Genomic DNA, 56441 nt, shown 5'->3' with positions numbered 1-56441 from the left:
CCGTGGCCATGGCGCTGGACGGTGCCGGCGAGGTGCAGATCCCCGCCGCCGGTGCCACCGGCCGCCGCAGAACGTTGTGGCTGCTGGACACCGCGGCCGCCTCGGCGGTACCGGCGTTGTTCAAACCCTCACTGGCGTGACGGTTCAGGCCCCTGGGCTCCGGCTCAGGGGCCTTCGCTTTTCGCCGCGCAACTTGCTGATGCGCAGCGCGCACGACGGGTGCGAGGCCAGCATCCGCGCTCGGAACCCGGCCCTGGCCCGTTGCTCGTCGTGCCCCTCCTTCACCCAGCGCTGCAACACTTCCAGCAACACCAGCCGGTACCCGAGCTCGGCCGCGACCCGGTCCGCGTGCAACTCGGCCCTCCTGCTCGCCAGCGCCAGCAGCGGCGCGATCACCGGCACCAGCAACACCCACGGGCTGACCAGCACAGCCGCGACGCCGAGTGCCACGATCAGCACGAGACTGATGACCTTGGCTCCGGTCGTGCCGATCTTGTCGCCCGCCACGTAGATGGCCACCCCGATGATGATGACCAGCCACACCACCGCCCGCGCCGGCAGCTCGAACCACCAGCGCAGCAACGAGATCTTCGTGTGCCCGGCCAGATGATGCCCGATCTCGTGCGCCAGCACCGCCTCGAGCTGCTTCTGAGGCAACTGCAACGCCGCGGTCGACACCCCCACGACGTGCCCGCCCACGGCCATCGCGTTGATCTCCTTGGAGTTCTGGATCCGCAGCCGATACCTCCCCGGATCCACCCCGGCCGCACCACACGCCTCCTCCAGCAAGGGCTCGAGCGCGGCACGCTCCGTCCCGGTGGGCCCCCGCATCCCGTGCACCAGGGCCGCCAGCAACTTGCCCGTGGCCGGCAGGAACACGATCGCACCGGAAGCCAGCCAGACCACCGGAAACAGCCACAGCGTCTCCGGTATCACGGCCTTGCCGACGAGCGTGACGATCAGCAGGCTGCTCAGCACCGTCGGCACCCCGAGCAGCAACTCGATCACGGCGGACATGTCGAAGCGTCGTCGGGGAGCGCGCACGTCATCACCTCGGGTTCGAGCGTTCCAGCGCGATCCCGTTTGTGTCCAGCCGAGTCGCCCGTCTCGCCCAGCGTGGTTAGCTGGAGGGGTCAACCGAGGGGGTCGAGTTGCAGATCCGGGACGTGCTGGCCGACGACGCGCCGGCGATTCGCCAGATCAACCGCGAGGCGCTGGACTACGACTTCCCGCTGGAGGACACGGCGGCCCAGCTCGCGCGGATCATCAAGGCGCCCAACGTGGTGCTGTTCGTGGCCGACGACGGCGGCGACGTGCTCGGGTACATCCAGCTGAGCGACTACGAGAACACCTACCACCGGCCGCTGAAGAACCTGATCACGCTGGCCATCTCGCCGCGGCACCAGCGCCGGGGTGTGGGCAGGGCTTTACTGGCCGCCGGTGAGGAGTGGGCTCGGGCCGATGGTGCTGCCGGCGTCCGGCTGGTGACCGGGGCGAACCGGGTGCACGCGCGGGAGTTCTACGCGGCCAACGGGTACGCGGTCCGCAAGGAGCAGACCAACCTCATCAAGTGGTGGTAGCGGCTCACACCTCGCTCCTGTCCACCAGTTCCTCCATCACGTGCACCGGCAACGACGGGTTCGCCGCCGCGGCCCCCGCCGTGAACTCACTCCCCAGCAGCTCCACGATCGCCGGCACCGGCAGGTGCGGATGGGCCGCGGCCAAGTGCCGGGCCTGCGCATCCTCCAAGCACAGCAACAGAGTCTCACCCGAGGCGGCAGGATGGCGAGCGATCGCCCGGTAGGTCTCCTCCACCGAACCGGCCCCCAAAGCCATGTGGTGCAACAACTCCGGCGGGCACAACGGATTCCGCGCCACCCGCGGGTACAGAAGCGGTCCGTGCCGCTCGACCAACTCCCAGAGCTGCGGAACCGTCACCAGAGGATGAGTCGCGGCCGCGCCGGCGACTCCGGCGTCGGGATCAGACACCAGGGCGGCGAACAGGTCCGCGGGCAGATCAGGTCGCGCGGCCACCAACATCCGCGTCACCGGGGACGCGGCCAGCTCCCGGAGCTCAACGACGGAAGCGGAAGCGATGCGCGGCAAAGGATCGGGGCCGATGCGCGCCGACGGGGCCAGTTCCGCCAGAAGGTCCAACGGGATCGCCGGGTTGCGCAGGAGCGCGAGGCGCAGGGCACGGGTCCCGGCGAGCTGGCGCAGGACCGGTACGGGGACGGCCGGGTTCGCGGCCAGCTGCGACAGGATGCCGGGTTCGAGCTCCGAGGCGAGCTGGTCGTAGACGTCGGACGGCAGGTCGGTGCGTCCGGCCAGGAAGTAGCGGGATGTGTGGTGGCGCAGCAGGTCCGCCGCGATGGACGCCGGTGTCGCGGGGTTGGCGGCCAGTTCGCGGACCAGGGTGTCCTCGGAGCTCAGCGAGGCCAGCAACGACGCGGGCGTGTGCGGGCTGGAGGCCAGTGCGCGGCGCACGTCGAGGCTCGGATGGCGGCTCAGTGACACGGCCAGCCAAGGAGGTAACGCTTGGAAGAGAACCAATTCGGCAACCACGGAGGTGTCGGGGTCGCGGGCCAGCAGCTCGATCACGTCGGCAGGCAGGGAGCAGGCCCACTCCGGCAGGCGCGCGCGAACGGTGGGGTCCGGGTGGAACGCCAGTGCGCGGGCCAGTGCGGGATCGGCGTCCGGGCTTCCGGTCACCACCAAGGCGACCGATTCGTCGGTAATGGGTATGTCCGCCGGATGAACCAACCCCTTGTCCAGCAGCGTGTACACGGCTGTGGAGTCAGCATGGGCAAGTAACGCACGTACGTGCGCAGGAGAGAGATCTGCGCGTTCGGCCAGTTCAGGGGCCAACTCCGGGTGGGCGACCAGGCGGTCCAGCAACGTGGCCGGCAGCGCGGAGTTGGACGCCAGGCCCTCCAGTACAGCGTTCACCAATCTCCCTGGTAACACGGCAGGCATTCCCCCCGACAACGCGTATCATCCCCAATCGCGTTGAGTAGCGGGGGTTTTGTGGCAAACGGCAGTGCGAAGCGACGTCCCACCATTGGGATGATCACCGCTGGCCCGCTCATCGAGCTCGCGGGCGAGCAGTGGCGTGGTGTCAGCGACGGAGCGCAGCGCCTCGGGTGCGACCTCGTGTGTTTCGTGGGCAGCGAACTGGACCATCCGGACCCGCTGAAGCGTCGCGCGAACACGGTCTACGACCTGATCTCGCCGAATCGCATCGATGCGCTCGTGGTGTGGACTACGCGCGTGGGGCAGCTCATCGGGTCCGAGGGCATGCAGGAGTACGTGAAGCGGTACGCACCCATGCCCATCGTGAGCGTCGAAACAAGCCTTGCCCAGTGGCCAACGATTCTGATGAACAACCGCGACGGCATGAAGCAGGCCGTCGACCACCTCATCGAGGTGCACGGCAAACGCCGGATCGCGTTCGTCCGAGGACCGCAAACGCATGCGGGCGCACGGGAGCGGTTCCTCGGCTACGCGGATTCGTTGCGCAACCACGGGATCCCGTTCGATCCCGCGCTCGTCACGATGCCGGGCTCGTTCATCTGGGAACCGAACGGCGCGACGCAGGCCGTGCGCAGGATGCTCGCACGCATCGAAGAACCGCCGGACGCCATCGCCGCCGCGAACGACGACTACGCGATCGGTGTCGTCACCGCGCTGGAGCAGCTGGGTTACCGCACGCCGGAGGACGTCGCCGTCGTCGGGTACGGCAACCACACGAACGTTCGCACGCACGCGACGACGCCCGCGTTCACCACCGTCAGGGCGCCGTTCCTCGAAATGGGCTTCCGGGCAGCCGAACTCGCGGTGGCACTGGTGAAGGGCCGGCCGACGCGCGAGCACCAGACCCTGCCGACCGAGCTGATCGTGCGCCGGTCGTGCGGCTGCCTGCCGTCCGGGCTCGGCGACCACGCGCCCGCGCACGACCGGCTCAGCATCAACGAGTCCGCGACCGCGTCCACGGTGGCGGACCACCTGCGCGACTCGCTCGGGAAACCCTCGGCGAACCTGCCGGACGGGTGGGCCGAGCAGCTGGTCGTCGAGCTGATGGCGGCGGGCCGCGGTGAGGTCGAGGGCGCGGAGTTCCTCAAGCTGCTGGCCGAGTACATCGGCTGGAGTGCGCGCGCCGGGTGCGAACCGGCGCAGTGGTGGCCACCGCTGTTCGACCTGCATCGGTTCGTGACGGCACGGATCAGTGACGCCACGATCATCAACGACCTGTGGTTGCGCGTGCAGCTCCTTCTCGGCGATGCGTTCGCCACGGACGCACGCTTCAAGTACCTGTCGCACGAGCGTCACGACCAGACGGTGCGCGAAGCGGGGCAACGGCTCATCGCGTCACGGGACGTGGACGAGCTCACGACCGCTCTCGCCGAGGAACTCCCCCGCCTCGCCATCCCCGGCTGCCACGTCATGGCGTACGACACGCCAGGCACGGCGCGCGCGCTCGTCCGGTACGAGAACGCCGAACTCAAGACCCCGCCGGACACCCCGTTCCCCACCATCAACCTGACGCCGTACCCGTTCAGGCGCAACGTGCCGTTCAGCGCGCTGGTCGCCCCGCTCTACACCGACGAGGACCACCTCGGGTACGTGATCTTCGAGGAGGGCCCGGAGCCCGGCTGGATCTACGAGGCCGTGCAGCAGCAGCTCAGCAGCGCGTTGCGGAGCATCAGGCTGATGCAGGAGCTGAAGGACGCGCGCGCACGGCTCGAAGAACGCGTCGGCGAGACCGAGGCGCAGCTGCGGCACGCACAGAAGATGGAGGCCATCGGACGGTTGACCGGTGGCATCGCGCACGACTTCAACAACATCCTCACGGTCGTGAACGGCAACAGCGAGATGCTGCTGCGACGCACCCTTCCGGACGATCCGAGGCGCACGGCGATCGAGGACATAAGGCATGCGGGCGAACGGGCCGCGAACCTGACGAGGCAGCTGCTCGCGTTCACCCGCCAGCAGGTCCTGCACCCGGAGTCCCTGGACCTCAAGCACAACCTCACCAAGGTGCACTCGATGTTGCGCACGCTCGTCGGCGACCACATCGAACTGGAGATGCAGCTGCCGGAAGGTGTCGCACAGGTGTGGGCGGACGCCGGCCAGGTCGAGCAGATCCTGTTCAACCTCGCGGTCAACTCCCGCGACGCGATGCCCGGCGGCGGCACGCTCCGGATCTCGATCGCGGACCGGACCCTCGGCAGCGGCGACACCGGCCGGATCGTCGGCGTGCGGCCCGGCGAGTACGTCGTGATGCGCGTCCAGGACACCGGCGCGGGCATGGCACCGGACGTGCAGGCGCAGGTGTTCGAGCCGTACTTCACCACCAAACCGGTCGGCAAGGGCACCGGCCTCGGCCTGTCCACGGTGTTCGGCATCGTGCAGCAGTCAGGTGGGCAGATCGAACTGATAAGCGCCCTGGGCGAAGGCACGACCGTGGAGGTCTATCTGCCCGTGCCGCACGAACGCGACGGCACGCCCGAAGCGCCGTGCGCGCGTCGCACCACCACGCACCAGGGCGCCGGCACCGTGCTGCTCGTGGAGGACGACGCGCAGGTGCGGGTCATGACCCGGCGCTCGCTGGAGACCGCGGGCTACGCGGTGATCGAGGCGGGCGACGGCCAGGAGGCGTTGCAGCTCGCCACGGCGCACCGCAGCACGATCGAGCTCGTGCTCACCGACGTCGTGATGCCGAAGATGGGCGGCCCCGAGCTCGTCCGGCTGCTGCGCTCGACCGGTGCGGCACCGGCGGTGATCTACATGTCCGGGTACACGACCGACGAGATCCTCAACGACGAGGTGCTGATCACCAAGCCGTACGTGGAGTCGCACCTGCTCGAACGCGTGCGCCAGGTCCTCAGTCAGGACGCCTGAGCGCGACGCGCGACAGCGAGACGGACCGTCTCGTCCAGCGCCTCGATCCGGAACGGCTTCTGGAGGTACCCGGCGATGTCGTGCCCGGCGAACCGCCGCTCCAGCGACGCGCGGTCGTAGCCACTGGTCAGCACCACCGGCACGACCAGGCCCTCGCGCTCGACCTGCGCCAGCACCTCCTCGCCGGACAGGCCCGGCATGCTGTGGTCGAGCAGCATCGCGCTGATCTCGGCGGAGCGTTCGCGCAGGATCGCGATCGCCTCGACGCCGTCACTGGCCTGCAGAACGGTGAAGCCCAGCTCCTCGAGCAGGCTCACGGTGTACCTACGCACGGGGTCCTCGTCCTCGACCACGAGCACCAGCCCAGCCAGCGACATGCGGGCAAGTATGCCGGAAACTATTCGTGCCTTCAGCACCAGGTGTCCGACTATTTTTGGTAATTCTTCACGAACTGCTCCATCAGTGTGACCTGGGCCATTTGGATCACACCATTGGTTGAGGGTCTGCGCTAACCTTCGCGGCACCGCTGCCGCTCCACGCTGAGAAAGAGGCACCAGGAAAGGCCAACTTCATGCGTAAAGCGACGGCAGCAGCCGCTCTGGCCGTGCTGTTCACATTGTCGTCAGCACCCGCACACGCCGCGACGATTCCTTCGGAGCGCGTGACGATCGATGTGGTGACGGTGAACGGTTCCGGGTGCAAGCAGGGCAGCGCCGAAGTGATCGTCTCACCGGACAACACCTCGTTCTGGGTGATCTACAGCGACTACCTGGCCCAGGCGGGCAAGGGTGCCGGTGCGACCGACTTCCGCAAGAACTGCCAGCTCACGCTGCAGATCAACGTCCCGCAGGGCTTCTCGTACGGCATCGCGGAAGCGACCTACGGCGGCTACGGGTACCTCAAACCCGGCGCGACCGGGTACCAGTCGGTGAATTACTACTTCCAGGGTCAATCGGCCACCACCACGTGGAAGCACACGTTCACGGGGCCGTTCGACGACAACTGGTCGATCACCCACCGGACCGAGTTCTCGGAGATCGTCTGGTCGCCGTGCGGCGAGCAGAAGAATCTCAACGTCAACAGTGCCCTGCGCGTCGACAAGGGTACCTCGGACGCCAATACGAACAGTTTCATGACGATGGACTACCAGCGCGGAGAAGTGCGCACTCTGCACCACTTCTCGTGGAAGCGCTGCTGATTTTCTGACAAAGGCCGCCGCCACCGAAGTTCCAACCGCCGCCACCCCTCCCTGCGAGACGCGTTTGGAAAGGTGCCCCTCATGCTCAACGCGGTTGCCGCTGCCCTGCTGGCCTCGACCATCATCATCCCGCCCGGCTCGCCCAACGAGACGCCGCCGCCCGACCACATCACCATCGACGTCGTCACGGTCAACGGCTCCGGCTGCCCGGCGGGCACCGCGGCCGTCGCGGTGTCCGAGGACAACAAGGCCTTCACGGTCACCTACAGCGACTACCTGGCCCAGGTCGGCGTCGGCGCGCGACCGACCGACTTCAGAAAGAACTGCCAGCTCAACCTGCGGGTCAACGTCCCGCAGGGCTTCACCTACGGCATCGCCCAGGCCGACTACAGAGGCTTCGCGCACCTGGAGAGAGGCGCGTACGCCATCCAGAAGGCCAACTACTACTTCCAGGGCATGTCGCAGAACGACTCGGCGCAGCACCGGTACAACGGCCCGCACAGCGACGACTGGCAGGCCACGGACCAGACCGAGGTCGCCGCGATCGTCTACTCCCCGTGCGGGGAGAAGCGGAACTTCAACATCAACACCGAGCTCCGCGTCTACCCCGGCTCGTCCAACACGGCCACGACGACGAGCTTCGTCTCGATGGACTCCACGGACGGTGCCATCGACACGACCTACCAGTTCAGCTGGAAGACCTGCCCCTGATAGCCCTTCAACAGTGCTGTGACTACCGCACGCGTCCGCACGGACGTGTGCGGTAGCACATATGTGAGCGGAGCGGCGTACAGATTCGCGTGTGCGGGCGTCTTACCCCCATGACGGGGCAGGTCGGGGTAAAGGGGCAGCCAATGCCATCCGCCGCATACGCGCAGTACGGTGAGGATCGCAAGGCTCACAGGGGAGGTCGGATCCTGACCACGACGCTGCTCCCGGCCAGACGGCCGGAGGAGACCGCGGCCCGCTCACGCTGGCCGCTCAGTGGTGACTACCGGCAGGTGCTCGCGGACCTGGCGTTGATCTTCTTCGCCGTGCTCGACGTCTGGCTGTACGGGCTGTGGCTCGAAGCCGACCCGATCACGGACCTGCCGCCGGTCGAGAACTACCAGCTGTGGCTCAACTGGCTCGCGGTCGGCGCGCTGGTCCTGCGGCGGCGGTTCCCGTTCCTCACGCTCGTGCTCACCATCCCCGGCTTCTTCGTCGGCTGGTCGCAGCTCGCCGCGATGATCGCCCTCTACACGGTCGCCCGCCGCTACCTCGGCGGCTGGCAGACGGGCCTCGCGGCCGCGCTGGTGTGGCTGTGCCGGTTCGTCGCCTGGCCGTTCGAGGAACTGATCGAGCGGCCGGCCTCGGGGCACTTCCACTCGGCGATCTACGGCTTCCTCGTGTCGGGCCTGCCGATCGCGATCGGCCTGCTGGTGCACGCGCGCCAGGAACTGTCCGACCGCATCCGCGAACTGGCCGAGTCACGCGAGAGAGAACGTGTGCTGCACGCGCACGCCATCCGTGCCGACGAACGGGCAAAGCTCGCCCGCGAGATGCACGACGTGGTGTCGCACCAAGTCAGCCTCATCGCCATGCAGGCCGGTGCGCTGCGCATGGCCGTGGTCGACGCCGAGCACAAGCAGGTCGCGGGCACCATCCGCATGTTGTCGACGCGCACGCTCGATGAGCTCCGCACGCTCGTGTCCGTCCTGCGCACCACAGAGGACACCCAGCCAGGCCTGGACGAGCTGTCCGACCTGGCCGCCGACGCGGGCTTCGAGGTGACCATCCAGCTCAAGGGGCCGGTGGAGGACCTCTCCGCACCGGTGTCCGGCGCCGTCTACCGGACGGTGCAGGAGGCGCTGACCAACATCCGCAAGCACGCCGTGGGCGCGAGCGCGACGGTGTTCATCGACGCCCAGTACGACGACAACGTGCTGGTCGAGGTGCGCAACACCGCCGCGTCCAGCCCGTCGTCGTCGCTGCCCAGCGGAGGTCACGGCCTGGTCGGCCTGCGCGAACGCGCCACGTTGCTCGGTGGCGAGTTCTCGGCGGGGCCGACCGAGGACGGCGGCTTCCTGGTGACGGCGTCGTTCCCGAGGGAACGCGTCATCACCGATTGAACCGCTGGAAGGCGTGGAACGACTTCTTGGGCTCCAGCCGGTAGGGCGAGTTGTCGTCGTCGAACCGCTCACGCATCGTGCGCAGCAGGCTGTACGAGGCCATGTCGTAGTCGCGATCGCGGCACGTCGGGTTGTGCGGCGAGTCCGGCGAGATGACCGAGTACAGGTGCGAGCCCTCGACATCGGGCTGTGTGCCGAACACGCGCAGCATGCGGGCGATGTGGTCGGCCTGCTCGCGTTCGTTCCGCTCGAAGCCGGGCTTGATCACGGGCGGGTCGGCCTCGTAGTCGACGATGTCCCAGCCCATCCCGCCGGCCGCCGCGGCGCCCGTGAACGTGCAGCAGCCGTACTCCAGGATCATCAGCGGCTTGCCCCAGCGGCGGTACTTGTCCAGGTCGGCCGTGTACTCGGCATCGGTCTCGAAGTGCGTGTAGTAGTCGAGGCCGACGAGGTCGAACAACGACCAGTCGTTCCACTGTGCGTCCGCCCCCGCAGCCGCACCGTAGGTGATCCGGCCCCGGAACTCCCCGCGCGTCACCTCGACGGCCTTCGCCATGAACTCGCGGAAGCGCCGGACGACCGCGGGCCAGTCCGTGATCGACGGCATGTTCTCGAGCCGGTCCAGGAACGTGTCGCCGGGGATGATGCCCGGCGTGAACAGGAAGTGCTCGCAGCCGGTGACGAACGTGATGTTGTCCCCTTGCCGCTTCCGTTCGGCTGTGCGCGCGGCCTCGGCCATGTGCTCCAAGATCTGCCCCTGGGGGTGGTCGTAGAGCCTCGGCTGTACGAAGACCCGCATGCCCTGGCGCAACGCCGCGTCCGTCGTCTCGGCGAGGCGGCCGAGGTCGGTGCCGAACGCCGTGATCGACGGGCAGCGCAGCTCGTCGGCGATGATGCGGATCTCCCGTTCCAGCTGCTGACGGCTCCAGCGCACGCGACTCAGCGGGTCCCCTGCCGCGTGCAGCACGCCCGTGTCGTAGCAGACGCCGCCGCGCTTCCTCGGCGCCGCCGACGCCGTGCCACTCCCCACGCTCGCCAGCACGACGGCACCCGCGACGGACTTCAAGAACACCTTTCGACTGATCATCATTCCCCCTCGACTAGTTACTCAACTAGGCTACTAGTCATGCAACCAGAAAATCGGCCGGGCGGCCAGAAGCGCAGCTTCATCGAGGACGCCCGGCGCGGTCAGATCGTGGCCGCGACCATCGCGACGATCGCCGAGATCGGGTACGCGAAGGCGTCGTTCGTGCAGATCGCGCAGCGTGCGGGCATCAGCCCGGGGCTCATCACGTACCACTTCGCGAAGCGCGAGGAACTGATGAAGCAGGTCATGCTGACCGTGCACGACGCGATGGACCGAGCACTGACCGCACGCTCCGAGAGCGCCGACGGCTACGTAGCGGCGCTGCGGTCGCTCATCGAGGGTTTCGTGCACTACTGCGCCGAACACCCCGCGGAGCTCATCGCGATCTCCCAGATCGCCGCCGCCGCACGGGACGCCGAAGCCGCACGGACGTGGTCGGAGGAGCAGAACGAGCGCACGCTGACCGAGCTGGAGGAGATGTTCCGCGAGGGTCAGGCGTGCGGCGAGCTGCGCGAGTTCGCGCCCAGGGTGATGGCCGTGTCGGTCATCGCCGCGATGGAGGCGGCGCCGACCGAGCTCATGGCCCGGCCGGACACCGACGTCTCCGCGTACGCGAGGGAGCTCGCGGACCTGTTCGAACTGGCGGTCAGGCGGGTTTAGAGGCGAGCGACGCGCTCAGTGCCGCAGCCGCGCCGAGCACACCGCACGTGAGCGCGATCGGCATCGTCGGCTCGTGCTCCAGCAGCACGGACACCAGCAGCCACACGGACAGGCCGAGTCCAAGTCCGAGCGGCACGGACGCGATCACCGCCGCCACACCGGTCTGCCGCCGCCGCAACGCCCGCAGGTTCGACTCCAGGTACGCGAACGTGAAGAGCAGCAACAACGCCGAGCCCGTGCCCATCAGGCTCAGCCACGGCGTCTGGCTGGACTTCAGCAGGAACGGCGGCTGGTCGTCGACCTGAGCCGTCACGACGCCGCCGATGATCCACCGTGCCGCGCCCGGCAGCACGAAGCCCTCCGGCGTGCGCTCGGGCACGTCCGCGAGCGGGATGCCGGCCGCCGTCACGACGAGACGCGTGCCCTCGACCTTCACGGGATCGGCCAGGTCCAACTCGATGATCGTGGCAGGCGGGTTGCCGGTCGCCACGAACGGCACGACGGCCATCGCGATCAACGCAAGGACTGCGACCAGCCACAATGCCCACGGCTTCGACGGCGGCCTGATCACCTCCGAGGCCGGCACCAGCGTGCTGCTGCCGCTCAGCCGCGCGGCGGGGACCGGGTCGACCAGCGTGGCCCGGATCCGCTGCCCCGTGAGCGTGACCGTGTCGCGTTCGGGCACGGGCCGCAGCGATGGACGCGTGGAGGACGACGACACCTGCGGTGCGAGGTGCACGGGCATGCCCAGGCGCACGAGCCAGTCCGGACCGAACAGGTGGCCCGCCGCGCTCGCCAGGTCGATCGCGAACGTCTCGGCGTTGCGATACCGCGCGTCCGGCTCCCGCGCGATGCTGCGCATCACCACGCCCGCAAGGGGTTCCGGCACCCTCGGCACCGGCCGCGGCTCCTGGAACACCCGCTTCTGGATCATCGCGATCGGGCCGCCGCCACGTTCGAACGGCAGGTCGCCGCACAGCAGTTCGTAGAGCATCGTGCCGGTCGCGTAGACGTCGGCCGCGGGCGACAGCGCGTTGCCCATCGCCTGCTCCGGCGCGATGTACGCGGGCGTGCCGAGCACCGCGCCACCGTGCGTCACGAGCGTCGCGCCCTCCGACACCACCTGGGAGATGCCGAAGTCCGCCACCTTCACCACGCCGTTCGAGGTGAAGAGCAGGTTCTTGGGCTTCACGTCGAGGTGCAGCACCCCGGCCTCGTGCGCCGCGTGCAGACCGGACAACGCCGCCAGCACGATCCCGCACGACTGCTGCGCGGTCAGGCCGTCGCCGGAGAACCGCGACCAGACGGTGCCGCCGTCGAGCCGTTCCATCACCAGCAGGTGCTCGCCCTGCTGCCGCACGTAGTCGTAGACGGGCACGATGTGCGGGTGGTCGAGGCGGGCCAGCAACCGCGCCTCGTGCTCGAAGCGCTCGCTCATCCGCGGGTCTTCGGCTACCGCGTGCGGCAGCCGTTTGATCGCCACGGGACGCCCCAGCTGACGGTGCACACCGCCGTAGACGACACCCATGCCGCCCTCGCCGATCTGCTCACCGACGGCGTACTGCGGCAGCGCGGCGACCACACTGGACTGAATCACCGTTGAATCCTCACGGTATCCACATCGGACGGATCCCGCCGCTCACCAGGATGCGGCGTCAGATAGCCGAGCACGAACGCCGCCGCGGCGGCGCCGACGATGAACGGGATCTCGGCCGTGGGCGACGGAGCCACCAGCCGCAGCACCGACAACGAGATCACCGCGACCAGCCCGGTCCCGATCCCGGCGGGCAGGAACCGCATGGCCCGCTGCCACCGGTTCGGAGGCAGGCGCCGGCGGGCCAGCGCGATCAACGCCCCCGCCCACGACAACCCGGTCAGCACGAGCACGCCCAGACCGAACGCCCCGTAGACCGACCAGAGCGAGCCCTTGACGTCTCCGGTCGTCTCGACGGACGCGATGCTCTCCCTCTGGACGTCGATGACCTCAACTGTGACCGGAAGGAGACCAATCGCCTGCGAGCCGAGGTCGGTGGGCTCCAGCGGGAACGAGCGGGTCTCCGAGGACTTCGCCGGCACGTCGAACGGAACCGTTGTGTCATAAGAAAAGAAGGTCAACGCCAGCGCCGTGCCGCTGATTCGGACCGTCTTCACGCGCTGCACCGTGGTCGTGTTGTTGCGGACCGTGACGGAGACCTTGGCGGTCTGCGAGGGGTCCAGGACGAGATTCCCTACTCCAACCGGCCTACCGTCCACATCGGCCTCGAGGATCACAGACCCGTCCTGTGCGAAGGCCGCTGAGGGAAGCAGCATAATTCCGCACCACAGCAGTAAACCTGCACCGGCCATGCGACGTCTCACTAGCGCACCTTAGGTTCTGATCCGGGGAGAGGGAATGCGGTCTTTAGGCTTACTCGTGGCCATGATGGCCGGTGTTACGGTGCTGGTCGCCACACCGGCCGCGGCCCAGCAGCCGCCCAGTGTGACCGCGGCGCCGCAGCCTGCCACAGCAGGCGGCCCCGTGACCATTTCCTGGGGCGGATTCGTTACGTGTCGTGCCGTCAGCATCATCTTCACGCTGGACGGCACCCAGATCGCGACGGCGGGCTCGGCCTCCAGCGGCTCGGTCGGGGCCACCGTGCCCGCGGGCACCACCGCGGGCAGCCACAAGCTCGAGGCCCGGTCGACGAACACGAAGTGCGGCAACGCGGGCACCGCGTTGCGCGTGATCGTGCCGCCACCCCCGGTCACCACGACGACCAAGCCGCCCGTCACCGTTCCGCCGGTGACGAACCCGCCGGTCACCAACCCGCCCGTGACGACGCGTCCGCCGGTCGTCACGACCACGACTCCTCCGACGACCACCACGACCACGGACACCCCGTCGTCGTCCTCGCAGCCGCCCTCCTCGTCCACCGACGCCCTGACCAACCCCGGTGACGGCGTCCTCGTCCTGGACAAGGAGAACATCCAGCCGGGCGACGACCTGACCGCGACCGGCACGGGCTGTCCCAAGGGCGCGAACGTGACCCTGAAGTCGCTGGGCCAGGACGTCGGCAAGACGACCGCGGACGAGAACGGCACCTTCCGGTCGCCGGTGAAGTTCGCGAGCATCGAGCCCGGCCGCCACAAGGTGCGCGCGGAGTGCGGCATCGTGCTCGTGGGCAACGTGGACGTGACGCTGTCGAGTTCGTCCGGCGGCACGACCAGCACGCTCGTGGTGCTGTTGTTCTTCCTGCTCGTCGGAGCCGCGATGCTGCGCCGTCAGTTCTCCGGACTGCGTCGATAAGAGAAACGCGAAAGGCCCCCTCTCCGCAGGATGAGGGGGCCTTTCGCATTGTTCGAAGATCCGAGCCTTACGGCTCTTCGCGCTGGCGGCGCAGCTTGGCGAGAGCCTCTTCGAGGATCGCCTCACCGTCCGCGTCGGAGCGCCGCTCCTTCACGTACGCAAGGTGCGTCTTGTACGGCTCGTTGCGCGGCGGCGCGGGTGGCGTCTGCTCGTCACGACCTGCCGGCAGGCCGCAGCGCGGGCAGTCCCAGCTCTCCGGGACCTCCGCCTCGACCGCGAAGGAAGGCCGGGACTCGTGACCGTTCGCGCACCAGTACGACACCCGACGACGGGGCGCGGACTCGCCGCGTTCCGATTCGCCCATCGGGCCTGCGCCGACGCGGGTACCGCGAATCGCGTTACCACCGGACATCGACCGTTACACCCCCACCAAGTGGTTACTCCAAGCCCCGAAGGGCTTCTGCCGCTGAACGGTTGATCAGGCTGACGGAGGCAGCTTGATCAGGAGTCCGATGCCCACGATGGCGATGACCCAGATCGCGCCGACGAACAGCGTCAGGCGATCGAGGTTCTTCTCGACCACGGAGGAACCGGACAGACTCGACTGCATGCCGCCGCCGAACAGCGAGGAAAGGCCGCCACCACGGCCGCGGTGCAAGAGCACGAGCAGCACCAGCAGCAAGCTGGAGACGATCAACAGGATCTGCAGGAACAGGATCATTTCTTCCTCGCTGTCAGGCAGCCGACGCCATAGAGTACCTGTTCGACTGCCGAACGTGTGCAACCGGTGGGATTAGGGATGGGGTGCGGTGGCAACCCACTTTAGCCGTCGCTTCCGGCGTTCAGCAGGGCACCTCGCGGCGTCGGCCCCAGCCCCCATATGCCCGATATGAGGACGTGGGGCCGACACCACGACACCGGATCAACTTAGGGTAGAGGCCCGCCGGCGGCCAATGCGCACAGCTTGGTGAATTCGTCGGCCTGAAGGCTGGCACCGCCGACGAGAGCGCCGTCGATGTCCTTCTGCCCGATCAGGTCGCCGATGTTCGACGACTTGACCGAACCGCCGTAGAGCACCCGCACGACGGCCGCGGTCTCCTCGCCGTACTTCTCCGCGACGAACGAGCGGACCAGCGAGCACACCTCCTGCGCGTCGGCGGAGGAGGCGGTGCGACCGGTGCCGATGGCCCAGACGGGCTCGTAGGCGAACACGATCTTGGCGACCTGCTCGGCCGTGAAGCCCTTGAGGCCGTCCTCCAGCTGCTGGCGGACCAGCTCCAGATGCCCCTTGGCCTCGCGGACGTCGAGCTTCTCGCCGAAGCAGAAGATCGGGGTGACCTCGACCTTCAGCGCCGCCTTGACCTTGGCGTTGACGATGGCGTCCGTCTCGCCGTGGTACTCGCGCCGCTCGGAGTGCCCGACGACCACGTAGTGGCAGCCGAGCTTCTTGATCATCGGGCCGGAGACCTCACCGGTGTAGGCACCGGAGTCGTGCTGCGAGATGTCCTGCGCGCCGTACTTGATCAGCAGCTTGTCGCCGTCGACCAGCGTCTGGATGCTGCGGATGTCGACGAACGGGGGAAGAACGGCCACCTCGACCTTGGCGAAGTACTTCTCCGGGAGGGAGAAGGCGATCTTCTGCACGAGACCGATCGCCTCGAGGTGGTTGAGGTTCATCTTCCAGTTGCCCGCGATGAGCGGGAGCCGGGCTGCCATCAGGACTCCAAAACGCTGATGCCGGGGAGGTCCTTGCCCTCGAGGAACTCCAAGGACGCGCCACCACCGGTGGAGATGTGCGAGAAGCCGTCCTCGGGCAGACCCAGCGCACGCACCGCGGCCGCCGAGTCACCGCCACCGACGACGGTGAACGCCTCGGACTTGACCAGGGCCTCCGCGACGGCACGCGTGCCACCGGCGTAGGTCTCGATCTCGAAGACGCCCATCGGGCCGTTCCAGAACACGGTCTTGGCGTCGGCGAGCTTCGACGCGAACAGCTCGCGCGACTTCGGGCCGATGTCGAGGCCCATCTTGCCGGCGGGGATCGAGTCGGTGCCGACGACGTCGTGCTCGACGTTGCCGAACTCGGCCGTGACCAGCACGTCGACCGGCAGCACGAGCTCGACGCCGCGCTTGTCGGCCTCTTCGAGGAAGCCCTTGACCTGGTCGAGCTGGTCTTCCTGGAGCAGCGACGTGCCGACCTCGTGGCCCTGGGCCTTGAGGAACGTGTACGCCATGCCGCCGCCGATGAGCAGCCGGTCGACCTTGGCCAGCAGGTTCGCGATGACGCCGAGCTTGTCGGACACCTTCGCGCCGCCGAGCACCACGACGTACGGGCGCTCCAGGTCGTCGGTGAGCTTCTTGAGCACCTTGAGCTCGGCCTCGACGAGACCGCCGACGTACGCGGGCAGCTTCTGCGCCACGTCGTAGACCGAGGCCTGCTTGCGGTGCACGACACCGAAGCCGTCGGACACGAACGCGTCCGCGAAGGCCGCGAGCTCGCCGGCGAGTGCCGCGCGCTCCGCGTCGTCCTTCGAGGTCTCACGGGCGTCGAAGCGGACGTTCTCCAGCATCACGACGCCACCGTCGGTGAGCGCGCCGACCACGGAGGCGGCGGACGGGCCGACCAGGTCGCTCGCGAGCGCGACCTCGGTGCCGAGCAGCTCACCGAGGCGAGCGGCGGCCGGCGCCAGGGAGAACTTGGGGTCCGGCTCGCCCTTGGGGCGGCCGAGGTGAGCGGTGACGATCACGCGGGCACCCGCGTCGGCGAGTGCCTTGATCGTCGGAACCGACGCGCGCACGCGGCCGTCGTCGGTGATCTTGTCGCCATCGAGGGGGACGTTCAGGTCGGCGCGCACCAGGACGCGCCGACCCGCGACACCCTCGGCGAGCAGGTCGCTGAGAGTCTTCACTGACTGTTCGCCCCTGCTCAGATCTTCGACGCGACGAGCTTGACCAGGTCCGCGAGGCGGTTGGAGTAGCCCCACTCGTTGTCGTACCAGCCGACGACCTTGACCTGGTTGCCGATGACCTTGGTCAGCGGCGCGTCGTAGATGCACGAGTGCGGGTCGGTGACGATGTCGGCCGACACGATCGGGTCCGTCGAGTACTTGAGAATGCCGGCCAGGGGGCCCTCGGCGGCGGCCTTGTACGCGGCGTTGACCTCGTCCACGGTGACCTCGCGCTTGAGCGTGACGGTCAGGTCGGTGGCGGAGCCCGTGGGGATCGGCACGCGCAGCGCGTAGCCGTCGAGCTTGCCCTTGAGCTCCGGCAGCACGAGGCCGATGGCCTTCGCGGCGCCCGTGGAGGTCGGGACGATGTTCAGCGCGGCGGCGCGGGCACGGCGGAGGTCGCTGTGCGGCGCGTCCTGCAGGTTCTGGTCCTGCGTGTACGCGTGGATCGTGGTCATGAGGCCCTGCTCGACGCCGAAGCTGTCGTTGAGGACCTTGGCCAGGGGCGCGAGGCAGTTCGTGGTGCAGGACGCGTTCGAGATGATCGTCTGCGAGCCGTCGAACTTGTCCTCGTTCGCGCCGATGACGACGGTGAGGTCCTCGTTCTTGGCCGGCGCGGAGATGATGACCTTCTTGGCGCCGCCCTCGTCCACGTGCGCGCGGGCCTTGGTGGCGTCGGTGAAGAAGCCGGTCGACTCGACCACGACGTCGACGCCGAGGTCCTTCCAGGGCAGAGCGCCCGGGTTGCGCTCGGCGAGGGCCTTGATGACCTTGCCGTCGACGGAGATGCCCTCGTCGGTGACCTGCACGTCGGCGTCCAGACGACCGAGGATGCTGTCGTACTTCAGCAGGTGCGCCATCGTGGCGACGTCACCGAGGTCGTTGAACGCGACGATCTCGATGTCGTGGCCGCCGGCCCTCACAGCGCGGAAGAAGTTGCGCCCGATGCGACCGAAACCATTGACACCTACACGAACCGTCACGACTGACTCCTTGCGTTCAGCTTGGTAGGAACAAGCCCACCCTATCTGCCGAACTGCGTCCCTGGTCACAGGGATAGTGAGTATCTCTTGATCGAGCCAGAAAAACCTGTCCTGATTAGGCCGTTCGGCGGCGCAGCGCGCGGAGCATCCAGAGGTACGCGCTCAGTTCCTCTGCCGCCTCCGCGGCGGTGCGGCAAGCCTCCGGACCGGTCTCCTTCGCGTCTCTTCCGACCACCGCGGCGATGCGCGCGAGCCACTCGTCCACGACAGGGCGGTCCTGGGGCGGCACGAGGGAGGTGGCCGCCTGGTTCGCTGCTCTGCTCTGGGCTGTCATGAAGGGATCCTGTCCACCCTCTGAAGGACCCTTCAATACCCCGAAACAGCGGGTGTTACGGACCGTTACGCGCCGGTACGGTCAATGGTCATGACGGCCAATGCCGCCTGCGTGACATGTGGAAACCCGCTCACCGAAGCGGTCGCGGGCCGACGCTACTGCTCCAACGCCTGCCGTCAACGCGCGTACCGCGAACGCAGCTCGGCACGCGACGACTCCCCGCATGACACCGCGCTGCCGGCACCGCTCGACACCTTCGTGGGCCGCCGCGAGGAACTGGCCGCGCTGGCGCGCCTCGGCACGGACCGGCTCGTCTCGCTGGTCGGCCCGGCGGGCGCGGGCAAGACCAGGCTCGCCGTCCAGCACGTGAGCAGACGCGCCGACCAGACGTGGTGGGCGGCGCTGGCGCCCGCGTCCGACGCCGTCCAGGCGATCTACCACGCGGTCGGCGCGCACCCGTTGCCGAACCGGTCGGTGCGCGACGCCGTGATCGCCGAGATCGAGCAGCACCGGCGGCCGTTGCTCGTGCTCGACAACTGCGAGCACCTGCTGCTCGACGTCGGCGACGTCGTGTCGGAGTTCCTGGCCTGCTGCCCGCGGCTGCGCGTGCTGGTGACGTCGCGGGAGCCTCTTCGCCTTGCCGGGGAACAAGTTTTCGCGGTCGGCGAGCTGGAGCTGCCGCCCGCGGACTGCGACCTCGCCGAAGCCCTGCGTTACGACGCGGTGGTGCTTTTCCGCGATCGTGCCGTGTCGGTGGACCGCTCGTTCGAGGTGGATTCGTCGAACGTCGCCGATGTCGTCGCCGTGTGCCGGTCGCTGGACGGCATGCCGCTGGCCATCGAACTGGCCGCGCGGCGCATCACCGTGCTGTCCCCCGCCGACATCCTTGCCCGCTTGGGCGACCGCCTCGCGTTGCTGACCGGCGGGCCGCGCGCCGCCGACGACCGGCACCGCACGCTGCGGGCCGCGATCGGCTGGAGCTACGACCTGCTGTCCGAGGAGGAGCAGGCGGCCTCGCGGCGGCTCGCGGTGCTGGGGGTGCCGTTCGACCTCGGGGTGGCGAGCGCGGTCTGCGGTGTTCCCGACGCCCTGGAACTGCTGACCGGCCTCGAACAGAAGTCGCTGCTGGTCGCGGAAAGGGTCGGTGGCCACACGACGTTCCGTCAGCTCGAATCGGTGCGCCTCTACTGCCATGAGCGCGCTATCGCGCACGGCGACCTCTCGCTCGTGGCGGACCGTGTGGTCGAGTGGGTGTGTTCGATCGTGGAGCCGGAGATCTCGTCGTTCTTCCCGTCGCCTCCGGTCGTGCTGCGCCTGGACCGCAACGTGGGTCTGCTCGAACTGGCCGTGGCCAGGACGGCGGACACCGGCGACTGGGCGCGGCACGCCCTCACGATCGTCGCCACGGCCTGGACCTCGACCCCGCGCGGCCCGCGCGGCGCCCCCACCGAACTGCTGCACCAGGCGCTGACCCGGCCGATGCCGCAGGCCTACCGCAGCGTTCTCGCGGTGCTGGCCGCGATGCACCACCGGGTGCGCGGCGGCTGGCACGTGACCCGCAAGTTCGCCGAGGAGTCCCTGGCCATCGAACGCGCCGACGCCTGCCGTCCCGGCACGACGGCCCGCGCGCTGGAGGTGCTCGCCTCCGCCGAGGCCCACACCGGTGATCCCGCGGTGGCCTGGCAGCTGTTCGACGAGGCCGCAGTGCTGCTGCGCGACTCGGACGACCAGCTCGCGCGCGCCATCCTGCTGAACTCCTACGGCTGGACGTTGCTCCAGCACGGCTCCGCGGACCGGGCGGCGCCGCTGGTGCGCGAGGCGTTGACGCTGACCCGGTTGATCGGCCTGCCGCACATGCTGAACCCGATCCTGCACAGCGCGGGTGCGATCGCGTTGGCGCGCAAGAGCTTTCCGGAGGCCGTCGACCTGTTCCGGGAAAGCCTGGAGGTGGGGTCCGAGCACCCCATGGACCAGTTCTACGACCTGGAGGGGCTGGCGCTCGGGCTGGTCGGCGTGGGTTCGGACGACGAACGCGCGCTCTCGCTGCTGACCTCGGCCTCCGTCGTCCGCACCCGCTACGCGTTCCGCGCCGAGCCGTACTGGCAGGACCTGCTGGACGACGCGCGCGCCGTCTGCCGCGACCGGATCACCGCAGCCCGGCTGCGGGCCGCCGAGTCGACGGGCGAGCGGATGTCGTTGGCACAGGCCGTTTCCTACGCTCTGACCGCGCAGCCGATCGCCGAGTCCGACGACGCGATCTCCGCGCGCGAACGGCACGTGGCGACGCTGGTGGCGGAGGGGCTGACGAACCGGCAGATCGGGCAACGGCTCGGAATCTCACCGCACACCGTTGCCCGACACGTCACGCACGCGCGTTCGAAACTCGGACTGCGCTCACGGGCTCAGCTCGCCGTGTGGGCGGGCCGGCACACCTCTTAGACCTCGGCTTCGAGCATGTCCGCCGTGACCGCGGACTCGGTGTCCGGCAGTCCCAGGTCCTTGGCCCGCTTGTCCGCCATGGCCAGAAGACGCCTTATACGGCCTGCCACCGCGTCCTTGGTCATCTGCGGGTCGGACAGCTGACCCAGCTCCTCCAGCGACGCCTGGCGGTGCGCGAGGCGCAGCTGCCCGGCGGCGGCCAGGTGGTCCGGCGCCTCCGGCCCGAGGATCTCGAGCGCCCGTGCGACTCGTGCCGCCGCCGCGACGGCCGCGCGGGCCGAACGGCGCAGGTTCGCGTCGTCGAAGTTCGCCAGCCGGTTCGCGGTGGCGCGGACCTCACGCCGCATCCGGCGCTCTTCCCAGGCCATCACGCTGTCGTGCGCGCCGAGCTTGGTCAGCATCGCGCCGATGGCGTCGCCATCCCTTATCACCACGCGCTCGGCCCCGCGGACCTCGCGCGACTTGGACGAGATGCCCATCCGCCGCGCCGCGCCGACCAGGGCCAGCGCCGCCTCGGGACCGGGGCAGGTGATCTCCAGCGACGAGCTGCGACCGGGTTCGGTCAGCGAGCCGTGCGCAAGGAAGGCACCGCGCCACGCGGCTTCGGCGTCGCAGACACCACCGGACACGACCGGCGCGGGCAGACCGCGCACGGGACGTCCCCGCGGGTCGAGCAGCCCAGTCTGGCGGGCAAGCCCCTCGCCGTCCTTGACCACGCGGACGACGTACCGGGTGCCCTTGCGCAGGCCGTTGGACTGGATCGTGAAGACCTCGGCGTGGTGGCCGTAGAGCGCCTGGATCTCCTTGAGCAGCCTGCGGGCCGCGGAACCCAGGTCGAGCTCCGCCTCGACGACGACCCGGCCGGACACGATGTGCAAGCCCCCGGCGAACCTGAGCAGGGAGGACACCTCCGCGCGGCGGCAACAGGTCTTGGATACCGCGAGCCTGCTCAGCTCGTCCTTGACCGCCGACGTCATCGCCACGGGCTTGTCCCTCCCACTCCGGTCTCCTCGACCACTTGCCTCAGGCAACCGGCCAGTGCCTCCGGATCATGCCGCTCAGCGGCGTCCGGTGCGGCGATCTTGGCCAGATGCGTACGCGCACCCAGTGCCGAGGCGGCGCGCGTCAGCCGGTCCGGGGTGGGGACCGAGTCGACGTCCGCGATCACCGCGTCCACCTTCAGCTCGGGTGCGTGTTCGCAGACTACGTCCAAATGCCGCTCCGGAGAGAAACCAGCGGTTTCACCCGGTTGGGGGACGAGATTGAGCACAAGGACCTTCTTGGCCCGCGTGTGCACGAGCGCGTCGTGCAGTTCGGGCACCAGCAGATGCGGCAACACGCTGGTGAACCACGATCCGGGGCCGAGTACCACGACATCGGCGTCAAGTACAGCCTGTACTGCTTCCGGACAGCCGGCAGGTCGCCCGTTCGGGGCAGTCAGCCGGATGCGCTGCACGAGCCCCGGCGTGGTCGCGATGGCGACCTGCCCCCGGATGCGCCGCACGTCCTTCTCGTCCTCGTCGAGGCCCACGACGTCCGCCTCGATGTCGAGCGGATCGTTCGACATCGGCAGCACCCTGCCCTTGACGCCGAGCAGCCGGCTCGTGAGGTCGAGCACCGCGACGGGGTCGCCGAGCTGCTCGAGCAGCCCGGCGATCACCAGATTCCCGACCGCGTGGCCGGCGAGGGCCCCCGTGCCGCCGAAGCGGTGCCTGAACAGGGACGTCCAGCGCTGGCTGGCCTCGTCCTCCCCCGCCAGCGCCGCCATGGCCTTGCGCAGGTCCCCCGGAGGCAGCAGGTCTTCGAGTTCCCGCCGCAGCCGCCCCGACGAGCCCCCGTCGTCCGCGACGGTCACCACGGCCGTCACGTCATCGGTGACCCGTCTGAGCGCGGTCAGCGTCGCGTGCAACCCGTGTCCGCCACCCAAAGCAACAGCTTTCAACTTCGTCACTCACGTCCCAGATCCCTGTGCACGACCTTCACGGCCATGCCGTCCTCGCTAGCCAGCCGCGCGGCCAGCTCTTCGCTCAGGGCCACACTGCGGTGCTTGCCCCCAGTGCAACCGATCGCGAGCGTCAGGTAGCGCTTGCCCTCACGCCGATAACCGGCACCGATGAGCCTGAGCAGCTCGTGGTACCGATCAAGGAACTCGTCAGCGCCCTCCTGGGACAGCACGTAGTTGCGCACCTCACCATCCAGCCCCGTCTGCTCGCGCAGCTCCGGGATCCAGAACGGGTTGGGCAGGAACCGCACGTCCATGACGAGATCGGCGTCCATCGGCAGCCCGTACTTGTACCCGAAGCTCAGCACAGTGACCCGAGTGCGGGTGGCCGCCTCGGTGCCGAACGTGTCCTCGATCTTGGCCCGCAGCTGGTGGATACTCAGCGCCGACGTGTCCAGTACCAGGTCGGCTTCCTGCTTGAGCGGCGTCAGCAGGATCCGCTCGGCCTCGATGCCGTCCTGCAACCGCCCGTCCCCCTGCATCGGGTGACCGCGGCGCACCGCCTCGAACCGCCGGATGAGCACGTCGTCGGTGGCTTCGAGGAAGAGCACGCGCGGCTTGTACCCACGCGCGTCGAGGTCCTTGATGATGGCGGCCAGGTCCTCGGTGAACGCGCGGCTCCGCACGTCCATGACGACAGCGACCCTGGTGATCGCCCCGCGCGCCTGGGCGCCGAGCTCGACCATGGTGGCGATGAGTTCCGGGGGCAGGTTGTCCACGACGAACCAGCCGAGGTCCTCCAGGCACTTGGCCGCGGTGCTGCGGCCCGCACCGGACAGCCCGGTCACCACGGCGACTTCGATGCCGGACTTCTCCGCGTTCACGACTACGACTCCGTTACCTGTTCATGAGCGCCACAGGACGCTCTCGTTTGGGCAAGCTGTGTGCTGGGCGGCGCTCCGTCGCGTCACGCCCGGCATGCAGTCTCCACTGGAACGGCCCTCGCGCGCGGCAGGTTCGACGGTCGACACGGCCGCGCCGTGGCCGCGGTCACGATCCTCGCCCGGTTCGCGGGGCACCCGCAGGACGAACGTGACCACTGCGGCTGGTGAGACCGATGAGAGACTTCACCCCGCGACCGGATAGCTCGCCTGGAACGCCAGCCGCGCATCGGCGCCGGACGCGATCCGATCCAGCTCGTCGTCCAGCGCCATGAACACCTCCCACGCCTCCAGGTTCTCAACCTCCGCGAGGCGCCCGGTCACCAGCTGCTCCAGGTCCGGGACGCGCTTGGCCTTCCAGACCTTGTCCGCGAGGCTGACGAGCAGGTCCTCCAGCCCGATGCCCTCCGCGGTCCACGACCCGTGCGTGCGCGCGAACCGGGCCAGCCGCTCCTCGACCCCGCGGGCGCGCAGCAGCTCGTACCCCGCCGGCTCGTGAGCCGAGCCCGGGCCGGACAACTCGTTGGGGCGCAACACCTTCCCGATGTCGTGCGTGGCCGCGCCGAACAGCACCGCGTCCCGGTCGACGGCCACCGCCGGGTGGCGCCGCTCGACCCAGGAGATCAGCTGGCAGGCCACGTCGTGCACGGCCCGCAGGTGCGCGACCAGACGCGGTGAGGCTTGCAGGTCGGACAGCAGCGTCTCGGCGGCGGGCGGGAGCGGGCGGAGCGCCACGTCCTCGGTCATGGCGCGGCGGGCCGGCGGCTCGGCGGCGGGCGGGAGCGGGCGCAGCGCCACCTCCTCGGTCATGGCGCGGCGGGCCAGCGGCTCGGCTTTCGCCGACATCGGCGCCGGCACGGTGCTTGCGACTCCGGCGGTCTCCGCTTCCCCGCGACGGTCCGCCGTCTCCGCCTCCGCGCGACGGTCCGCCGCCGGACCCGTGTGGCGGAGCGGCTCCAGACTCATGTGCGGGCCACCTCCGGACCAATGTGGCAAGTCGGCTCCGGACCCACACGGCGCACGAGTTCCGGACTCACACGGCAAGCCGCCTCCGAACCCATGTGGCGAGCCGACACCAGGCCCATCCGGCCAGCCGGATCCGAACTCACGCGGCGAGCCGACACCAGCCCCATCCAGCGAGCCGGATCCGGACCCACACGGCGCGCCGGATCCATCCGGCCAGCCAACTCCAAACCCACGCGCCGCACCGACATCCACCCCGCCCGGCGCACCAACGCCATCCCCGTCAAGACTTCCCGCCCGCCGAGGCCAACGTCGCCACCACCGCCTCCGCCGTGCGCCGCCCCACCCCGGGAACGTCGCTGATCTCGTCCACTGTGGCCTGTCGCAGCTTGCGGACCGAGCCGAAGTGCTTGAGCAGTGCGGCTTTGCGCGTTTCGCCGAGGCCGGGTACCTCGTCGAGCTCGGAGGTGGTCATGCGCTTCGAGCGTTTCTGGCGGTGGTAGGCGATGGCGAAGCGGTGGGCCTCGTCGCGGACTCGTTGCAGGAGGTACAGGCCGTCGCTGCTGCGCGGGAGGATCACCGGGTCCGGTTCGCCGGGGACCCAGACCTCTTCCAGGCGCTTGGCCAGGCCTACTACGGCCACGTCGGTGATGCCCAGTTCTGCCAGGACGTCGGAGGCCGCGGCGGCTTGCGGGCCTGCGCCGTCGACCACCAGGAGGTTGGGCGGGTAGGCGAACTTGCGGGGTTTGCCGGTGTCCGGGTCTATGCCCGGGTTCGGGCCGCCTGAGGCCGTTTCGCGCAGCATCGCCTGGAAGCGGCGGCGGACGACCTCGGCGATGGAGGCTACGTCGCCTTCCGTCGCCGCTTCGCGGAGGGCGAAGCGGCGGTATTCGGACTTGCGGGCCAGGCCGTCCTCGAAGACGACCAGTGATGCCACCACGTCGGTGCCCTGGACGTGGCTGATGTCGATGCACTCGATGCGCAGCGGCGCGGTGTCCAGGGCCAGCGCGTCCTGGATCTCCTGCAGGGCCGCGGAGCGGGCGGTCAGGTCGCCTGCTCGGCGGAGTTTGTGCTGGGCGAAGGCTTCGGAGGCGTTGCGCGCCACCGTTTCCATCAGGGCGCGCTTGTCGCCTCGTTGCGGGACGCGCAGGGCCACCCGTGAGCCTCGTTGTTCGGACAGCAGGTCTTCCAGCGCGGAAGCGTCGTCCGGGAGCACGGGCACGAGGACCTCGCGCGGGGTGTTCTCGGTCTCGTCGCCGTAGAACTGCATGATGAACTGGTCGACCAGGCCGCCGTCGTCGAGCGCCTCGACCTTGTCCAGCACCCAGCCCCGCTGGCCGCGCACGCGGCCGCCGCGCACGTGGAAGACCTGGACCGAGACCTCCAGCTCGTCCTGCGCGAACGCCATCACGTCGGCGTCCGTGCCGTCGCCGAGCACTACGGCCTGCTTCTCCATCGCGCGGCGCAACGCGCCCAGGTCGTCGCGCAGGCGCGCGGCGCGTTCGAACTCCAGCTCTTCCGACGCCTGGAACATCTCGCGTTCCAGGCGGCGGACCATGTTGTCCGTCTTGCCCGCCAGGAAGTCGCAGAAGTCCAGGACGATGTCGCGGTGCTCGTCCGCGGACACCTTGCCCACGCACGGCGCCGAGCACTTGTCGATGTACCCGAGCAGGCACGGGCGGCCGATCTGGTTGTGCCGCTTGAAAACGCCCGCTGAGCACGTGCGCGCCGGGAACACGCGCAGCAGCAGGTCCAGCGTCTCACGGATGGCCCAGGCGTGCGCGAATGGCCCGAAGTAGCGCACGCCTTTCTTGCGCGGGCCGCGGTACACATGCAACCGCGGGTATTCCTCATGCAACGTGACGGCCAGCACCGGATACGACTTGTCGTCGCGGTACCGGACGTTGAAGCGCGGGTCGAACTCCTTGATCCAGTTGTACTCGAGCTGGAGCGCCTCGACCTCGGTGGCGACCACCGTCCACTCGACGGAGGCCGCCGTCGTCACCATCTGGCGGGTGCGCGGGTGCAGCCCGGCCAGATCCGCGAAGTACGAGTTCAGCCTGCCGCGCAAGCTCTTCGCTTTGCCGACGTACACGACCCGGCCACCGGCGTCGCGGAACTTGTAGACGCCGGGAGCCTCAGGAATCGTGCCCACGGCGGGGCGATACGTCGAGGGATCTGCCACGCCGTCAAGACTATCGACGTGGTCTGACAAAAACAGAAAAGGTCAGGTCAGGACCACCTGGTCGCCGTCGACCTTCACCGCGACGACACGCAGACCGGACGTCGCCGGCCCCTTCTTCACCGAGCCGTCGGAAGCACCGAACTGGCTGCCGTGCGAAGGACACGTGATGGTGCCACCGGCGGGTTCCGCGACCACGGAACCCTGGTGCGGGCAGGAAGCGTCGTACGCCTTGACCTCCGTGGCGGAGATGCGCGCGACGACGATCTTGCGGCCACCGGGACCGTCGACTACGGCGCCGCCGCCTTCAGGCACGTCGGCCAAGGCGACCAGGGCCGTACCAGCGGAGCCGGCGGCTCCCGAGGTGGGTTCCGAACCTCCGGCAGAGGTGGGGGACGAGCCCGTGGAAGTACCCGTTGAACTGCAGGCGGTCACGAGTCCGCTGGGCACCGCGAGGGCAACCGCGATTCCGCAGAGCGCCGCCCGCCTGCTGACCAGGCTTTCGGTGTTCACGACCGATCCTCCGTGGTGGTGGGTGTTCGGGGTCACACCACAGCATTACGCGGAACGGTCAGCGAGAGTTCAGTCAGACGCCCAATGCACAGCAAATGCACAGGTCTCAGCCGAGCACCAAATCATCGCCGGAACGAGCAATGGCGACCTCGGTCAGTCCCGAAGTCGCAGGTCCTTTGCGGACAGCGCCACTAACGGGGTCGAAAGCGCTCCCGTGCAACGGGCAGGTGATGACTCCGCCCGCCGGAGGATTGACCAGGGAACCGACATGGGGACACGCGGGATTGAACGCGCGGAATTCACCCGATCGAGGTTGCACGACCAACAACTGGGCGTTGCCGGGCATGTCCACCAGCAAGCCACTGCCCTCAGGCACCGAGGAGACGGCGACGACCCGGCCTCCTGGCCGGGCGGTCCCGACACCACCCGTCTTACGAGGAGCGGGCTCGCCACAGGCGCTCAAAGCGGCGGCGAGCCCACACAACAACACTGATCGACGATCCACGAGCGCCGATTATCGGCGGTGGTCCTCCGCGGTGGCCTGCCGGGCCAGCGCCAGCACGGCGGTGAACGGCGGGAACCAGTGCCGCGAGTGCGACGGCGGGTTCGCCCAGCGCAGCGATCCGTACCTGGTCATCGTCGGCGGAAGCGCGATCCGGTGCGGCGAGCGCACGAACTGGACCTCAGGCGGCGCCTTGAGGTGCGTCGGCAGCAACGCCACCAGCTCCGCGAGGAAGATCCAGTGCTCGCGGGGGCCGGGGATGACCGTGACCGGTCCGGCGAGCATGCGCGACTTCAGGTCGGCCAGCACTCGCGAGCCGATCCGCGCCGGCATCGCCAGGGCGGTCGTGGCGGGGCCTAGTGGAAGGAACACACCCTGCTCGGTGACGGTCACCTGCCAGCCGAGCAACCGGTAGCCGGCGACGGCCTCCCCGATCGCGCGAGCGTGTCCCCTGTTCTGTGGGATCCCGGCACTACCGGTACCGGTCTCCGCGGTCGTGAGGCTCATCGGCGGTTGTCCTCCCCGTTGGGTGGGTCAGGCACTGGCCACGCCACGGGGATCGACCCGCAGCCTGACGTTGTGCAGGGTGCTTCTCACTTCCCGCCAACACCACTCGTCCGCTGCATGAGCCTCATGCAGCGGACGTATGAAGCTCATCCGCCGCACGGGGGCACCAGGACTGCGACACGCGAATCCATTACGTCTTATGCATGAGATGGATGGACTGACGATCACACGTCCGTACACTGGGAAAACGCTCAGTGACGGGGGCGAGGCCGATGGATGCAGCGAGACCCAAATCCAGACGCGCTTGCCCGTGCGGGGCGTTCATCGCCGCAGACAACTCCGATCGGCTGTGTCACCGGTGCCGCCGCAACGCTCGTTCGGACGTGCACGGACCACCTGAGGTCCCCAACGACTTCTGGGACCACCCCGCGATCGCGGCAGCGTGCGTTGACCGCGACATGGGTGCGCTGATCTCCGCGTACCGGCATCACCCCCAGCACCTGAGCAGGGTCACGCAGGACCGCATGGCGGCGTGGCTCGGTATCAGCCAGGCGCAGCTCTCGCGTTACGAGTCGGGCGAGAACCAGATCGACCGCCTCGACCGGCTGCGCCATTTCGCGGTAGTGCTCGGTGTGCCGGGCGAACGACTGTGGTTCGACCGAGTCGTCATCCCAGCTCAGGTGGGCGCCCCCATCACGGGCCCACCAGACGTGCTCGCCGCCCCGTGGGAGGCGACGAGCATTGCCCGTTCGGTCGAGGAGACGGCGAGGAGCGACTTGGCGATCAGCAGACGAGCGGCGCTCACCGGAGCCGCCGCGGTGACGGTGGGGTCAGCACTGGTCGAACCGCTGCAGCGGTGGTTGCACCCCCTGCAGAACCTGTCGAAGTGGTCGTCGCACTCGGCGATCAGCGAGGAGGAGCTCTTCGCGTTGCAACGCGTGGCCGACGGCCTGCGCGGCTGGGGAGGCCGCGGCGGTTACGGACTGGCCCGCAAGGCGGTCCTGGGGCAGCTCGACGAGCTGGCCGAACGCCTGGGCCGGGCACCTTCCGGCCCGACGACGGAACGCGCGTTCTTCATCGGCGCCGAACTGTCGAAGGTGGCCGCGAGCATGTCGTTCGACGCGGGCCTGCACAACGCGGCCCAGCGCTACTACGTGCTGGCCGTCCGGATGGCCAAGGCCGGCCACAACGACGGCTTCGCGGCCCTGTGCCTGGCCGCGATGGCGCGGCAGATGTTCGACCTGGGCCGCCCGGAGGACGGCTTGGAGCTCGTCCAACTGGGCCAGTACGGCACCCGTCGGACAGGCACGCCGACCCTCAAGGCCCTCCTGCTCACCCGCGAGGCCTGGGCCTACGCCCAGATGGGCAAGACCCGCGAGTTCCACCAGGCCGTGGGCATGGCGCAGGACAGCTTCGCGCAACGCGACGCGGACGGTGAACCGCGCTACCTGCACAGCTTCGACGAGGCCGAGCTGGAGGGCGTCATCGGCGCCCGCTGCCGCGACCTCGCCATGCACGATCCGACCCAGGCCGTGTTCGCCGAACAACACATCCGGCGCGCCCTGGAACTGCGAGACCCGTCGAAAGTGCGCAACCGCGCCTTCGACGTGATCGGACTGGCGCGCACCAAAATGGTCGCGGGAGACCCGGAGGCAGCGTGCGGGTTGATCAACGAGGTCCTGCCGACAGCGGCGAAGCTCTCCTCGGGCAGAGTCCTGCGCAAGCTCGAGGACTTCGCCAAGGAAGCGGCACGGCACCGCCACATCCCCGCCGTGCAGGACACCAGGGACGCGATCAGAGCGATCCGGACCGCTTGATGCGCGTAGGCATCACCGGCCACAGCAACCTGGTCCCCGAGTGCGTCCCCGCCGTCCAGGCCGCCATCACGGAGGCCCTGACGCGGCTGGGCGGTGACCTGGTGGGCGTGACCTGCCTGGCCCCCGGCGCCGACCAGGTGTTCGCCCGCGCCGTCCTGGCGCTCGGTGGCCAGGTGGAGGTCGTCCTCCCGGCCCTGGACTACCGCGACCGCCTGAAGCCGCACCAGGTGGCCGACTACGACGAACTGCGCGCCGCCGCCACGGTGGTCAGCGTCCTCCCGCTCATGTCGAGCGGACGCCTGGCCTACGTGGCGGCCAACGAGCGCATGCTCGCCTCGGTCGAGGTGCTCGTGGCGGTGTGGGACGGCGTGCCGGCCCAGGGGAAGGGCGGCACGGCGGACGTGGTGGAGCAGGCGCGTGCGTCCGGGGTGCCGATCGAGGTCGTGTGGCCCGAGGAGGCCCGCAGAAGGTCGTGACGAACCGAGACGGCTAGGCCGAGTGAGGGAAGTTCGTCGGCAACCGGACCAACTCCCCCCACAGGCCTAGCCGCGCCCACCCGGCTTGATCACGATTTCGGGGCATGGCAGCCGATCCGTTCGCCCGCCTGGCCGACCGCCAGCAGTCCCTGCGAACAGCCTTACGAGCCCTGAAAGCCGCAGGCCCCGGCAGCCCCGACTTCCAGACCCTCCTCACCACCACGAACGCCGAGGTCGACGCCGTGATGGCGGCCCGCAAGGACGTGGAGGCGGCCAGGCTGACGGTCCCGAACCGCGCGATCGCCGCCGGCACCACGGCGGCGGCCCTGGTCGTCGCCGTGGGCTGGTTCGACGCCTGGTCGCTGCTGTCGCTCCTGCTGGCGGTGGCGACGGCCGCGTCGGTCCTGGTGGACCCCACCGGCCGCGGCGTCTGGGAGCCTAGGGCGAGGACCACGGCGATCTGCGCGGCGCTGGCGGCTACTCTCCTGACCCCGGTGGCCAGCGGGTGGGCGGCACTCGTCACGGTGGCGGGCATCGCGTGGTGGGCCTGGAGGACGCTCAGGTGAACATCGACCCGGTCAAGGCCCTGGACGACAAGATCGAGCGCCTCAAGAAAGAGCTGAAGTCCCTCGAGACCCGCATCGACCACGCCCAGACCGAGGCGGCGCACGACCAGCTGAGCCAGACGAACCAGCTCAAGGACAACACCCGCAAGCTCACCAGGACCGACGACCGCGTCACCGAGCTCGCGGAGAGCGTCCACCGGCTCGAACGACTCCTGGTGGCGCTGAACAGAAAAGTCCGGGCAGGTGAGACCCAGAAGGCCGACTTCGACGACTGGCCGGAGGTGGCCGAGCCGCTCATCGCGAAGATCCTGGCAGGCCAGGAAGCCTACGCGCGCAGGACTTTCACGCCGCAGGAAGCCAAGGACACCCGCAAGGCCATCGCCGAGTACGACCGCAAGGCACTGGAGGCGATCGACGCGGCCGAGGCGCTGACGCATCTCCCGCCCAACGCGGAAGCCTTGTGGCGCAAGAACTACAAGCAGTGGCAAGCCGTCACGGCCCAGGAACGCCCCGAAGCACCGGACGACGACACGTACGCCAAGGACACCGTTGCCAAGTCGGCCGGTAACGAGGCCATCGCGCGGACGAGACGACTCATCCGCGCCCGCATCGAGGACGCGGTCGCGCGTGATCTGCTGTTCCCGGCGTGGTTCGAGAACATGCTCGGACCGGCCGCACCGCCCGGCAAGGCGGACGATTGGCTTTACACCGCAACGGATGTCGTGTTGTACCGGCTGCTGCACGGCGTCACGAGCCCGGCGGACGCGCTGGGGCCGGCGCCCTCCGAGGAAGGGCACCGCAAAACCCTGCACGACCGTCTGACCGGCGAGTGCGCGGACTACCGGAAACCGTGAGAAAGCCCGGGCAGGGCGCCTCTGCCCGGGTGATCAACTCACGCCAGCTCCAGGCTGAACCGCTGCTGCTCGGCGTCCACCGCGAGCACCTTCACCTGCACCGAAGCACCGACCTCGGCCTGCCGGCCGTGCAGGAGCCCGTGTGCACCGGCGGGGTGCTCGATGAACGAACCGAAGGGAACGGTCGAGACGACCTTCCCCGAAAAGACATCACCAACGTTGGGAAGCATTGCGCATCACCTCCTCTCCCATGCGCGTATCCCGGACAACGGATAGGCGCGGGGATGGAGGGGCCCTGATCAAGTCAGGGCCGGGCAACCGTTCCGCTCACGGCACGAGGCCGACCCGGCAGTCATGCCGGCAACCCTAACCAGCACAGGCCGTTGTCCGCAATGGAACCTAGACTCCGTCACATGCTGGAGACGTCCGCACGACTGCTGAAGCTCCTGTCCCTGTTGCAGGTGCGGCGTGACTGGACGGGCCCGGAACTCGCGGGGCGGCTCAACGTCGACGTGCGCACGATTCGCCGGGACGTGGACAAGTTGCGCAGCCTCGGTTATCCCGTCACGTCGCTGCCCGGCGCGGCCGGCGGGTACCAGCTCGGCGCAGGCGCGGAACTCCCTCCGCTGCTGCTCGACGACGACGAGGCGGTCGCCGTCGCGGTCGGTCTCAGGACGGCGGCCAACGGCTCGGTCGCGGGCATCGAGGAGACGTCGATCCGCGCTCTCACCAAGCTCGAACAGGTGCTGCCCACGAGGTTGCGCAGGCGGGTGCAGGCGCTCCAGGCGCACACCACTCCCCTGATCGCGGCGGGCCCGACCGTCGACGCGGAGACGCTCACGATCATCGCCGCCGCCTGCCGCGACCGCCAGCAGCTGCGGTTCACCTACGCCCCAACGCAAGGCGAGCCGTCGAAGCGGCTGATCGAACCGCAGGGGCTCGTGCACACCGGGCGCCGCTGGTACCTGGTCGCCTGGGACGTGTCCAAAGAGGACTGGCGAACGTTCCGAGTGGACCGCATCGCCGAGGAACCGACGCTCGCCGCACGCTTCTCGCCCCGCACGCCGCCGGCCGAGTCCCTGGGCGACTTCGTCTCCCGGCAGGTCGCGTCCAACGCCTACACCTACCAGGCGGTGCTCACGATCCACGCGCCACTGCGGACCGTCGCGGAACGCACCACGCCGATGTCCGCGGCGCTGGAGCCGATCGACGAGAACTCCTGTCTGATGCGCACGGGCGCCGACGCGCTCGAACGGATCGTGTTCCACCTGCTGTTCCTCGGCTTCGAGTTCGACGTGCACGAACCGGTGGAGCTCAGGAACTACATCGAAACGCTCATCGGCAGGATGCAGAACGCGGTTAGGGTGCAGGGGTGACAGTGGACTTCGCGACCGCCGCGGACCCGTTCAGACGGGAGCTTCTCGCGCACTGCTACCGGATGCTCGGCTCGCTGCACGACGCCGAGGACCTGGTGCAGGAGACGTACCTGCGCGCGTGGAAGGCGTACGGCCAGTTCGAGGGCCGCTCGTCGGTGCGCACGTGGCTGTACCGCATCGCGACGAACGCCTGCCTCACCGCGCTCGACGGCCGGACGAGACGCCCGCTGCCGTTCGGGCTCGGCACCCAGGGCGCCACCGAGAACGACCCGCTCACCCAGGACCACGAGATCCCGTGGCTGGAGCCGTTCCCGACCGATCCGGCCGCGATCGTCACCGAACGCGCGTCCACCCGGCTGGCGTTCGTCGCGGCCCTGCAGCACCTGCCGCCGAGGCAACGCGCGGTGCTGATCCTGCGCGACGTGCTCAAGCTCAGCGCCGCCGAGACCGCCGACGAGCTGGACATGACCGTGGCGGCGGTCAACAGCGCTCTGCAACGGGCGCACGCGCAACTCAAGGACCTCACCGAGGACGAGGTCGTCGAGCCCGCGGACGCGAAGCCGTTGCTCGACCGGTGGGTGAAAGCCTTCGAGGCCAAGGACATCCCGGCGATCATCGGCATGTTCGCCGAGGACGTCATCTGGGAGATGCCGCCGTTCCCTCAGTTCTACCTAGGCCCGGACATGGTCGCGTGGCACCTCACGAACCAGTGCCCGGCGGTCCCGCACGGCGCCAGGATGATCGCCACCGAGGCCAACGGCCAGCCTGCTTTCGGCCTCTACCTGCGAGCCGACGACGGCGTGTTCCGGCCGTTCAACCTCCAGACGCTGGAAGTGCGGAACGACCGGATCACGCGCGTCTCGTCGTTCTTCGACCTCAGTCTGTTCCCGAGGTTCGGGCTGCCTTCGACCGCATGAACTCGGAACGGTCGAGCGGCCGGTTCGCGATCCGCATGTCGCCGATCCAGCCGTACAACGACTTCTCGACGATCTTGTCGTACGCGTAGGCGCCGACGAGCCACGGGTCACCGGCGGTCGAGATGCCGCGCGCGGGCGTGGACGGGTTGCGCAGCAAGGGAGATCCGTCGACGTACATCGTGGTGTGCACGCCGTCGTTGACCACGGCGACGTGCCACCACGTCTCGTAGTCCATCTCGTGACCCCAGTTGGTGGAGATGCCCGGCAGGTTGCGCGGGAACACCGCCCACTGGAGCGAACCGCCGCCGGCGACGTTCAGCGTGGCGATCGGCTCGCTCGGGTCGTCCCCGGTCCTGCCGGCCGCCGAACCGGGCGCGAGCTTGGTGAACAGGCCGCACCACGGGTGGTCGAAGCCCGCGGGGAGCTTGAGGAACAGCTCGATCGTGTACCCGCGTTCGAACGTCTCGCGGTTCACCGGCGCGGAATCCACAGTGGACAGGTAGCCGGTCTTCCCGAAGTACAGCGAACGGTGTGACGGCGCGAACCGGTGGTGATCGTCCGAGGCCGTCAGCGAGCCGGTCTGCCTGAGGTCGTTCCCGTTGCCCGACAGGTCCTTGAGCCCCTCACCGAGCCGCCAGTACGCGACGGTGCCGCGCACCAGCACGTCCTTGACCGGCTGCGCGGGAGGCAGCACCGGCGGGTCGAAGCGGGCGAACCGCTGCTCGAAGTCGATCGGCACGCTGAACCGGTCGGCCGGACCGGTCAGCTCGGTCTCCTTGCGTTCCAACGGGTTGAGCGACCTCTTGCCGAGCAGCCACGGCGACAGCGTGCGGACGTCGACCACCCGCCGGTCCAGGTCGAAGTGGTAGAGCCGGATCATCGCGCCGCCGCCGTAGTAGCGGTCCTGGTAGTTCGTGATGTGCACGTGCACGTCGTTGCCGGCGGTGTTGCGCAGCGTCGCCCGCGCCGGCGGCCAGAAGTGCCCGTTCAGCGTCAGGAAGATCTGGTCGTTGTCCTTGATCAGCTCGTCCCAGAGCCGGCGCCCGTAGTCGGACATGGCGGCCAAGCCGTCACCGCCGTCGTGGACCAGCTCGTGGGTGGTGAGGATGACGGGAAGCCTGGAGTGCTTCGACAGCACCGAGCGGGCCCACTCGAAACCCTTGGCGGACATGCGCCAGTCCAGCGCGAGGACCAGCCATTCCTTGCCGCCCGCGCGGAACACGTGGAACGAGTTGTAGCCGTCGGCGCTCGCCCCGCGGAACGTCGGCGAGGTGCGGAACCGCTGCGGCCCGAACTTGTCCAGGTACGGCGTGCGGCCGCGCTGGTCGTCCAGCCGCGAGTCCGGCACGTCGTGGTTGCCCGCGAGCACGCTGTACCCGATCCGGCGGCGGTCGAGCACCTCGAACCGCGCGCTGATGTCGTCGATCTCGCTGGCGCGGGCGTTCTCGACGAGGTCGCCCAGGTGGCTGATGAAGACGATGTTCTCGGACTTCCGGTGGTCGATCAGGTACTGGAGCGTGGCCTTCAACGGCGCCGAGTCGCCGCGGTCGAGGTCGAACATGTACTGCGTGTCCGGGATCACGGCGAGCGTGAACCGCCGCGCCTCCGGGTCGGGACGGCCGTACCCGACAACGTTGTCAGCACCGGCGGAACCAGGCGTGACCAGGGCGGCAGCGGCGGCGGTGGCACCGGTGCCGAGCAGGAAGGAACGGCGGGACGCGGTCATGGCGCGGAGCGTAGGTGCGCTGGGCCAACAGCAGGCGAACAACGGTCGATAGCATCGCGAACTATGTCCTGGGGGTTGCTGCTGACAGCAGGTGTGGTCGTCGCGGCCGGGGGCCTGTTGCAGGGCCTGATCGGCTTCGGGCTGGCGCTGGTCGCCGTCCCGTTGCTCGCGCTGCTCGATCCGGCACTGCTTCCGGTGCCGGTGCTGATGATCGCCGCCACGCACGCGTCGATGGCGCTGGCGAGGGAGTTCAGCCACGTCGACTGGCGCGGCGTCGGCTGGGCGATGCTCGGACGCCTGCCCGGCACCGTCGTCGGCATCTGGATCGTCGACGCGCTCGACCCGAAGGGCTTCGGGCTGGTCGTCGGCGGCTCGGTGCTGGCGTGCGTACTGCTGTCGATCACGACCTGGCGACCGGAACCTCGACCGAAGTCCCTGGTCACGGCCGGGTTCGCGAGCGGGTCGTTCGGCACGGCCACGGCGGTCGGCGGCCCGATGGTCGCGCTGCTCTACCAGAACCAGGCCGGGCCGCAGGTCAGGGCGACGCTCGCGGCGTTCTTCGTGCTGGGCTCCGGCGCATCGGTGCTCGGGCTCCTCGCCGCCGGTCAGGTCTCCGCGCACCAGCTGTGGACCGGCCTCGCGCTGGTCCCGTTCCTGGTCGCCGGATTCCTGCTTTCGGGGCCTTTGCGCAAGAGGTTCGACGCCAAGGGCATCCGGACGCCGATGCTGGTCGTGGCAGGCACAAGTGCGGTGGTGCTGATCGTGAGGAGCCTGCTGTCGTGAAGATCCCCGCGTGGGCCGTGCTCGGAATCGGCTCGCTGGCCGCGCTGACGGTGGTCGTTCACGCGCCGGTTCTCGAGCTGAAGGGCTTGGACGGTCTGTGCTCGCAACCCGGTGCGCGCTGCGGCACCCAGCCTGACTGGTACACGGGCCAAGAGCGCTACGAGACGCTGCGCGGGGTGGAGATGAGCGCCCGGCTTCCCGGAGTGGAGGTGGTCTACGACTACAGCCTGCTCTGGGTGGTCGCCGCGGCGGTGCTGGTGTGGGCGATCGTGCGGCGCACCTGGCCGGCGTTCGCCACGGCGGCGTTGTTCGGCCTCACCGTGTGGCTGCGGCCCTCGTACTCCGCCTACCTGCTGATCGTCGCCGCCGCGGTGGCGGTGCTGTACGAGCACCGCCACCGCTGGCTGCGAAGGGGTCAGGCGAACGGCTGAACGTTCGGCTGGAACGTCGAGCCTTCAGCCGGCGGAATGAGATCCACCAGGTACTTCGCGACGGCCGCGTCCGTGTCCGCCGAGCGGCCCAGGATGCAGTGGCCGAACGAGTCCACGCTGATCAGCCGCGCGTTGCCGAGCTGCTTGGCCATGCGCTGCGCGAACAGGTACTGCGTCGCCGGGTCGTAGTAGTTGCCCACCACGACGATCGGGTTCTTCGTCTTGCGGTTCCACGGGCCGATCCAGCGGTCCGGGTTGCGGGTCGGCCACGTCGGGCAGGTCAGCAGGTCGGACGCGGCCTGGTAACGGCCGAACGTGGGCGACTCCTTCTCCCACTTGACCGCGGTCCTCTCCCAGTTGCGGTTCGTGCGGGAGAACGGCTTGTCCGTGCAGTTGACGGCGTAGTACGAGTCGTCCGCCGTGTACGGGGTGTCCGGCAGCGGGTCGACGTCCATGCGGCCACCGGCGTTGTTCAACGGAGCGGCGAGCTCCACAGTGGACTGAACGGTGAGCGCGGCGGCGGTGGCCGTGGACGGGTTCAACGCCACGTGGACGCTCTGCAGCCACGCCGCCAGGGGCGTGATCCTGGCGATCGAGTACAGGTCGCCCGCGACGCGGCCCACGACGTCGGACAGCGTGACCTTCGTGCCGTTCGGCAACGTCGCCGGAGCCTTGCCCAGAGCCGTCTTCATCGCCTCGAACTTGCCGCGGGCGTCACCGGCGAACGCACACTTGGCGACACCGGCGGAGTCGCAGCGCTTCAGCATCGCGTCCAGCGCGATCTCGAAGCCGTCGGCGCGCTGGCGGTCGTACTCGGCGCCGTTGGTCAGCCGGAGCTGCGGGTCGACGTTGCCGTCGATCACCATCGCCCGCGTGCGCTGCGGGAAGATGTTCGCGTAGGTCGAGCCGATCAGCGTGCCGTACGAGAAGCCGACGAAGTTGAGCTGCTGGTCGCCCACCGACTCGCGCATCACGTCGAGGTCGCGCGCGACGGCCTCGGTCGACATGTGGTTGAGCAGCGGACCGGCGTTGATCTTGCAGTAGTCCGTGTAGACCTTGGACTGCCGGATCGAGCTCGCGATCTCGTCCTTCGTGATGGGCAGCGAGAACCAGCCCTCGTTGACCGCGTCGGCCTCCTCCTGGCTGCGGAAGCAGCGCAGCGGCGCGCTGCGGGCCACGCCGCGCGGGTCGAAGCCGATGACGTCGAACCGGTCGAGCACCGACGCGCCGAAGTAGTTCTTCGACACGGCGCCGCGGATCAGGCCGGAGCCGCCGGGGCCACCGGGGTTGAGGAAGATCGAGCCGATCTTGCGCGACGGGTCGTTGGCCGGGCGCTTCATCATCGCGATGCCGGTCTTCTCACCGCGCGGGCGCGAGTGGTCGACGGGCACCTCCTGGACGGCGCACGTGAGCTTCGCGCGCTCCTCGGGCGTCACCGTGGCGGGAAGGGTGGCGAGCACGTCGGCCGCGCACTGCCCCCAGGCAGCGGGCTTGACGGCGGGATCGGCCTGGGCGCTCGCCGCGCCCAGGCCGGAAACGACGGTGCCGAGCACGAGGGCGCTCGCGAGCGCCGCGCGCACAACACGCAGAGAACTGGAAGATGACGTCACGGATGCACCCCATCACCCAGCGTGCACCGTTTGTACCCGCCTATCGTCGGGTTGTGTCCCGACGACAGGCAGGCGGCCTCAGGGTCAGAACGGTTGCGCGTTCGGCTGGAACACCTGGCCGTTCGCGGGCGCGGTGAGGTCGACGAGGTACCTCGTCACCGCCGCGTCGGCGCCGGCCGAGTCACCGAGGATGCAGTGCCCGAACGAGTCGACGCTGATCAGGCGCGCGTTGCCGAGCTGCTTGGCCATGCGCTGCGAGAACAGGTACTGCGTCGCCGGGTCGTAGTAGTTGCCCACCACGACGATCGGGTTCTTGGTGTGGCGGTTCCACGGGCCGATCCAGCGGTCCGGGTTGCGGGTCGGCCACGTCGGGCAGGTCAGCAGGTCGGACGCGGCCTGGTAGCGGCCGAACGTCCTGGACTCCTTCTCCCACTTGTCCGCGGTCGAGGCCCAGTTGCGGGTCGTGCGGGAGAACGGCTTGTCGGTGCAGTTGACGGCGTAGTACGAGTCGTCGCTCGTGTACGGCGTCTCGGGCAGCACCCGCACGTCGGCCTTGCCGCCCAGGTTGTTCAGCATCGGAACGTCCACAACGGACTGAACACCCAAGGCCGACGGGTTCTGGGCGGCGTGGATCGACTGAAGCCACGCGGTCAGGGCCTTGAACGTGGTCGGGCTGTACAGGTTGCTCGCCGTGCGGCCGACCAGGCCGGTCAGCGTCACCTGGGTGCCGTTCGGCAACGTCGTGGGCGCCTTGCGCAGCGATTCGCGGATGTCGTCGAACTTCTTGCGGGCACCACCGGCGAACGTGCACTTCTCGACACCGACCGAGTCGCAACGCTTCAGCATCGCGTCGAGCGCGATCTCGAAGCCACGAGCACGCTCACGGTCGTACTGCGCGCCATTCGTCAAACGCAGCTGCGGGTCGACGTTGCCGTCCAGGACCAGAGCACGCGACCTCTGCGGGAAGATGTTCGCGTAGGTCGCGCCGAGCAACGTGCCGTACGAGAAACCGACGTACGTGAGCTGCCTGTCCCCCACGGCTTCGCGCATCACGTCGAGGTCGCGCGCGACGGCCTCGGTCGACATGTGGTTGAGCAGCGGACCGGCGTTGATCTTGCAGTAGTCCGTGTAGACCTTGGACTGCCGGATCGAGCTCGCGATCTCGTCCTTGGTGATCGGCAACGCGTACCAGCCGACGTTCACCGCGTCGGCCTCCTCCTGGGTGCGGAAGCAGCGCAGCGGCGCGCTGCGGCCGACGCCGCGCGGGTCGAAGCCGATGAGGTCGAACTTCTCCAGGATCTCCGGGGTGAAGAAGCTGGAGCCGTAGGCGCTGTAGATCAGGCCGGCGCCACCGGGACCGCCGGGGTTGATGAACAGCGAGCCGATCTTCTTCGCCGGGTCGCCGGCGGGGCGCTTCATCATGATGACGCCGGTCGAGTCCCCGCGCGGCCGCGAGTGGTCGACGGGCACCGCCTGGACCGCACAGCTGACCTTGGTGCGTTCGGCGACCGGAATTTCGGCGAGCACGTCCGCCGCGCACGGCCCCCACGCGGCAGGTCTCACGGTCGACACGGCTTCGCTCTGGGCTGACGCGCTGCCCAGGCCGGTGATGACGGTACCGAGCGCGAGCGCACTGGCGAGCGCCACGCGCACGGCACGCGTTGATGCAGGAGTCATCGATGCAGCCCATCACTGAGCGCGCACCGCGTGAACCCGCCTATCGTCGGGTTGTGACCCCGGTTACACCGCTTGGGCCAACGAGACCGCGAACCTGCCCTCCGAATCGGTCCACCAGCGGTGCAGCGAGAACCCGGCGTCCTCCAGTTCCTGCCTCACACCGTCCTCGCGGAACTTGGCCGACACCTCGGTCCGCAGCTCCTCGCCCTCGCGGAACTCGACGGTCAGGCCGAGTTCGGCGAGCGTCACGCGCATGGCCCGCTTGGCCCGCAGGCGCATCTCGATCCATTCCTGCTCGGCGTTCCACAACGCGACGTGCTCGAACGCCTCGACGTCGAAGTCTCCGCCGACCTCGCGGTTGAGCACGTTCAGCACGTTGCGGTTGAACTCCGCCGTGACGCCCTGCGCGTCGTCGTACGCGCGCACCAGGGTTCCCGGATCCTTCACCAGGTCCGTGCCGAGCAGCAGCCACTCCCCCGGCTCCAGCACGTCGCGGACCGTGCGGAGGAACTTCTCCCGTTCCTCCGGAATCAGGTTGCCGATCGTGCCGCCCAGGAACGCCACCACGCGCGGTGACTCCCCTGGGAGCAAGCTCAGATGCTGCGTGAAGTCGCCGACCACGCCGTGCACCCGCAGACCCGGGTAGTCCGCGATGATCGCGTGCGCGGCCTCGGTGAGCGCCGACACCGACACGTCCTGCGGCACGAACTCCCTGAGCGTTCCGTGCTCCCTGAGTGCGCTGAGCAGCAGCCGGGTCTTCTCGGATGAGCCAGAACCCAGCTCCACCAACGAATGCGCGCCCGTCGTGGCCGCGATCTCGCCCGCGCGCCCGGCGAGCACCTCGCGTTCGGCACGGGTCGGGTAGTACTCGGGCAGCCGGGTGATGTCCTCGAACAACGCGCTGCCGACGGCGTCGTAGAACCACTTCGGCGAGACCCACTTCGGGTCCGCGGTCAGTCCGGCCCGCACGTCGGCACGTAGCGCGTGTGCGGCGTCCTCCGGCTTGAGATGAACGTCCAGCACCGGCTCGGTCATATCGGTCGAACCTCCACAGTGGATGGAACGGCGGTGACCACGTGCCGGTCGGGGATCTCCCGCCAGCCCGGGTCGTCGTCGAGCGGCTCGGACGCGAGTGTCACGCCCTCGCCTTTTTGAAGCACCCACAGGGCGTGTGTCCACGTTGTCCCCACGAGCACTTCCCCGTTGGTCAGCAAGAAGTTCAGGCGCGACCTCGGTGCCACGTCCGCGACCTCTCGCACGAGTTCAACAAGCGTTCGGGCCGGGTTCTTCCCGGTCTCCAGACGACGCCTGAGGACCGTCCACAACAGCGCGGAGTCGGTCGGCGCGTCCATCGTGAGCACATCGGTCACGTCGAGCGTCTTCGCCAGCCCCGCCACGGTGTGCGGCCAGCCGTCGACACGTCCGTTGTGGCTGAACAACCACGTTCCGTCGGTGAACGGCGCGCACGCCGCGTCGGTGACGGGCATACCCGTTGTCGCCGAACGGACCGCGGCCAGGAAGGCCGTCGACTCCACGCTCGCCAGTTGACGCAGGTTCGCGTCGCTCCACAACGTGCCGGCGCGCCGGTAGCGCACCGGGCCGGGGAACCAGCCCACGCCGTAGCCGTCGACGTTGACGGTTCCCCCGGCCCGCATGTCACCCGGCGCGTACGACTGGTGCTCCAACGAGTGCGGTGCGTCGTAGAGCAGACCGGCGATGGGCATGGCTGTGCCCAGGTAAGCCAGATGGCGGCACATCGGCCTAGGCGTCCCTGGCGCAGCGGAAGCCGGAGAAGATCTGCCTTCTGATCGGGTAGTCCCAGTTGCGGAACGTGGAACGGATCGCGGACCTGTCGGTGCCGAACGAGCCGCCGCGCAGCACCTTGTAGTCCGGTCCGAAGAAGACCTCGGAGTACTCCTTGTACGGGAACACCTCGAAGCCCGGATACGGACCGAAGTCGCTGGAGGTCCACTCCCACACGTCACCGATCAGCTGGTGCACGCCGCTCGGCGACGCCCCGGCCGGGTAGGCGCCGACCGGGGCCGGGCGCAGGTGCCGCTGGTCGAGGTTCGCGTGCTGCCCGGTCGGTTCCTCGTCGCCCCACGGATAACGCCGGGTCTTGCCGGTCGCCGTGTCGAAGCGGGCCGCCTTCTCCCACTCGGCCTCCGTGGGCAGACGCTTGCGAGCCCACGTCGCGTAGGCCTGGGCCTCGTGGAAGCACACGTGCACAACGGGTTCGTCCGGCACGATCGGTTCGGTCACGCCGAACGCGGTGCGCACGAACGAGTTCTCCTCGCGCTGCCAGAACCTCGGCGCGACCAGCTTGGCCTTCGTCCGGTGCTCCCAGCCCTCGTCCGTCCACAGGCGACGGTCGTCGTACCCGCCGGCCAGGATGAACTCGGCGTACTCGCCGTTCGTGACCGGCGTGGTGTCGATGAAGAACGAGTCGACGTGGACGGCGTGCGCGGGTCGTTCGTTGTCGAGCGCCCACGGTTCGTCCGACGTGCCCATGTCGAACGGTCCGCCCGGAATGAACACTTCCGTTGCGGGAACGAGGTTTCCGCCAGGCGGCAACGGCGCGTGCAGGACCGGTTCGCCGGTGCGCAGCTGGTGCGTGGCCAGCATCGTCTCGTCGTGCTGCTGCTCGTGCTGCACGATCATGCCGAACGCGAACCCGTTCTCGACGAGCCGGCGCCCTTGCAGCGGCACCTTCTCCAGCACGTCGAACACCTTGCCGCGCACGTCCCCGACGTACTGGCGGGTCTCCCGCGGGTTCAGCAGCGGTAACTCGGGCCGCACGCTGCGGGAGAACTTGAACGCGTCGTAGTACTCGTCGATGTCGCTGCGCACCGGTTCGCGTCCGCCGACGTCGCGAACGAGCCACAGCTCTTCCTGGTTGCCGATGTGCGCCAGGTCCCAGACCAGCGGCGACATCAGTTTCGAGTGCTGCCGGACGAGATCGTGCTCGTCGACGGCGTCGGTCAGGGCGGTGGAACGCGCGCGCGAGCGCAACAGTTCCTCCGCCACCTGCTCGCGGAGGCCGTCTACATCGATTTGGCGGGTCACAGCTTCCCCTCAAGCTCCCGGCTGATGGTGCTGATCTGGTCGTCGGAGAGTCCGGTGCGGGGCAACGCCTCGATGCCCAGGGCGACGACGTCCTTCGCGGCCCTGGCGATGCGTTCGTCCGCCATTCCGTGCCGTGCGGCGATGAGCCACCGCCCGGCGGCCCGTTCCGTCGCCGCCAGCACTCCGTCCACAACGGACGGGTCGCTGAACAGCGCGACGAGCAGCGCACTCGGCGCGATCCACCCGCCAGGCGCGGGCGTGTCGAGGTATCTGATCTCGATGTACCCGCGCGGCCGGACCGGCGGGAACATCAACGACATGTGGTAGTCGAGGTCGTCGCTGGTGGGGACCCGATCGTGTGCCCCGTTCATCCAGTCCACAAACGTCATGGGACGCGGCGGAATCCAACTAGGACCCGGCCCGCGCACGACGATGACGGGTGTGTCCACGACTCTTCGCGCGTAGGCCTGGGCCGGATCGGCGCACACAGCAGCTGGTCTGGTGCGCACGGGATCCGTGCCGTAGAGCGTGCGCATGCGCGCTGACGCCCAGCCTTCGTGCATCCCGCCGATGCTCGGCGAGTTCGCGAACAACGCGATGAACACCGGCCCGAGCTGGTGCACGGCCGCCCATCGGTCCTGGAGGTGCTTCTGCTCGCCGAAGTCGAGGCACACCTGAAGGCCCGCGGTGTTGCACATCATCGAGATGCCGTCGTCGCCGAGTGCGCTGAACGCGTGCTCCATCGCGGCGTACCGAGGCACCTGAAGCATGCGCGTGGGACTGCGATGCTGGTCAGCGCCTTGCTCGCCGAGCACGAGACCGTGCTCGGCCAGCATGGCGGTGAGGTGGGAGATGTCCTGGGAGACCGTCTGGAAGAGGTCCGGGAGGCTGGTGCAGGGAGGTGTGGAGATCTCGACCTGCCCGCCCGGTTCGACGGTCAAAGGGGTGCCGCTGGGAAGCGGCCGCTGAGGGCTGTCCGGAACGAGTGTCGGCGGAGCGTGCTCTCCGAGAGCCGCCGCCAGCCTGTGCCTGTCTAGCTTCTGGGACGGATCTTCGGCGTGGTGCACCGTCCATTCGAGCTCCACGCCGAACAGCCTCGGAGGCCCGTGCTTGAAGCAGACCGAGGCCACATAAGCCTCGGCCTCGGCGCGGTCGGCGAACCTCGCCGGCGCCCTTTTGTTACGCAACGCAGTCACGCTGCCACACTCCCCGTGATCGTCTGGCCCGTTCGACGCTACACGCGGGGTCTGACAGTTGCAGCTCTCAAATCCTTACGAAACAAGTGAAGTGCCCGTACGCACGCGTGCGTACGGGCACTCGTCTCACCTGGTGGAGATGTTTCTTACGTGCTGGCGTTCGAACGGCCGCGCAGCACCGTGTTGGCGGTTGACGCGTTCTTGATGGCCGTCTCGATCTGGGCCATCGTCGAACTGGAAGTGATCCCGGGCACGGTCGTGGTGCTCAACGCGTACAACGTGAACGTGTACGGGTTGGTCGAGCCGCCGGGGCAGGGTCCGAAGTACTTCAGGGCGTTGCCCCCGGACCCCATCGCCTTCTGCTTGGCCGACCCCTGACCGGGCACCGCGAACCCGGACCCGAGGTTCTCCGGCAACGACCGGGTGGAGCCCGGAATGTCCCAGATCGCCCAGTGCAGCTTGTTGCCGGAGTTCACGCGGTCCGCGAACACGATCGCGTAGGCCTGCGCCCCGGTGGACTCGCCCCACGCCAACGGCGGCGACGGGTCCTGACCGGCGACACCGTCACCGGCGCAGGTGTGCTTGGCCGGGATCATCGCGTCGTCCGCGAACGCCGAGGACGTCAGCTTGAAACCGCCGCCGCCACCGCCTTCGTAGACGATGTCGATGTGCAGGACGCGGTCGTTGCCGGCCGAGCCGTCCTTGTCGGTCGTCGTCGTCAGCCAGATGTCGCCGTCGCGGTCCACCTCGACCGTGCGCAGGCGGTTGTAGGTGCCCTGGAAGTAGATCTGCTGGTCGACGAGGTTGCCGTTGGCATCGATGCGCATCCGGTAGATGCGCTGGCCGACGGTCGTGGCGACGAAGACGTAGTCGTTGATGATCGTCAGGCCCGAGGGTGAGGCCTGCGAGGTCGACCAGGTCTTCTTCGGCGGGATGGTGCCGGTGCAGTTGCCCGACGTCCCTTCACAGGCGTCCCAGCCGTAGTTGCCGCCCCTGGTGATCAGGTTGACCTCGTCCTGCGACGAGTTGCCGAACTCCGAGGCCCACAGACGGCCCTGCGAGTCGAAGTCGAGGCCCTGCACGTTGCGGTGGCCGTAGCTCCAGATCGCCTTGCCCGAGAACGGGTTGTCGGCGGGGATGGAGCCGTCGGGGTTGATCCGCAGGATCTTGCCGGCGTTGGTGTTCAGGTTCTGCGCGTTGTTGCCGTTCTGCGCGTCACCGGTGGAGATGAACAGGAAACGGCCGTCCGGGCTGAACCGCAGGCGCCCGCCGTTGTGGTAGCGGTTCTTCGGCACACCGTCGAGCAACGTCGTCCATCCGGACAGCTGAGCACCGTCGAACTGCGCCCTGACCAGGCGGTTTCCGCTCGCGTAGGTGTGGTAGATGTAGATGAACCGGTCGGACGCCCAGTTCGGCGAGACCTCGATGCCGAGCGCGCCGCCCTCACCGTTGGTGCCGACCGCGCCGGGCACCTTCCCGATCACGGTCTTGGTGCCGCCCTCGGTGATCCGCAGGACGTTGAACGTCTCGCGCTCGGTCACCAACGCCGAGCCGTCCGGCAGGAACGCGAGGCCCCACGCCACGTCGACGCCACCGGCGATCTGTGTGACGGAGCCGGGGTTCGGCACGCCGGTGCCGCCGCCCGCGCCGGGCTTGACGGAGATCTCGTTCGAGAACGCCGAGAAGTTGCCCGCCGCGTCCTTCGCCCGCACCTTCACCAGGTACGTCTGGCCGTTGACCAGGCCCGCGACGGTCGCGGACGTGGCCGAACCGTCGGCGGTCTGCTTGAGAGCACCGTCGAAGTGGATCTCGTAACCGGTGACGGCCACGTTGTCCGTGGAGGCACCCCAGGCGATGGAGACGCTGGTCGAGGTGGTGCCGGTCGACCGCAGCGTGCCGGGAGTGGTCGGCGCCTGGCTGTCCGGCGGCGCGGGCTGAGTGCGGCCCGGGACGTTGTTCGAGGCCTGCGAGACGTTGCCCGCCCGGTCCTTCGCGAACACGGTCCAGTCGTAGAGGGTGTCGGCGCGCAGGCCGGTCGCGGTGCCCTCCAGCACGTTGCCGACGCTCGTGACGAGCTGGCCGTGCTGGTAGATGTCGTAGCCGGTGACGCCCACGTTGTCGGTGGCCGCCTCCCACTTCAGCGACACCGAGTTGTGGGTGGAGCTGACGAACTGGAGGTTGCGCGGCGGCGTCGGCGCCTCGTTGTCCGCGGGGCCGGTCAGGACCGCGGTCAGTTTGTCCGCGTTCGGGCCGCCGTTCGCGGTCGTCGCGGTCGCCTTGATCTTGTTGGAACCGGCGTGCAGCGTGACCTTGAGGGTCCGCGTCTGCCACGTCGTCCACGCGCCCGTGCCGGGGAACGAGACCGTCTGGGCGTTCGCGCCGTCCACGGTCACCGAGACCGGGCGGTCGACCGTCGTTCCGTTGGCGTAGCGGAACGTGAGCTCGTGCTCGCCGCCGGAGTCCGCGTTGATCGTGTACTCGACGGACGAGCCGATCACGTTGTCGTAGTTGACGAAGCCCGTGCCGGAGAACCCGGCGTGGTTGGACTCCACGACACCTTGAGAGATCGTCGCGTTCTCCGCCTCCTGCTCCAGGGCGGGAACGCCGGCGATCTCGTCGACCTCGAGGTAGTCGAGGTTCGGGCCGCCGGTGGCACCGGTGGACGTGAGCTTGATCTTGTTCGCGCCCGCGTTCAGGTTCACGGTGTTCTCGGCCGACACCCACGTCGTCCACGCGCCGGTGCCCGCGAAGGCGCGCTCGTCGACGGCGAGACCGCCGTTGACGCTCACGTCGACCGGCCGGTTGTCCGCGGTTCCGTTGGCGTAGCGGAAGACCAGCTTCGCCTGGCCCGCCTTCGAGGCGTTGACGGTGAACTCGACCGAGCTCCCCACGACGTTGTCGACGTTGACGAACCCGGTTCCGGAGAATCCGGCGTGGTTCGACTCCACCACGCCCTGCGAGATCGTCGCGCTCTCCGCTTCGTACCGGACCGGCGCCGCGAGGGCCGACTCCGGTACCGACATCACGGCGATGGCTGTTGTGCAGGCAACACCCATCGCGCCGAACGTGCGAAACGTCCGGCTTCTACTCGGTGCCACTGTTGTGCCTCCCACAAAGACGGGTAGGGGGATCACGACGGAGCGGCGGCGGATTCAGTTTTAGACAGGAAACTTTCCTGACTGTCGCGCAGATCACACCACCCGCGACATCCGGAGTCAACCCCCTCCGGGAACTGCGGGAAAGCGCTTACCAGATCCCGTTACCGATCCCGGTTCTCCGCGAGGGCGGCGATGAGATCCGTGACGGTGCGACTGAGCAGCAGATCGACCACGTGCACGCCTGTGGACTCACGCCGCTGCCACCCGAGGCGCTCAGCGAGCGCCGACAGCTTGATGATCTCCTGCGTGTCCATGGCGCGGAAGGATATGGCCGGAAGCCCGCCCGTTCACGCAGGCCCGCCCGATGATCCACACGAAAGGGATCCGCCGGGAAGATCACACAGATGGACGTGTCCAATCCGTACGTACGGATTGGATTTCCCGCCCTCCCCCTGCGACCATCTACCGGTGCCCAGGGTCAGTCAGGACCACCTCGACGCCCGCCGCCGTCAGATCCTCGACGGCGCGCGTTCCTGTTTCGCGCGACACGGCTACGAAGGTGCCACCGTACGCCGTCTGGAAGAGGCAACGGGACTCTCTCGCGGTGCGATCTTCCACCACTTCCGCGACAAGGAGTCGCTCTTCCTCGCACTCGCCGAGGACGACGCGCTCCGCATGGCCGACGTGGTGGCCGAACAGGGCCTCGTCCAGGTCATGCGCGACCTTCTCGACGAACCGGAGAAAAGGGACGAGGAGCACGCCGCCGACTGGCTCGGCACGCGCCTCGAGGTCTCTCGCAGGCTCCGGACGGACCCGGACTTCCGGGCGCGCTGGGCCGAGCGCAGCGAGCAGCTCACCGCCGCGACCCGTCAGCGCCTGATCCGGCAACGAGAAGCCGGCAACCTGCGCGACGACGTCGACGTGACGGTGCTGACCAGCTTCCTGGAGCTCGTCCTCGAAGGCCTCGTCTCGCACCTCGCGATGGGCCTGCCCGCAGACGACATGGAACCCGTACTCGATCTAGTCGAAGAAACCGTGCGGCGACACCGCCGCAACTCTTGAGAGTTCTTCGCGTACCACTCAATGTGGACGTATGCCGTCCACGCTGAAGACAGCCACTCAGTTCTTCGCGGTGCGCACGCTCGTTCGCGGCTACGCGCTGCTCGGTGACCCGTACGCCGGTGTCATGGCCTCGCCGCCGGACCGCGACCCGTACCCGATGTACGAGAAGGTGCGCGCCAAGGGCGACATGGTGCGCAGCCGCATGGGCGCCTACGTCACGCCCAGCCGCGAGATCTGCGACTCGGTGCTGCGGGACAACAGGTTCATCACCGCGACCTTCGACGAGGCGTCGATGGTGCCGATCACGCTGGTCAAGGACGGCGAGAAGATCGTCAACCCGGTGCAGGACTCGTTCCTGATGATGAACCCGCCGACGCACACCCGGCTGCGCAAGCTCGTCCAGCCGTTCTTCACGCCACGAGCGCTCAAGGACCGCACCGAGTCCATCCAGAAGATCGTCACCCAGTACCTCGACCGCCTCGACGACCGGTTCGACGTGGTCTCCGAGTTCGCGTCGCAGGTACCGATCCAGGTCATCGCCGACCTGCTGGGCGTGCCGGACGACCACAAGGACGTCTTCGCGCGCTGGGGAAGCTCGCTGGCGGAGACGCTCGACGGCGTGTGGTCGCACAAGCAGCTCAAGAACCTGCACGCCACGATCATCGAGTACAACGACTTCATCGACGGCCTGATGGACGAGCGCCGCCGCAACCCGAAGGACGACATCGTCAGCCACCTCGTCACCCAGCACGAGGACCTGAGCCGCGAGGATCTCGTTGCCACCACGGGGTTGTTGCTCTTCGCCGGGTTCGAGACGACGGTCAACCTGATCAGCAACGGCGTGCTCAAGGCGTTCGAGAACCCGCACACGATCGCGCCGCTGGCCCAAAGTCCCGAGTACGCCGAGGGGTTCGTCGAGGAGGTCCTGCGCCTCGACCCGCCCGTGCAGTACACGATCCGCTGGCCGAGGGAACGCCTGGAACTGGCCGGGGTTTCCCTGCCGAAGGGCATGCCGGTGATGCTGATGCTGGCGGCGGCGAACCGCGACCCACGCGTCTTCGCCGACCCGCTGAAGTTCGACCCGACGCGGTCCAACGCACGCGAGCACCTCGCGTTCAGCGCGGGCATCCACTACTGCATCGGCGCGGGCCTGAGCCGCATCGAGGGTTCGCTGGCGTTGCACGAGCTCTTCAAGCGCTTCCCGAACCTCGGCGCGGACGGCCCAGTGACCCGTCGTCGGTCCAAGCTGATCCGCGGCGCGTTGCGACTTCCGGTACGTGCCAACGAAACCAAACGGTCACTGGCAGTGAAGTAATGCTGACCTGGGGCAAGATTTGTTGCGGGGAGTGCTCGACTTCACCCGGCTGGAGCAATGTTCGTGCCCCAATGACACATGTGCGTAGTGCATCCTTGTAGACGAGAGGGAGACCCGCCGCACCGCCGCCGCGACGGGCCTCCCTTTCGCCTTTACCCAAGGACTTATTCAACGCCCGCCATAAGCTTGCGGATGGCCGGAGCCGCCACCGCGAGCGCGACACCGAGGACCACGGCCGCGCCACCGAGCGTGAAGAAGTACGCCGAGGGGCTCGTCGTGTAGAACTTCACGAGCTGCGCGGCCACACCGGTGCCGGCGGAGACCGCGAGGAACCACAGGCTCATCGTCTGCGACGCGAACGCCTTGGGCGCCAGCTTCGTCGTGACCGACAGGCCGACCGGCGACAGCATGAGCTCACCGCAGGTCATGATCAGGAACATCAGCACGAGCCAGAGCGGCGTCACCTTGCCGTCGGCCGCCGAGTTGCTCGCGAAGTACATGAGCACGAACGACAGGCCCACCAGCACCAGCGCGCCGGCGAACTTGCGCGGGGTCGAGGGGGCGCGGTCCTTGAGCTTCAGCCACAGCCACGCGAACACCGGTGCCAGCGCGATGATCATGATCGGGTTGATCGACTGGAACCAGGCGACCGGGAACTCCCAGCCGAACACGTGGTTGTCGACGTGCGAGTCCGCGAACTCCGCGATCACCGAGGCGCTCTGCTCGAAGATCAGCCAGAACATCGCCGCCGCGACGAACAGCGGGATGTACGCGAGGACGCGCGGCTTCTCCTCCGGCAGCGTCTTCTTGCTGCGGTACATCACGGTGAAGTAGGTGATCGGCAGGATGATCGACATGATGCTGATCATCAGGATGACGCCCTCGACGTCACCCAGCACGTACGAGACGACGCCGAGCGCGCCGATCACGACCGCGATGAGACCGATCAGGCCGTAGACACGGCCCTTCTCGTTCGGGTGCAACGGGTTCGGCGCCACGGCGGCCGAGCCGCGCAGGTTCTTGCGGCCGAGCCGGTACTGGATCAGGCCCGCCGCCATGCCGACCGCGGCGACGGCGAACCCGGCGTGGAAGCCGACACCGTCCGCGAGCGCGCCGGTGATCAGCGGTGAGACGAAGCCACCGATGTTGATCGCCATGTAGAAGACCGTGAAGCCGGCGTCACGACGCGTGTCGTCGCGGCCGTAGAGGCCGCCGACGACGGTCGAGATGTTCGGCTTGAGCAGGCCGGTGCCGAAGACGATGAAGATCAGGCCGAGGTACACGCCCGTGATCCCGATGGGCAGTGCCAGTGCGATGTGACCGCACATGATCAGCACGCCGCCGTAGAACGTCGAGCGCTGGCCGCCCCAGACGCGGTCGGCGAGCCAGCCGCCGGCGACACCGGACATGTAGACCGCGGTGCCGTAGATGGCCACGACCGACAGAGCGAGCGCCTTGTCGACGCCGAGACCTCCCTCGGACACGGCTGTCCACAGGTAGAGGCCGAGGATGGCCTTCATCCCGTAGAACGAGAACCGTTCCCAGAGTTCGGTGAAGAACAGCGTGGACAGGCCTCGGGGGTGCCCGAAGAATCCCTTGTCCTGCGCGGAGATGCTGGCGCTAGGAGCGCTCACAGTCATCGTCCTCTCGTGTCAACGATGTCACGGCGGATCTGGTCGAGATTACGCCGAACGCTCGTACGGTTAGAAATCGGGGTTGCGTCCGAGTGGCCCAACTCTCACGCCGGGATGCGCGGTTGGGCAGGATTTGATGCACTGCTGGGATGGACTTGATCCAGGCGCACGGCGTGGCGATGACGGAGTTCGACCGGCGGGTCCGGGAGATCGCTCCGGACCAGTGGTCGCTCGGCACCCCCTGCCGGGAGTGGTCGGTCAGAGACCTCGTCGGCCACCTGGTCTACGAGCAGCTCTGGGCCCCGGAACTGCTCGCCGGCTGCACGGCGAAGCAGGTCGGTGACCGCTTCGACCACGACAACCTGGGCGACGACCCGCTCGTGTCCTGGGTCGTGGCGGCCGCGGCGGCGCGCGAGGCGTGGCTCGGCAAGCACGCGCTGGCGAAACCCGTGCACGTGTCGTCGGGGCTGCTGGACGCCGAGGAGTACTGCTGGCAGATGACCACGGATCTCGCGGTCCACACCTGGGATCTGGCGCGCTCGATCGGCGCGGACGAACGAATTGATCCCGATCTCGCCTCGACGGTTCTGTCCTACGTCGAACGGAACATCGAGGACTGGAGTGGTTCGTCGATGTTCGATTCGCCCGTTCCGGTTGCCGCGGACGCCGACGACCAATCGCGACTGATTGGACTTCTGGGACGTAAGCCGTAGGCCCTTGACGGGTAAGACGTGAATTGCGCACAGTAAGCCTGCCGCCGCTTTCAGTCAGGAAAGTTCCCTGTCGAAAGAGGCAACAATGCGCAAGCTCGCCCCAGGGCTTTTCGCCGTGTCCGCTCTCGTGGCTTCCCTGCTCGCATCCCCTGCCGCCCAGGCCGCCGGCCCCAGCGCGGCGCAGCTGCTGGCCAAGCTCACGTCGTGCTCGCAGATCTCCAGCGGCAAGTACCGGTCCGACTCCGAGACGTCCGCGAACATCCCGGTCTGCGGCAAGAACGGCGCTGTTTGGTACAAGGCCGACCTGGACATCGACTGCGACGGACAGCGGACCGCGAAGTGCAACGAGAGCACCGATCCCTGGTTCCAGCCGGACACCGCGTTCCACGACTCGAAGGGAAAACCGCTGGTCGCGGACAAGCTCCCGTACGTGGTCGTGCCCTCGCCGAGCGGCACCTGGGACTACCGCAAGTTCGGCATCCAGGGCGGTGGCGTCGTCGCCGTCATCTACAACGGCCGGGTCGACTACGCGGTGGTCGGCGACACGGGCCCGACCGCGATCATCGGTGAGGCCTCGTACGCGTCCGCGGTGAACCTGGGCATCAACCCGAACCCGGAGAACGGCGGCACCGACGGCCCGGTGCACTACCTCTACTTCAAGAACTCGAAGGTCTCCCCGATCGAGGACCACGCCAAGGCCACCTCACTCGGCGAGTCACTCGCACAGCAGTTCCTGAGCCAGAACTAGGTTTCCCGGTTCAATTTCCGAAACGCCCCGCTCCGCATCCCCCTGTGCCTCCTGCGGGGCGGGGCGTTCCTCCCCCGGCCACGATCCCCGGATCCCCCCGGACCGTCGATCGCCCCGCATTTCTACAGGTAGATCGTTGTCCAGTGTCGAAGCGCTTTCAGCGGACAACGACCTCTGGACAACGTTTTGGTCTCCTCCGAAACACAACGTTGCCCCCGGCGCCGGATGCACCGGGGGCAACGGGTGCCGGACGGATCAGCCGACGTGTGATCGACGTCCGCACCGGTGGTTGGTCATGGGTGGACCGCTTCAAGACGATGCCAGCCGCTCGTGACCAGCCACTGAACGTCAGATGACCTTCTGCTCCAGAGTGACGCACCTGATACCGACGGCGTCCAGGTGCTCGCTGACCCGGACGAACCCGGCGCTCTCGTAGAACGCGATGTTCCCCTCGCTCTCGGCCCCGGTGAACAGCCAGACGACCTTCACGTCGTCCGGCGCGTGCTCGCTGATGGCTTCCAGCAGCCTCCGCCCGACCCCGCCACCCTGGACGTCGGGCGCGACGGACAGCCGGGCGACCTCCATCCGTTCGCCGTCGACCCGGCTGCGCACCGACCCGACGAGCCTGGGGCCGCTGAACGCTCCGAGCGCGGGCGTGCCGTCGGCGAGGTGGTCGCGGATCTGGTCGAGGGTCTCGACGAGCGGCGGCAGATCCCAAGCGCCGTACCGTCTTGCTTCCTGGAGGTACGCGGCACGCTGGATCGTCATGACCTCACCGGCGTGCTCCGGCTTCAGCTGTCCGATGTGGACGTTCACGGCCCGGTGACCCCTGGCGTCCAGCTCTCGGGAAGACCGCTCTCCGTGAGGATGATCTGGTGGTCGTGGAACCCTTGCGGCGCGTCAGGCTGCCACGGCCACTGCCCCTGCGGCGTCGGCACGATGATCTGCAGGGCCGCGAACTCCGACCCGTCGTAGAGCAGGTACGCACTCCCGAAGAACTCCGGGTAGAACCCCTTGTAGACCCGTTCGAACGTGATCGGCACGCCCTCGAAGAAGTCGTCGTAGAGCTTGCCGGGCTGGAACCGCTCGCCGTCGCTGGCCCGCTTCACGTACATGTTGACCAGGTTCTCGCCCATGCCCTGCGGCAGCCCGATCACCACCGCCTCGGCCACCCCGAACCGGCGCCAGGCCCCCACCGAGAACACGTAACCCGGCCCCTCGGCGTCCGGGTTCACGACGATGTTGGTGTGGCCGTACCGGTCGGCCGCGGAGAGCAGACGGGCCCGCAGCTCGATGTCTTCGTCGGAAAGCACGACACCCAGCCTACGGCACCCCTCCGGCGCCTTATGCCTGCTTGGAGCTGTTCCAACGCTCCCACCTTCAGGCAGATTTGACGCGAAACGATAGAGGTTTCGCGGTCCCTGCCCCTACCTTCCGTCCATGCCCAAGAGATCGTCCAGCGTGGTGGGCCGCGAGTTCGGCAACGGCGTCCGAGCCGCCATCGAGAGCACCGGCATGACCCAGCGCGAGCTCGCCGAGGTGCTCGGCTGGCAAGAGGCCAAGTTGTCCGACATGCTCGCCGGCAAGGGCGGCGTCAACGAGCTCGAAGTCGTCACGCTGCTCGCCTACTGCCGCATCCCGCTCGCCGAGCGCGAACGCCTGCTCGCCCTGTTCCGCGAGTCCGGCAGCTACTACGTGCAGATTCCCGAGGACGGCGTGCCGGACCAGGTCCGCACGCTGATCAACCAGGAGAAGGAAGCCACCGAGATCACCGCCTGGTCGATGATCCTCGTGCCGGGCCTGCTCCAGATCTACGAGTACATCGCGGCTGTCACCGCCAAAGCCCGGACGGTCTCGGCCGAGAACTTCGCGGCGACGGTGGCTGCGAGGGCGGCCAGGACAGAGATTCTCGACTACAGCCGGACCTTCACCTTCTACGTGCACGAGCAGGCGCTGTGGCTGCCAGTCGGCAACGAAGAGGTGTGGCGCGAGCAGCTCGCCCATCTCCTGCGGTTGTCGGTGCGCAAGTACATCAGCATCCGCATCGTCCCGAGGTCGATCGGCGTGCACGCAGGCGTCTCCGGCGACTTCCGGCTGATGAAGTTCCCGAAGTACCCGCCGGTCGTCTACATCGAGAGTGTCAAGTGCTGCTTGTTCTTCGATGACAAGGACACCGTCGAGACCTACGAGAACATCCTGAAGGACCTCGCTGCTGTCGCCCTGGATGAGGAAGAATCGAGGGCGGTGATCAACAGCATCTTGGAGGGCCTCCAATGACCGTGTGGCGCAAGAGCACCTACAGCGGCGACGGCGACAACTGTGTCGAGGTGGGCCACGGCGTCGGCATCCGGGACAGCAAGGCGCCGTCCACCCACCTGCCCGTCTCCTCCGACGCGTGGTCGGCGTTCCTGAAAATGGCGGTCGACCAGCCTTGATCCGGTAGCACAATTCACTCGCCGGAGCACCGGCAAGACGTCGACCGGCGAACCTTCACCCGCTCAGACTGCCTTTCCGCGCGAATGGATGACATCGCACGCCGGTTGTCTACGAATTGTCAATGAATGGGTCCCAGTTTTTGCCCAGTTCGGCGCAAACGTGCGACAAGTGAGTGGCCTGGGTTGTCCGCGGTCGTCACCGCCGGATAAACTTTTGGACCCTTACCTTGCACTGTGACGTCGGAGGGAGCACCGTGAAGCTCAGGCAGATCGGCGGGTCCGGATGCGGGAACGGCCCCTGTCCCGCTGTGTACGAGACCGAGAACGGGACGATAGTCGTACAAGGGTTCGACGTGGATGGCGACAAGGCCGGCCTGAACCTGCCTCCAGGAGAAAGCGCGGTCGAAATACCGCGCTACATCCTCGAGCGCGCGTTCAACCAGT

The 56441-nt window shown here is 68.4% G+C and carries 57 protein-coding genes (2 of these 57 only partly in view); 24 read left to right on the top strand and 33 right to left on the bottom strand.

Annotated elements, in window-relative coordinates; translation table 11 throughout:
* Positions 1-140: the 3' portion of a 6-phosphogluconolactonase gene (gene pgl, locus BM417_RS29550; RefSeq protein WP_093601293.1), read on the top strand. It extends 640 nt beyond the left edge of the window; the window shows 140 of its 780 coding nt (coding positions 641-780); the start codon falls outside the window, past its left edge; the stop codon is at positions 138-140.
* A gap of 4 nt (positions 141-144) precedes the next feature.
* Here pgl and BM417_RS29545 read toward each other — a convergent pair whose 3' ends face one another.
* Positions 145-1044, bottom strand: a complete 900-nt coding sequence (locus BM417_RS29545) for a M48 family metalloprotease (protein WP_143138859.1) — start codon at positions 1042-1044, stop codon at positions 145-147.
* Positions 1045-1151: 107 nt separating this feature from the next.
* Here BM417_RS29545 and BM417_RS29540 point away from each other — a divergent pair, with 107 nt between their 5' ends.
* Positions 1152-1580, top strand: a complete 429-nt coding sequence (locus tag BM417_RS29540) for a GNAT family N-acetyltransferase (protein ID WP_177320668.1) — start codon at positions 1152-1154, stop codon at positions 1578-1580.
* A gap of 4 nt (positions 1581-1584) precedes the next feature.
* On the opposite strand, the gene BM417_RS29535 is transcribed toward BM417_RS29540, so the two are convergent.
* Positions 1585-2949, bottom strand: a complete 1365-nt coding sequence (locus BM417_RS29535; protein WP_143138858.1) for a hypothetical protein — start codon at positions 2947-2949, stop codon at positions 1585-1587.
* Between the two features lie 117 nt (positions 2950-3066).
* Between BM417_RS29535 and BM417_RS29530 the strand changes: the two genes are divergently transcribed.
* Entirely contained in the window at positions 3067-5901 is a 2835-nt protein-coding gene (locus BM417_RS29530; RefSeq protein WP_093601285.1) for a substrate-binding domain-containing protein, read from the top strand.
* Here BM417_RS29530 and BM417_RS29525 read toward each other — a convergent pair.
* A complete protein-coding gene (locus tag BM417_RS29525) occupies positions 5889-6278 on the bottom strand; it encodes a response regulator (RefSeq protein WP_093601283.1) in 390 nt (129 codons plus the stop codon). The two genes, BM417_RS29530 and BM417_RS29525, sit on opposite strands and share 13 nt — an antisense overlap.
* Positions 6279-6472: 194 nt before the next feature.
* Here BM417_RS29525 and BM417_RS29520 point away from each other — a divergent pair, with 194 nt between their 5' ends.
* The 3 genes from BM417_RS29520 (at position 6473) to BM417_RS29510 (ending at position 9210) form a co-directional block, all read left to right on the top strand.
* Positions 6473-7099, top strand: a complete 627-nt coding sequence (locus BM417_RS29520; RefSeq protein ID WP_093601281.1) for a DUF4360 domain-containing protein — start codon at positions 6473-6475, stop codon at positions 7097-7099.
* Between the two features lie 81 nt (positions 7100-7180).
* Positions 7181-7810: a DUF4360 domain-containing protein gene (locus BM417_RS29515; protein ID WP_093601279.1), complete on the top strand. Its 630-nt coding sequence runs from the start codon at positions 7181-7183 to the stop codon at positions 7808-7810.
* Between the two features lie 143 nt (positions 7811-7953).
* The gene (locus tag BM417_RS29510) at positions 7954-9210 is read left to right on the top strand and encodes a sensor histidine kinase (RefSeq protein WP_093601277.1); all 1257 of its coding nucleotides are present in this window, start codon (positions 7954-7956) and stop codon (positions 9208-9210) included.
* On the opposite strand, the gene BM417_RS29505 is transcribed toward BM417_RS29510, so the two are convergent.
* Complete coding sequence (locus BM417_RS29505) at positions 9200-10297, bottom strand: abortive phage infection protein (protein WP_143138857.1); 1098 nt, start codon at positions 10295-10297, stop codon at positions 9200-9202. The genes BM417_RS29510 and BM417_RS29505 overlap by 11 nt on opposite strands.
* A 39-nt stretch (positions 10298-10336) precedes the next feature.
* Between BM417_RS29505 and BM417_RS29500 the strand changes: the two genes are divergently transcribed.
* Complete coding sequence (locus tag BM417_RS29500; protein WP_093601273.1) at positions 10337-10957, top strand: TetR/AcrR family transcriptional regulator; 621 nt, start codon at positions 10337-10339, stop codon at positions 10955-10957.
* Here BM417_RS29500 and BM417_RS29495 read toward each other — a convergent pair.
* Complete coding sequence (locus BM417_RS29495) at positions 10944-12554, bottom strand: serine/threonine-protein kinase (protein ID WP_093601271.1); 1611 nt, start codon at positions 12552-12554, stop codon at positions 10944-10946. The two genes, BM417_RS29500 and BM417_RS29495, sit on opposite strands and share 14 nt — an antisense overlap.
* Positions 12551-13108 carry a hypothetical protein gene (locus tag BM417_RS29490; protein ID WP_143138856.1) on the bottom strand — a complete coding sequence of 186 codons (558 nt, stop codon included), beginning with the start codon at positions 13106-13108 and terminating at the stop codon, positions 12551-12553. The genes BM417_RS29495 and BM417_RS29490 overlap by 4 nt, the downstream gene beginning before the upstream one ends.
* Before the next feature lie 268 nt (positions 13109-13376).
* On the opposite strand from BM417_RS29490, the gene BM417_RS49355 reads away from it, so the two are divergent.
* The gene (locus BM417_RS49355; RefSeq protein WP_245822228.1) at positions 13377-14243 is read left to right on the top strand and encodes a hypothetical protein; all 867 of its coding nucleotides are present in this window, start codon (positions 13377-13379) and stop codon (positions 14241-14243) included.
* A 67-nt stretch (positions 14244-14310) separates the two neighbouring features.
* Here the strand turns inward: BM417_RS49355 and BM417_RS29480 are convergent, their stop codons facing one another.
* The 6 genes from BM417_RS29480 to BM417_RS47055 all read right to left on the bottom strand — a co-directional run bounded on the left by BM417_RS29480 (position 14311) and on the right by BM417_RS47055 (position 18508).
* The gene (locus BM417_RS29480) at positions 14311-14655 is read right to left on the bottom strand and encodes an RNA polymerase-binding protein RbpA (protein WP_030478110.1); all 345 of its coding nucleotides are present in this window, start codon (positions 14653-14655) and stop codon (positions 14311-14313) included.
* Positions 14656-14721: 66 nt separating this feature from the next.
* Positions 14722-14964, bottom strand: a complete 243-nt coding sequence (secG, locus tag BM417_RS29475; protein WP_093601267.1) for a preprotein translocase subunit SecG — start codon at positions 14962-14964, stop codon at positions 14722-14724.
* Between the two features lie 206 nt (positions 14965-15170).
* Positions 15171-15959 carry a triose-phosphate isomerase gene (gene tpiA / locus BM417_RS29470; protein ID WP_093601265.1) on the bottom strand — a complete coding sequence of 263 codons (789 nt, stop codon included), beginning with the start codon at positions 15957-15959 and terminating at the stop codon, positions 15171-15173.
* On the bottom strand, positions 15959-17152 hold the full coding sequence (locus tag BM417_RS29465) for a phosphoglycerate kinase (RefSeq protein WP_177320667.1): 1194 nt from the start codon (positions 17150-17152) through the stop codon (positions 15959-15961). The genes tpiA and BM417_RS29465 overlap by 1 nt, the downstream gene beginning before the upstream one ends.
* A gap of 17 nt (positions 17153-17169) precedes the next feature.
* The gene (gene gap / locus BM417_RS29460; RefSeq protein WP_093601264.1) at positions 17170-18174 is read right to left on the bottom strand and encodes a type I glyceraldehyde-3-phosphate dehydrogenase; all 1005 of its coding nucleotides are present in this window, start codon (positions 18172-18174) and stop codon (positions 17170-17172) included.
* Between the two features lie 115 nt (positions 18175-18289).
* A complete protein-coding gene (locus BM417_RS47055; protein WP_143138855.1) occupies positions 18290-18508 on the bottom strand; it encodes a hypothetical protein in 219 nt (72 codons plus the stop codon).
* A gap of 90 nt (positions 18509-18598) precedes the next feature.
* Here BM417_RS47055 and BM417_RS29455 point away from each other — a divergent pair, with 90 nt between their 5' ends.
* Entirely contained in the window at positions 18599-20947 is a 2349-nt protein-coding gene (locus BM417_RS29455; RefSeq protein ID WP_143138854.1) for an ATP-binding protein, read from the top strand.
* Here BM417_RS29455 and whiA read toward each other — a convergent pair.
* The 8 genes from whiA to BM417_RS29415 all read right to left on the bottom strand — a co-directional run bounded on the left by whiA (position 20944) and on the right by BM417_RS29415 (position 28497).
* Entirely contained in the window at positions 20944-21930 is a 987-nt protein-coding gene (gene whiA, locus BM417_RS29450; protein WP_089912944.1) for a DNA-binding protein WhiA, read from the bottom strand. The genes BM417_RS29455 and whiA overlap by 4 nt on opposite strands.
* On the bottom strand, positions 21921-22889 hold the full coding sequence (locus BM417_RS29445) for a gluconeogenesis factor YvcK family protein (RefSeq protein WP_093601477.1): 969 nt from the start codon (positions 22887-22889) through the stop codon (positions 21921-21923). The genes whiA and BM417_RS29445 overlap by 10 nt, the downstream gene beginning before the upstream one ends.
* A 5-nt stretch (positions 22890-22894) precedes the next feature.
* Positions 22895-23752, bottom strand: a complete 858-nt coding sequence (rapZ, locus tag BM417_RS29440) for an RNase adapter RapZ (protein WP_167971916.1) — start codon at positions 23750-23752, stop codon at positions 22895-22897.
* A 264-nt stretch (positions 23753-24016) separates the two neighbouring features.
* On the bottom strand, positions 24017-24796 hold the full coding sequence (locus BM417_RS29435) for an HD domain-containing protein (RefSeq protein WP_245822227.1): 780 nt from the start codon (positions 24794-24796) through the stop codon (positions 24017-24019).
* A gap of 280 nt (positions 24797-25076) precedes the next feature.
* Entirely contained in the window at positions 25077-26978 is a 1902-nt protein-coding gene (uvrC, locus tag BM417_RS29430; protein WP_093601259.1) for an excinuclease ABC subunit UvrC, read from the bottom strand.
* 42 nt (positions 26979-27020) lie between these two features.
* The gene (locus tag BM417_RS29425) at positions 27021-27488 is read right to left on the bottom strand and encodes a Rieske (2Fe-2S) protein (RefSeq protein ID WP_093601473.1); all 468 of its coding nucleotides are present in this window, start codon (positions 27486-27488) and stop codon (positions 27021-27023) included.
* A 106-nt stretch (positions 27489-27594) separates the two neighbouring features.
* The gene (locus BM417_RS49925) at positions 27595-27978 is read right to left on the bottom strand and encodes a Rieske (2Fe-2S) protein (protein ID WP_281251361.1); all 384 of its coding nucleotides are present in this window, start codon (positions 27976-27978) and stop codon (positions 27595-27597) included.
* A 24-nt stretch (positions 27979-28002) separates the two neighbouring features.
* Entirely contained in the window at positions 28003-28497 is a 495-nt protein-coding gene (locus BM417_RS29415) for a hypothetical protein (RefSeq protein ID WP_093601255.1), read from the bottom strand.
* 383 nt (positions 28498-28880) lie between these two features.
* On the opposite strand from BM417_RS29415, the gene BM417_RS29410 reads away from it, so the two are divergent.
* From BM417_RS29410 to BM417_RS48730, 4 genes are all read left to right on the top strand, one after another.
* Positions 28881-30314, top strand: a complete 1434-nt coding sequence (locus BM417_RS29410) for a helix-turn-helix domain-containing protein (RefSeq protein WP_245822226.1) — start codon at positions 28881-28883, stop codon at positions 30312-30314.
* Positions 30314-30790 carry a hypothetical protein gene (locus tag BM417_RS29405; RefSeq protein ID WP_093601251.1) on the top strand — a complete coding sequence of 159 codons (477 nt, stop codon included), beginning with the start codon at positions 30314-30316 and terminating at the stop codon, positions 30788-30790. Before BM417_RS29410 ends, BM417_RS29405 begins: the two co-directional genes overlap by 1 nt.
* Positions 30791-30894: 104 nt before the next feature.
* Positions 30895-31356, top strand: a complete 462-nt coding sequence (locus tag BM417_RS29400; protein WP_093601249.1) for a hypothetical protein — start codon at positions 30895-30897, stop codon at positions 31354-31356.
* Complete coding sequence (locus BM417_RS48730; RefSeq protein ID WP_218164592.1) at positions 31353-32210, top strand: hypothetical protein; 858 nt, start codon at positions 31353-31355, stop codon at positions 32208-32210. Before BM417_RS29400 ends, BM417_RS48730 begins: the two co-directional genes overlap by 4 nt.
* 38 nt (positions 32211-32248) lie before the next feature.
* On the opposite strand, the gene BM417_RS29390 is transcribed toward BM417_RS48730, so the two are convergent.
* Positions 32249-32440 (bottom strand): S1 RNA-binding domain-containing protein, encoded by a 192-nt coding sequence (locus BM417_RS29390; protein WP_030478090.1) that lies wholly within the window; start codon positions 32438-32440, stop codon positions 32249-32251.
* 183 nt (positions 32441-32623) lie between these two features.
* On the opposite strand from BM417_RS29390, the gene BM417_RS29385 reads away from it, so the two are divergent.
* Complete coding sequence (locus BM417_RS29385; protein ID WP_093601247.1) at positions 32624-33586, top strand: helix-turn-helix transcriptional regulator; 963 nt, start codon at positions 32624-32626, stop codon at positions 33584-33586.
* Positions 33583-34503: a sigma-70 family RNA polymerase sigma factor gene (locus BM417_RS29380; RefSeq protein WP_093601245.1), complete on the top strand. Its 921-nt coding sequence runs from the start codon at positions 33583-33585 to the stop codon at positions 34501-34503. The genes BM417_RS29385 and BM417_RS29380 overlap by 4 nt, the downstream gene beginning before the upstream one ends.
* On the opposite strand, the gene BM417_RS29375 is transcribed toward BM417_RS29380, so the two are convergent.
* Entirely contained in the window at positions 34463-36229 is a 1767-nt protein-coding gene (locus BM417_RS29375; RefSeq protein WP_093601243.1) for a LamG-like jellyroll fold domain-containing protein, read from the bottom strand. The two genes, BM417_RS29380 and BM417_RS29375, sit on opposite strands and share 41 nt — an antisense overlap.
* A gap of 63 nt (positions 36230-36292) precedes the next feature.
* Here BM417_RS29375 and BM417_RS29370 point away from each other — a divergent pair, with 63 nt between their 5' ends.
* Entirely contained in the window at positions 36293-37012 is a 720-nt protein-coding gene (locus BM417_RS29370) for a sulfite exporter TauE/SafE family protein (RefSeq protein WP_093601241.1), read from the top strand.
* Positions 37009-37443 carry a hypothetical protein gene (locus tag BM417_RS29365; protein ID WP_093601239.1) on the top strand — a complete coding sequence of 145 codons (435 nt, stop codon included), beginning with the start codon at positions 37009-37011 and terminating at the stop codon, positions 37441-37443. The genes BM417_RS29370 and BM417_RS29365 overlap by 4 nt, the downstream gene beginning before the upstream one ends.
* Here BM417_RS29365 and BM417_RS29360 read toward each other — a convergent pair.
* The 8 genes from BM417_RS29360 to BM417_RS48050 all read right to left on the bottom strand — a co-directional run bounded on the left by BM417_RS29360 (position 37428) and on the right by BM417_RS48050 (position 48404).
* Complete coding sequence (locus BM417_RS29360; protein ID WP_093601237.1) at positions 37428-39023, bottom strand: alpha/beta fold hydrolase; 1596 nt, start codon at positions 39021-39023, stop codon at positions 37428-37430. The genes BM417_RS29365 and BM417_RS29360 overlap by 16 nt on opposite strands.
* A gap of 114 nt (positions 39024-39137) precedes the next feature.
* Positions 39138-40730: an alpha/beta hydrolase gene (locus BM417_RS29355; protein WP_093601235.1), complete on the bottom strand. Its 1593-nt coding sequence runs from the start codon at positions 40728-40730 to the stop codon at positions 39138-39140.
* 63 nt (positions 40731-40793) lie between these two features.
* Entirely contained in the window at positions 40794-41765 is a 972-nt protein-coding gene (egtD, locus tag BM417_RS29350; RefSeq protein WP_093601234.1) for an L-histidine N(alpha)-methyltransferase, read from the bottom strand.
* Positions 41762-42487, bottom strand: coding sequence for an ergothioneine biosynthesis protein EgtC (egtC, locus tag BM417_RS29345; RefSeq protein ID WP_093601232.1), 726 nt, complete (start codon positions 42485-42487; stop codon positions 41762-41764). The genes egtD and egtC overlap by 4 nt, the downstream gene beginning before the upstream one ends.
* A gap of 4 nt (positions 42488-42491) precedes the next feature.
* Positions 42492-43796, bottom strand: a complete 1305-nt coding sequence (egtB, locus tag BM417_RS29340; RefSeq protein ID WP_093601230.1) for an ergothioneine biosynthesis protein EgtB — start codon at positions 43794-43796, stop codon at positions 42492-42494.
* Positions 43793-44992 carry a glutamate-cysteine ligase family protein gene (locus BM417_RS29335; protein ID WP_093601228.1) on the bottom strand — a complete coding sequence of 400 codons (1200 nt, stop codon included), beginning with the start codon at positions 44990-44992 and terminating at the stop codon, positions 43793-43795. The genes egtB and BM417_RS29335 overlap by 4 nt, the downstream gene beginning before the upstream one ends.
* A gap of 146 nt (positions 44993-45138) precedes the next feature.
* On the bottom strand, positions 45139-48048 hold the full coding sequence (locus tag BM417_RS29330; RefSeq protein WP_093601226.1) for a PQQ-dependent sugar dehydrogenase: 2910 nt from the start codon (positions 48046-48048) through the stop codon (positions 45139-45141).
* Positions 48049-48251: 203 nt separating this feature from the next.
* Complete coding sequence (locus BM417_RS48050) at positions 48252-48404, bottom strand: hypothetical protein (protein ID WP_177320666.1); 153 nt, start codon at positions 48402-48404, stop codon at positions 48252-48254.
* Positions 48405-48558: 154 nt separating this feature from the next.
* Here BM417_RS48050 and BM417_RS29325 point away from each other — a divergent pair, with 154 nt between their 5' ends.
* Complete coding sequence (locus BM417_RS29325; RefSeq protein ID WP_093601224.1) at positions 48559-49152, top strand: TetR/AcrR family transcriptional regulator; 594 nt, start codon at positions 48559-48561, stop codon at positions 49150-49152.
* Positions 49153-49183: 31 nt separating this feature from the next.
* Positions 49184-50467, top strand: a complete 1284-nt coding sequence (locus BM417_RS29320) for a cytochrome P450 (protein WP_093601222.1) — start codon at positions 49184-49186, stop codon at positions 50465-50467.
* A 164-nt stretch (positions 50468-50631) separates the two neighbouring features.
* Here BM417_RS29320 and BM417_RS29315 read toward each other — a convergent pair whose 3' ends face one another.
* A complete protein-coding gene (locus tag BM417_RS29315; protein ID WP_093601220.1) occupies positions 50632-52107 on the bottom strand; it encodes a peptide MFS transporter in 1476 nt (491 codons plus the stop codon).
* Between the two features lie 143 nt (positions 52108-52250).
* Between BM417_RS29315 and BM417_RS29310 the strand changes: the two genes are divergently transcribed.
* Entirely contained in the window at positions 52251-52814 is a 564-nt protein-coding gene (locus BM417_RS29310; RefSeq protein WP_093601218.1) for a TIGR03086 family metal-binding protein, read from the top strand.
* Positions 52815-52899: 85 nt separating this feature from the next.
* Positions 52900-53562: a glycoside hydrolase family 75 protein gene (locus tag BM417_RS29305; protein WP_093601216.1), complete on the top strand. Its 663-nt coding sequence runs from the start codon at positions 52900-52902 to the stop codon at positions 53560-53562.
* Between the two features lie 348 nt (positions 53563-53910).
* On the opposite strand, the gene BM417_RS29300 is transcribed toward BM417_RS29305, so the two are convergent.
* Both BM417_RS29300 and BM417_RS29295 read right to left on the bottom strand, forming a co-directional pair.
* On the bottom strand, positions 53911-54378 hold the full coding sequence (locus BM417_RS29300) for a GNAT family N-acetyltransferase (protein ID WP_093601214.1): 468 nt from the start codon (positions 54376-54378) through the stop codon (positions 53911-53913).
* Positions 54375-54875, bottom strand: coding sequence for a DUF4262 domain-containing protein (locus BM417_RS29295; RefSeq protein WP_245822224.1), 501 nt, complete (start codon positions 54873-54875; stop codon positions 54375-54377). The genes BM417_RS29300 and BM417_RS29295 overlap by 4 nt, the downstream gene beginning before the upstream one ends.
* A 127-nt stretch (positions 54876-55002) precedes the next feature.
* Here BM417_RS29295 and BM417_RS29290 point away from each other — a divergent pair, with 127 nt between their 5' ends.
* From BM417_RS29290 to BM417_RS29280, 3 genes are all read left to right on the top strand, one after another.
* Positions 55003-55839 (top strand): helix-turn-helix domain-containing protein, encoded by an 837-nt coding sequence (locus BM417_RS29290; protein ID WP_093601210.1) that lies wholly within the window; start codon positions 55003-55005, stop codon positions 55837-55839.
* Positions 55836-55997: a DUF397 domain-containing protein gene (locus BM417_RS29285; RefSeq protein WP_093601208.1), complete on the top strand. Its 162-nt coding sequence runs from the start codon at positions 55836-55838 to the stop codon at positions 55995-55997. The genes BM417_RS29290 and BM417_RS29285 overlap by 4 nt, the downstream gene beginning before the upstream one ends.
* Positions 55998-56305: 308 nt before the next feature.
* Positions 56306-56441: the 5' portion of a hypothetical protein gene (locus BM417_RS29280; RefSeq protein WP_218164591.1), read on the top strand. The gene runs 2 nt beyond the window's last position; 136 of the gene's 138 nt are visible here — the first part of the coding sequence; it begins with the start codon at positions 56306-56308; the stop codon is cut by the window's right edge — 1 of its three bases falls inside, at position 56441.

Origin of the sequence: Lentzea waywayandensis (assembly GCF_900115955.1) — a bacterium.
Classification (GTDB): Bacteria; Actinomycetota; Actinomycetes; order Mycobacteriales; family Pseudonocardiaceae; genus Lentzea; species Lentzea waywayandensis.
This window is presented reverse-complemented; position numbering and strand designations above follow the sequence as displayed.

Excerpts from the sequence above, each read along its gene's own strand:
- BM417_RS47055 (WP_143138855.1), bottom strand. The coding sequence starts at position 18,508 with ATGACAGCCCAGAGCAGAGCAGCGAACCAGGCGGCCACCTCCCTCGTG.
- BM417_RS29435 (WP_245822227.1), bottom strand. The coding sequence starts at position 24,796 with ATGAGTCTGGAGCCGCTCCGCCACACGGGTCCGGCGGCGGACCGTCGC.
- BM417_RS29500 (WP_093601273.1), top strand. The coding sequence starts at position 10,337 with ATGCAACCAGAAAATCGGCCGGGCGGCCAGAAGCGCAGCTTCATCGAG.
- BM417_RS29330 (WP_093601226.1), bottom strand. The coding sequence starts at position 48,048 with ATGGGTGTTGCCTGCACAACAGCCATCGCCGTGATGTCGGTACCGGAG.
- BM417_RS29530 (WP_093601285.1), top strand. The coding sequence starts at position 3,067 with ATGATCACCGCTGGCCCGCTCATCGAGCTCGCGGGCGAGCAGTGGCGT.
- BM417_RS29385 (WP_093601247.1), top strand. The coding sequence starts at position 32,624 with ATGCTGGAGACGTCCGCACGACTGCTGAAGCTCCTGTCCCTGTTGCAG.
- egtC (WP_093601232.1), bottom strand. The coding sequence starts at position 42,487 with ATGTGCCGCCATCTGGCTTACCTGGGCACAGCCATGCCCATCGCCGGT.
- BM417_RS29310 (WP_093601218.1), top strand. The coding sequence starts at position 52,251 with ATGGACTTGATCCAGGCGCACGGCGTGGCGATGACGGAGTTCGACCGG.
- BM417_RS29505 (WP_143138857.1), bottom strand. The coding sequence starts at position 10,297 with ATGATCAGTCGAAAGGTGTTCTTGAAGTCCGTCGCGGGTGCCGTCGTG.
- BM417_RS29320 (WP_093601222.1), top strand. The coding sequence starts at position 49,184 with ATGCCGTCCACGCTGAAGACAGCCACTCAGTTCTTCGCGGTGCGCACG.
- secG (WP_093601267.1), bottom strand. The coding sequence starts at position 14,964 with ATGATCCTGTTCCTGCAGATCCTGTTGATCGTCTCCAGCTTGCTGCTG.
- tpiA (WP_093601265.1), bottom strand. The coding sequence starts at position 15,959 with ATGGCAGCCCGGCTCCCGCTCATCGCGGGCAACTGGAAGATGAACCTC.
- BM417_RS48050 (WP_177320666.1), bottom strand. The coding sequence starts at position 48,404 with ATGGACACGCAGGAGATCATCAAGCTGTCGGCGCTCGCTGAGCGCCTC.
- BM417_RS29520 (WP_093601281.1), top strand. The coding sequence starts at position 6,473 with ATGCGTAAAGCGACGGCAGCAGCCGCTCTGGCCGTGCTGTTCACATTG.
- egtD (WP_093601234.1), bottom strand. The coding sequence starts at position 41,765 with ATGACCGAGCCGGTGCTGGACGTTCATCTCAAGCCGGAGGACGCCGCA.
- BM417_RS29315 (WP_093601220.1), bottom strand. The coding sequence starts at position 52,107 with ATGACTGTGAGCGCTCCTAGCGCCAGCATCTCCGCGCAGGACAAGGGA.
- BM417_RS29355 (WP_093601235.1), bottom strand. The coding sequence starts at position 40,730 with ATGACTCCTGCATCAACGCGTGCCGTGCGCGTGGCGCTCGCCAGTGCG.
- BM417_RS29515 (WP_093601279.1), top strand. The coding sequence starts at position 7,181 with ATGCTCAACGCGGTTGCCGCTGCCCTGCTGGCCTCGACCATCATCATC.
- BM417_RS29370 (WP_093601241.1), top strand. The coding sequence starts at position 36,293 with ATGTCCTGGGGGTTGCTGCTGACAGCAGGTGTGGTCGTCGCGGCCGGG.
- BM417_RS49355 (WP_245822228.1), top strand. The coding sequence starts at position 13,377 with ATGATGGCCGGTGTTACGGTGCTGGTCGCCACACCGGCCGCGGCCCAG.
- BM417_RS29305 (WP_093601216.1), top strand. The coding sequence starts at position 52,900 with ATGCGCAAGCTCGCCCCAGGGCTTTTCGCCGTGTCCGCTCTCGTGGCT.
- BM417_RS29375 (WP_093601243.1), bottom strand. The coding sequence starts at position 36,229 with ATGACCGCGTCCCGCCGTTCCTTCCTGCTCGGCACCGGTGCCACCGCC.
- BM417_RS29525 (WP_093601283.1), bottom strand. The coding sequence starts at position 6,278 with ATGTCGCTGGCTGGGCTGGTGCTCGTGGTCGAGGACGAGGACCCCGTG.
- BM417_RS29400 (WP_093601249.1), top strand. The coding sequence starts at position 30,895 with ATGGCAGCCGATCCGTTCGCCCGCCTGGCCGACCGCCAGCAGTCCCTG.
- BM417_RS29290 (WP_093601210.1), top strand. The coding sequence starts at position 55,003 with ATGCCCAAGAGATCGTCCAGCGTGGTGGGCCGCGAGTTCGGCAACGGC.
- BM417_RS29480 (WP_030478110.1), bottom strand. The coding sequence starts at position 14,655 with ATGTCCGGTGGTAACGCGATTCGCGGTACCCGCGTCGGCGCAGGCCCG.
- BM417_RS29455 (WP_143138854.1), top strand. The coding sequence starts at position 18,599 with ATGACGGCCAATGCCGCCTGCGTGACATGTGGAAACCCGCTCACCGAA.
- BM417_RS29510 (WP_093601277.1), top strand. The coding sequence starts at position 7,954 with ATGCCATCCGCCGCATACGCGCAGTACGGTGAGGATCGCAAGGCTCAC.
- BM417_RS29405 (WP_093601251.1), top strand. The coding sequence starts at position 30,314 with ATGCGCGTAGGCATCACCGGCCACAGCAACCTGGTCCCCGAGTGCGTC.
- BM417_RS29390 (WP_030478090.1), bottom strand. The coding sequence starts at position 32,440 with ATGCTTCCCAACGTTGGTGATGTCTTTTCGGGGAAGGTCGTCTCGACC.
- BM417_RS29285 (WP_093601208.1), top strand. The coding sequence starts at position 55,836 with ATGACCGTGTGGCGCAAGAGCACCTACAGCGGCGACGGCGACAACTGT.
- BM417_RS29415 (WP_093601255.1), bottom strand. The coding sequence starts at position 28,497 with ATGAGCCTCACGACCGCGGAGACCGGTACCGGTAGTGCCGGGATCCCA.